The organism is Rhodoferax sp. RT4P68, assembly GCF_056521305.1.
On record NZ_JBWMBB010000003.1, the window covers coordinates 56,888 to 112,586 of the forward strand.

Annotated in this window: 54 protein-coding genes (2 of these 54 cut by a window edge); 32 read left to right on the forward strand and 22 right to left on the reverse strand. The window is 68.8% G+C overall.

What is annotated here, in order from left to right:
- The 4 genes from AC099J_RS06785 to AC099J_RS06800 all read right to left on the reverse strand — a co-directional run.
- Positions 1–241, reverse strand: partial view of a type VI secretion system Vgr family protein gene (locus AC099J_RS06785; protein WP_479614471.1) — the beginning only. The gene continues 3,005 nt to the left of window position 1, outside the view; only the first 241 of its 3,246 coding nucleotides appear in the window; the start codon lies at positions 239–241; its stop codon lies beyond the left edge, outside the window.
- A 208-nt stretch (positions 242–449) separates the two neighbouring features.
- Positions 450–2,543 (reverse strand): NAD(+) synthase, encoded by a 2,094-nt coding sequence (locus AC099J_RS06790; RefSeq protein ID WP_479614472.1) that lies wholly within the window; start codon positions 2,541–2,543, stop codon positions 450–452.
- A gap of 209 nt (positions 2,544–2,752) precedes the next feature.
- Positions 2,753–3,298 carry a fasciclin domain-containing protein gene (locus tag AC099J_RS06795; protein WP_479614473.1) on the reverse strand — a complete coding sequence of 182 codons (546 nt, stop codon included), beginning with the start codon at positions 3,296–3,298 and terminating at the stop codon, positions 2,753–2,755.
- A gap of 122 nt (positions 3,299–3,420) precedes the next feature.
- Positions 3,421–3,837, reverse strand: coding sequence for a MarR family winged helix-turn-helix transcriptional regulator (locus AC099J_RS06800; protein ID WP_479614474.1), 417 nt, complete (start codon positions 3,835–3,837; stop codon positions 3,421–3,423).
- Positions 3,838–4,068: 231 nt separating this feature from the next.
- Here AC099J_RS06800 and AC099J_RS06805 point away from each other — a divergent pair, with 231 nt between their 5' ends.
- Positions 4,069–4,557, forward strand: a complete 489-nt coding sequence (locus tag AC099J_RS06805; protein WP_479614475.1) for a tripartite tricarboxylate transporter TctB family protein — start codon at positions 4,069–4,071, stop codon at positions 4,555–4,557.
- A gap of 8 nt (positions 4,558–4,565) precedes the next feature.
- On the forward strand, positions 4,566–6,080 hold the full coding sequence (locus AC099J_RS06810; RefSeq protein WP_479614476.1) for a tripartite tricarboxylate transporter permease: 1,515 nt from the start codon (positions 4,566–4,568) through the stop codon (positions 6,078–6,080).
- A gap of 118 nt (positions 6,081–6,198) precedes the next feature.
- Here the strand turns inward: AC099J_RS06810 and AC099J_RS06815 are convergent, their stop codons facing one another.
- A complete protein-coding gene (locus tag AC099J_RS06815; RefSeq protein ID WP_479614477.1) occupies positions 6,199–7,566 on the reverse strand; it encodes a chloride channel protein in 1,368 nt (455 codons plus the stop codon).
- A gap of 188 nt (positions 7,567–7,754) precedes the next feature.
- Between AC099J_RS06815 and AC099J_RS06820 the strand changes: the two genes are divergently transcribed.
- From AC099J_RS06820 to AC099J_RS06840, 5 genes are all read left to right on the forward strand, one after another.
- The gene (locus AC099J_RS06820; protein ID WP_479614478.1) at positions 7,755–8,576 is read left to right on the forward strand and encodes an IclR family transcriptional regulator; all 822 of its coding nucleotides are present in this window, start codon (positions 7,755–7,757) and stop codon (positions 8,574–8,576) included.
- A 73-nt stretch (positions 8,577–8,649) separates the two neighbouring features.
- Positions 8,650–9,894: an alpha-hydroxy acid oxidase gene (locus AC099J_RS06825; protein ID WP_479614479.1), complete on the forward strand. Its 1,245-nt coding sequence runs from the start codon at positions 8,650–8,652 to the stop codon at positions 9,892–9,894.
- A gap of 36 nt (positions 9,895–9,930) precedes the next feature.
- Entirely contained in the window at positions 9,931–10,914 is a 984-nt protein-coding gene (locus AC099J_RS06830) for a Bug family tripartite tricarboxylate transporter substrate binding protein (protein ID WP_479614480.1), read from the forward strand.
- Positions 10,915–10,933: 19 nt separating this feature from the next.
- Positions 10,934–11,812, forward strand: a complete 879-nt coding sequence (locus AC099J_RS06835; RefSeq protein ID WP_479614481.1) for a TauD/TfdA dioxygenase family protein — start codon at positions 10,934–10,936, stop codon at positions 11,810–11,812.
- Between the two features lie 160 nt (positions 11,813–11,972).
- Positions 11,973–12,677 (forward strand): RraA family protein, encoded by a 705-nt coding sequence (locus AC099J_RS06840; RefSeq protein WP_479614482.1) that lies wholly within the window; start codon positions 11,973–11,975, stop codon positions 12,675–12,677.
- A 119-nt stretch (positions 12,678–12,796) separates the two neighbouring features.
- On the opposite strand, the gene AC099J_RS06845 is transcribed toward AC099J_RS06840, so the two are convergent.
- Genes AC099J_RS06845 through AC099J_RS06855 form a run of 3 tightly spaced genes read right to left on the reverse strand, consistent with a single transcriptional unit; the run spans position 12,797 to position 15,303 of the window.
- Positions 12,797–13,498, reverse strand: a complete 702-nt coding sequence (locus tag AC099J_RS06845) for an extensin-like domain-containing protein (RefSeq protein ID WP_479614483.1) — start codon at positions 13,496–13,498, stop codon at positions 12,797–12,799.
- Positions 13,495–14,355 carry a DUF6064 family protein gene (locus AC099J_RS06850; RefSeq protein WP_479614484.1) on the reverse strand — a complete coding sequence of 287 codons (861 nt, stop codon included), beginning with the start codon at positions 14,353–14,355 and terminating at the stop codon, positions 13,495–13,497. Before AC099J_RS06850 ends, AC099J_RS06845 begins: the two co-directional genes overlap by 4 nt.
- Positions 14,356–14,370: 15 nt before the next feature.
- A complete protein-coding gene (locus AC099J_RS06855) occupies positions 14,371–15,303 on the reverse strand; it encodes an aldo/keto reductase (RefSeq protein ID WP_479614485.1) in 933 nt (310 codons plus the stop codon).
- Positions 15,304–15,493: 190 nt separating this feature from the next.
- Between AC099J_RS06855 and AC099J_RS06860 the strand changes: the two genes are divergently transcribed.
- Both AC099J_RS06860 and AC099J_RS06865 read left to right on the forward strand, forming a co-directional pair.
- The gene (locus AC099J_RS06860) at positions 15,494–16,069 is read left to right on the forward strand and encodes a DUF3455 domain-containing protein (protein WP_479614486.1); all 576 of its coding nucleotides are present in this window, start codon (positions 15,494–15,496) and stop codon (positions 16,067–16,069) included.
- 168 nt (positions 16,070–16,237) lie between these two features.
- Positions 16,238–17,401 carry a zinc-binding metallopeptidase family protein gene (locus tag AC099J_RS06865; RefSeq protein WP_479614487.1) on the forward strand — a complete coding sequence of 388 codons (1,164 nt, stop codon included), beginning with the start codon at positions 16,238–16,240 and terminating at the stop codon, positions 17,399–17,401.
- Here AC099J_RS06865 and AC099J_RS06870 read toward each other — a convergent pair.
- A complete protein-coding gene (locus AC099J_RS06870) occupies positions 17,398–17,973 on the reverse strand; it encodes an NYN domain-containing protein (RefSeq protein WP_479614488.1) in 576 nt (191 codons plus the stop codon). The two genes, AC099J_RS06865 and AC099J_RS06870, sit on opposite strands and share 4 nt — an antisense overlap.
- 34 nt (positions 17,974–18,007) lie before the next feature.
- Positions 18,008–18,913, reverse strand: coding sequence for an EamA family transporter (locus AC099J_RS06875; RefSeq protein ID WP_479614489.1), 906 nt, complete (start codon positions 18,911–18,913; stop codon positions 18,008–18,010).
- A 92-nt stretch (positions 18,914–19,005) separates the two neighbouring features.
- On the opposite strand from AC099J_RS06875, the gene AC099J_RS06880 reads away from it, so the two are divergent.
- Positions 19,006–19,335, forward strand: coding sequence for a CopG family ribbon-helix-helix protein (locus tag AC099J_RS06880; protein WP_479614490.1), 330 nt, complete (start codon positions 19,006–19,008; stop codon positions 19,333–19,335).
- On the opposite strand, the gene AC099J_RS06885 is transcribed toward AC099J_RS06880, so the two are convergent.
- Positions 19,254–19,691 carry an Lrp/AsnC family transcriptional regulator gene (locus AC099J_RS06885; RefSeq protein WP_479614491.1) on the reverse strand — a complete coding sequence of 146 codons (438 nt, stop codon included), beginning with the start codon at positions 19,689–19,691 and terminating at the stop codon, positions 19,254–19,256. The two genes, AC099J_RS06880 and AC099J_RS06885, sit on opposite strands and share 82 nt — an antisense overlap.
- Positions 19,692–19,813: 122 nt before the next feature.
- Between AC099J_RS06885 and ilvB the strand changes: the two genes are divergently transcribed.
- The 5 genes from ilvB (at position 19,814) to lpdA (ending at position 26,818) form a co-directional block, all read left to right on the forward strand.
- Positions 19,814–21,598, forward strand: coding sequence for a biosynthetic-type acetolactate synthase large subunit (gene ilvB / locus AC099J_RS06890; protein ID WP_479614492.1), 1,785 nt, complete (start codon positions 19,814–19,816; stop codon positions 21,596–21,598).
- Positions 21,599–21,709: 111 nt separating this feature from the next.
- On the forward strand, positions 21,710–22,945 hold the full coding sequence (locus AC099J_RS06895) for a thiamine pyrophosphate-dependent enzyme (RefSeq protein WP_479614493.1): 1,236 nt from the start codon (positions 21,710–21,712) through the stop codon (positions 22,943–22,945).
- Positions 22,946–22,947: 2 nt separating this feature from the next.
- A complete protein-coding gene (locus AC099J_RS06900) occupies positions 22,948–24,009 on the forward strand; it encodes an alpha-ketoacid dehydrogenase subunit beta (RefSeq protein WP_479614494.1) in 1,062 nt (353 codons plus the stop codon).
- A gap of 86 nt (positions 24,010–24,095) precedes the next feature.
- Positions 24,096–25,415: a dihydrolipoamide acetyltransferase family protein gene (locus tag AC099J_RS06905; protein ID WP_479614495.1), complete on the forward strand. Its 1,320-nt coding sequence runs from the start codon at positions 24,096–24,098 to the stop codon at positions 25,413–25,415.
- Entirely contained in the window at positions 25,412–26,818 is a 1,407-nt protein-coding gene (gene lpdA / locus AC099J_RS06910; RefSeq protein WP_479614496.1) for a dihydrolipoyl dehydrogenase, read from the forward strand. Before AC099J_RS06905 ends, lpdA begins: the two co-directional genes overlap by 4 nt.
- 67 nt (positions 26,819–26,885) lie before the next feature.
- Here lpdA and AC099J_RS06915 read toward each other — a convergent pair whose 3' ends face one another.
- A complete protein-coding gene (locus AC099J_RS06915) occupies positions 26,886–27,065 on the reverse strand; it encodes a PIN domain-containing protein (protein ID WP_479614497.1) in 180 nt (59 codons plus the stop codon).
- A complete protein-coding gene (locus AC099J_RS06920) occupies positions 27,065–27,277 on the reverse strand; it encodes an AbrB/MazE/SpoVT family DNA-binding domain-containing protein (RefSeq protein ID WP_479614498.1) in 213 nt (70 codons plus the stop codon). Before AC099J_RS06920 ends, AC099J_RS06915 begins: the two co-directional genes overlap by 1 nt.
- Positions 27,278–27,410: 133 nt before the next feature.
- Here AC099J_RS06920 and AC099J_RS06925 point away from each other — a divergent pair, with 133 nt between their 5' ends.
- Positions 27,411–28,952 carry an MFS transporter gene (locus AC099J_RS06925; RefSeq protein ID WP_479614499.1) on the forward strand — a complete coding sequence of 514 codons (1,542 nt, stop codon included), beginning with the start codon at positions 27,411–27,413 and terminating at the stop codon, positions 28,950–28,952.
- Positions 28,953–28,972: 20 nt separating this feature from the next.
- On the opposite strand, the gene AC099J_RS06930 is transcribed toward AC099J_RS06925, so the two are convergent.
- Complete coding sequence (locus tag AC099J_RS06930; RefSeq protein WP_479614500.1) at positions 28,973–29,776, reverse strand: IclR family transcriptional regulator; 804 nt, start codon at positions 29,774–29,776, stop codon at positions 28,973–28,975.
- Between the two features lie 191 nt (positions 29,777–29,967).
- On the opposite strand from AC099J_RS06930, the gene AC099J_RS06935 reads away from it, so the two are divergent.
- The 6 genes from AC099J_RS06935 (at position 29,968) to AC099J_RS06960 (ending at position 36,436) form a co-directional block, all read left to right on the forward strand.
- A complete protein-coding gene (locus AC099J_RS06935; protein ID WP_479614501.1) occupies positions 29,968–31,359 on the forward strand; it encodes an alpha/beta hydrolase in 1,392 nt (463 codons plus the stop codon).
- 27 nt (positions 31,360–31,386) lie between these two features.
- Positions 31,387–32,367, forward strand: coding sequence for a tripartite tricarboxylate transporter substrate-binding protein (locus tag AC099J_RS06940; RefSeq protein WP_479614502.1), 981 nt, complete (start codon positions 31,387–31,389; stop codon positions 32,365–32,367).
- 21 nt (positions 32,368–32,388) lie between these two features.
- Entirely contained in the window at positions 32,389–33,333 is a 945-nt protein-coding gene (locus tag AC099J_RS06945; protein WP_479614503.1) for a LysR family transcriptional regulator, read from the forward strand.
- 167 nt (positions 33,334–33,500) lie between these two features.
- Positions 33,501–35,822 carry an esterase-like activity of phytase family protein gene (locus AC099J_RS06950; RefSeq protein WP_479614504.1) on the forward strand — a complete coding sequence of 774 codons (2,322 nt, stop codon included), beginning with the start codon at positions 33,501–33,503 and terminating at the stop codon, positions 35,820–35,822.
- A 99-nt stretch (positions 35,823–35,921) separates the two neighbouring features.
- Entirely contained in the window at positions 35,922–36,146 is a 225-nt protein-coding gene (locus tag AC099J_RS06955; protein WP_479614505.1) for an addiction module protein, read from the forward strand.
- A complete protein-coding gene (locus AC099J_RS06960) occupies positions 36,143–36,436 on the forward strand; it encodes a type II toxin-antitoxin system RelE/ParE family toxin (RefSeq protein WP_479614506.1) in 294 nt (97 codons plus the stop codon). The genes AC099J_RS06955 and AC099J_RS06960 overlap by 4 nt, the downstream gene beginning before the upstream one ends.
- Before the next feature lie 18 nt (positions 36,437–36,454).
- Here the strand turns inward: AC099J_RS06960 and AC099J_RS06965 are convergent, their stop codons facing one another.
- The 3 genes from AC099J_RS06965 to AC099J_RS06975 form a co-directional block, all read right to left on the reverse strand.
- Positions 36,455–37,885: an APC family permease gene (locus tag AC099J_RS06965; protein ID WP_479614507.1), complete on the reverse strand. Its 1,431-nt coding sequence runs from the start codon at positions 37,883–37,885 to the stop codon at positions 36,455–36,457.
- 2 nt (positions 37,886–37,887) lie between these two features.
- A complete protein-coding gene (locus AC099J_RS06970; RefSeq protein ID WP_479614508.1) occupies positions 37,888–38,820 on the reverse strand; it encodes a class I SAM-dependent methyltransferase in 933 nt (310 codons plus the stop codon).
- 147 nt (positions 38,821–38,967) lie between these two features.
- Positions 38,968–41,451: a DUF3772 domain-containing protein gene (locus AC099J_RS06975; protein ID WP_479614509.1), complete on the reverse strand. Its 2,484-nt coding sequence runs from the start codon at positions 41,449–41,451 to the stop codon at positions 38,968–38,970.
- Positions 41,452–41,535: 84 nt separating this feature from the next.
- Here AC099J_RS06975 and AC099J_RS06980 point away from each other — a divergent pair, with 84 nt between their 5' ends.
- The 10 genes from AC099J_RS06980 to AC099J_RS07025 all read left to right on the forward strand — a co-directional run bounded on the left by AC099J_RS06980 (position 41,536) and on the right by AC099J_RS07025 (position 52,529).
- Positions 41,536–42,624 (forward strand): MBL fold metallo-hydrolase, encoded by a 1,089-nt coding sequence (locus AC099J_RS06980; RefSeq protein WP_479614510.1) that lies wholly within the window; start codon positions 41,536–41,538, stop codon positions 42,622–42,624.
- A 128-nt stretch (positions 42,625–42,752) separates the two neighbouring features.
- Positions 42,753–43,283: a helix-turn-helix domain-containing protein gene (locus AC099J_RS06985; RefSeq protein ID WP_479614511.1), complete on the forward strand. Its 531-nt coding sequence runs from the start codon at positions 42,753–42,755 to the stop codon at positions 43,281–43,283.
- 216 nt (positions 43,284–43,499) lie between these two features.
- Positions 43,500–43,868: a YciI family protein gene (locus AC099J_RS06990; RefSeq protein ID WP_479614512.1), complete on the forward strand. Its 369-nt coding sequence runs from the start codon at positions 43,500–43,502 to the stop codon at positions 43,866–43,868.
- 74 nt (positions 43,869–43,942) lie between these two features.
- Positions 43,943–44,350 carry a VOC family protein gene (locus AC099J_RS06995; RefSeq protein WP_479614513.1) on the forward strand — a complete coding sequence of 136 codons (408 nt, stop codon included), beginning with the start codon at positions 43,943–43,945 and terminating at the stop codon, positions 44,348–44,350.
- Between the two features lie 34 nt (positions 44,351–44,384).
- Positions 44,385–45,659 carry an RNA polymerase sigma factor gene (locus AC099J_RS07000; RefSeq protein WP_479614514.1) on the forward strand — a complete coding sequence of 425 codons (1,275 nt, stop codon included), beginning with the start codon at positions 44,385–44,387 and terminating at the stop codon, positions 45,657–45,659.
- Between the two features lie 165 nt (positions 45,660–45,824).
- Positions 45,825–46,940 carry a glycerophosphodiester phosphodiesterase family protein gene (locus tag AC099J_RS07005; protein ID WP_479614515.1) on the forward strand — a complete coding sequence of 372 codons (1,116 nt, stop codon included), beginning with the start codon at positions 45,825–45,827 and terminating at the stop codon, positions 46,938–46,940.
- A gap of 112 nt (positions 46,941–47,052) precedes the next feature.
- Positions 47,053–48,963, forward strand: coding sequence for a TOL_0244 family TonB-dependent receptor (locus AC099J_RS07010; RefSeq protein WP_479614516.1), 1,911 nt, complete (start codon positions 47,053–47,055; stop codon positions 48,961–48,963).
- Entirely contained in the window at positions 48,951–49,532 is a 582-nt protein-coding gene (locus AC099J_RS07015) for a TOL_0243 family YfiR-like periplasmic protein (RefSeq protein ID WP_479614517.1), read from the forward strand. Before AC099J_RS07010 ends, AC099J_RS07015 begins: the two co-directional genes overlap by 13 nt.
- On the forward strand, positions 49,529–51,760 hold the full coding sequence (locus AC099J_RS07020; RefSeq protein WP_479614518.1) for a sensor histidine kinase, YfiR-like protein-associated: 2,232 nt from the start codon (positions 49,529–49,531) through the stop codon (positions 51,758–51,760). Before AC099J_RS07015 ends, AC099J_RS07020 begins: the two co-directional genes overlap by 4 nt.
- A 55-nt stretch (positions 51,761–51,815) precedes the next feature.
- Positions 51,816–52,529, forward strand: coding sequence for a hypothetical protein (locus AC099J_RS07025; RefSeq protein WP_479614519.1), 714 nt, complete (start codon positions 51,816–51,818; stop codon positions 52,527–52,529).
- Between the two features lie 83 nt (positions 52,530–52,612).
- Here AC099J_RS07025 and AC099J_RS07030 read toward each other — a convergent pair whose 3' ends face one another.
- The 5 genes from AC099J_RS07030 to AC099J_RS07050 all read right to left on the reverse strand — a co-directional run.
- Entirely contained in the window at positions 52,613–53,014 is a 402-nt protein-coding gene (locus tag AC099J_RS07030; RefSeq protein WP_479614977.1) for a type II toxin-antitoxin system MqsA family antitoxin, read from the reverse strand.
- A 2-nt stretch (positions 53,015–53,016) separates the two neighbouring features.
- Entirely contained in the window at positions 53,017–53,313 is a 297-nt protein-coding gene (locus AC099J_RS07035; protein WP_479614520.1) for a type II toxin-antitoxin system MqsR family toxin, read from the reverse strand.
- A gap of 856 nt (positions 53,314–54,169) precedes the next feature.
- Complete coding sequence (locus AC099J_RS07040) at positions 54,170–54,322, reverse strand: hypothetical protein (RefSeq protein WP_479614521.1); 153 nt, start codon at positions 54,320–54,322, stop codon at positions 54,170–54,172.
- Positions 54,323–54,570: 248 nt separating this feature from the next.
- The gene (locus AC099J_RS07045; RefSeq protein WP_479614522.1) at positions 54,571–55,383 is read right to left on the reverse strand and encodes a DUF2182 domain-containing protein; all 813 of its coding nucleotides are present in this window, start codon (positions 55,381–55,383) and stop codon (positions 54,571–54,573) included.
- A 58-nt stretch (positions 55,384–55,441) separates the two neighbouring features.
- Positions 55,442–55,699, reverse strand: partial view of a DUF1326 domain-containing protein gene (locus AC099J_RS07050; protein WP_479614523.1) — the 3' portion only. Its footprint extends 417 nt past the window's final position; 258 of the gene's 675 nt are visible here — the last part of the coding sequence; its start codon lies beyond the right edge, outside the window; the stop codon is at positions 55,442–55,444.

Sequence of the window (55,699 nt, forward strand, 5' to 3'; positions counted from 1 at the left end):
TGGCCCCATCGGCCAGGCGGGTCAGCAACTGGGCGCGCAAGCCCAGCAACGAAGTCGGGGCGATGCGGGCGTCTGGCGACAGGACCGAGACCTGCAGATGCCAGGGCCGGTTGAAGGCTTCGCGCAGGCTCCAGGTGTGGACCAGCAACTCGGGCAGCACGCCATCGCCTTGTAGTTCGAACAGGCGCTGGGCGGCGGTGAACGAGAAGGGGAAGCCGGGGGGGAGGGGAAGGGCAGCCATGATCGGGGCGCGAGAAGGAGCGGGTGGGCATTGTTGACGATCCTTCCATTTCTTCTATGTGTATACGTCACAACTCGGCCGGTTTGCTCGAGATCCGTGCGCTCGCGTCGCGATGCCCTAGACCAATGGCTCAGTTTTCAGACGACAGGGCCCGCAGGCGGTGTGGCGCATCGCGCCGCTGACGATCGGCACCGCTCAGACGCAGCCATCAGGCCCCCTCGTCGACCGGAATCGCTGCCGCCTCGTCCATCCAGATCCGTGCCTCCGCATCGCTCGGCGCGCGCCAATCTCCGCGCGGCGACAGCGACCCGCCCGAACCCACCTTGGGCGCATTCGGCACGCAACTGCGCTTGAACTGGCTGATCTGGAAGAAACGCCAGACAAACGTGCGCAGGTGCTGCTTGATCTGCGCCAGCGTGTACTGGTTGCACGGGCCGTGCAGCGTCTCGGGCCATGGGCCGGCGCCCGCGTCGTGCCAGGCCGCGTGCGCCAGGTAGGCCACTTTCGACGGCCGAAAGCCGTGCCGCACGATGTAGTAGAGGTGGAAGTCCTGCAGCTCGTAGGGGCCGACCGTGTCCTCGGTGCGCTGTCCAGGTTGGTCCTGCGTGGCAGCGGCATTTGCATTGGCACTGGCGTCGGTCGGCACCAGCTCAGGGCTGACCTCGGTCGCCAGGATGTCGTGCAGCACCTGGCTGCCGGCATCGCCCAGCACCCTTGCGCCCGCCACCCAATGCACCAGGTGCTTGATCAGCGTCTTGGGCACGCTGGCGTTCACGTTGTAGTGCGACATGTGGTCGCCCACGCCGTAGGTGCACCAGCCCAGCGCCAGCTCGCTCAAATCGCCGGTGCCGGCGACGATCGCGCCGTGGTGGTTGGCCAGGCGAAACAGATGGCTGGTGCGCTCGCCCGCCTGCACGTTCTCGAAGGTGATGTCGTACTGCGGCTTGCCCTCGGCATACGGGTGGCCCAGGTCGGCCAGCATCTGCCGGCAGCTCGGGCGGATGTCGATCTCCTGCGCGCTGCAGCCCACCGCGGCCATCAGCCGGTGCGCCTGCTCCAGCGTGCGGCCGGTGGTCGCAAAGCCCGGCATCGTGTAGCCCAGAATGTGGCTGCGCGGTCGGCCCAGCCTGTCCATGGCCTGCGCCAGCACCAGCAGCGCGTGCGTGGAATCGAGCCCGCCGGAGATGCCGATCACCACCTTCTCGATGCGCGCCGCCTCCAGCCGCTGCACCAGCGATTGCACCTGGATGTTGAACACCTCGTGGCAGCGTTCGTCGCGGCTGGCGGCATCGGCCGGCACGTAGGGGAAGCGCTCCACCACGCGGCGCAGGCCGCCGGGCACATCACGCGGCGGCGCCAGGTCGAACTCGACCGTGCGCCAGCCGGCCAGCTGTTCCCTGAGCTTCCCAGCCGAGGTGCCGAAGCTGGTTTGCCGCATGCGCTCGTGCACCAGTCGCTCCAGGTCCACGTCCGCAAAGATGGTGTGCGAAACAGTGGAGAAGCGCTCGCTCTCGGCCTGCAGCTCGCCGCCTTCGTAGATCAGCGCCTGCCCGTCCCACGCCAGGTCGGTCGTCGATTCGCCGATCCCGGCCGATGAGTACAGATACGCCGCCAGGCAGCGCGCCGACTGCAGGCCCACCAGCCGGTGCCGGTAATCGGCCTTGCCGATGGTGATGTTGGAGGCCGACAGGTTCACCAGCACCGTCGCGCCGGCCAGTGCCGCGTAGCTGGACGGCGGGATCGGCACCCACAGGTCCTCGCAGATCTCCACATGCAGCGCCAGCAGCGGCTGTTGGCGCGCGCGAAAGAGGAGGTCGGTGCCGAACGGCACGCTGTTGCCGCCGATGGCGACCGAGGTCGACACCGCCGTGTCCGCGCCCGCAAACTGCCGGGCTTCGTAGAACTCGGCGTAGTTGGGCAGGTAGGTCTTGGGCTGGATGCCAAGCACCTCGCCGTTGGCCACGATGGCAGCGCAGTTGTAGAGCCGGTGGTCCACCCGCAGCGGCAGGCCGACCACAGCGACCGTGCTCTGCCCGCGCGTCGCCTCGGCTACGCGGTCCAACGCGGCCAGGCAGGCTTCGAGCAGCGCGGTCTGGTGGAACAGGTCGTCGCAGGTGTACGCCGATAGGCCCAACTCGGGGAAGGCCACCAGCGCTGCGCCCTGCTCGCAGGCCTCCAGGTACAGGCGCACGGTTTCTTCAGCGTTGAACTTCGGATCGGCCACGCGGTTGCGCGGCACGGCCACGGCCAGACGCACGAAGCCGTGGCGGTAGGGGTTCAGGAAGGGCAGATCGTGGTGCACCGGGCAGGTCCTTTCGAGCGGCCGCTGGCGGCTGGCGGCTCCGATGCCGCCGGCGCGCGTTGGCCTGGTGAAAGCGATTCTCCCGCCGATTGCCGCAGGTGTCGTTGCCGGCCAGCGCGCGACACGCAGCGCGCTGCCCGCACGGCGGCGCGCCACGAGCCGCTGCGGCCCCGCGCCCGGTCGCTGGCGCGGGGCCTCGCACACACTGCTTACTTGGGCAGCAGCACCTTGTCGACGACGTGGATCACGCCGTTGGACTGGTAGACATCGGCAATCGTCACCGTCGCCGTGCCGCCCATCTCATCGGTCACCATGACCTTGCCGCCGCTGGCCTTGGCCACCAGCATGCCGCCGCTGACGGTCTTGATGTCGGCCTTGCCCATGCCGTCCATCACCATCTTCGCCAGCGTCGCGGCATCGACCTTACCGGCCACCACGTGGTAGGTCAGCACCTTGGTCAGGGCGGCCTTGCTTTCGGGCTTGAGCAGGTTGTCCACCGTGCCGGCCGGCAGCGCCGAGAAGGCCGCGTTCGTCGGTGCAAAGACCGTGAACGGACCCGGGCCTTTCAAGGTGTCCACCAGGCCTGCGGCCTTGACGGCGGCCACCAGCGTCGTGTGGTCCTTGGAGTTGACCGCGTTGTCGATGATGTCTTTGCTGGCGAGCATCGGTGCACCACCGACGGTGACCTGTGCAGCCGCGCCCAGGGATGCGGTCGCGACTGCGATGGCCAGTACGTAGGTCTTGATCGTCTTCATGGAAAAAACTCCTGTGAGGCAACGCCGAAAGATGTCGGCTGCCTCGAATACGCGGAGCGCCCGGCACTGGATTCAGCTTCGGCGTGCGCGGCAGTTGAAGGCGTCGCAATCCTGGTGCGCGGTCAGCGCCGCGTCTTGCCCGCCTGCCACACCACCTCGGCCAGGCCGGCGAGCTGGTCCGCATGTGAGGCGGCCAGCCGCTCGAGCTTTTGACGGCCCAGTGGCAGCAGATGGACCTCGACCTGGCGGCGGTCCACCTGGCTGGGCCGGCGTTGCACCAGCCCGGCCTCCTCGCAGCGTGAGACGAGCGCCACGGCGCCGTGTGGCTGGGTCTGCAGGCGTTCGGCAATCTCGCTGACGGTGGCCCACTCGCGGCCCTCGAAGCCCTGCGTGTGCAACATCAGCTGGTACTGCAGCACGGTGATGCCCTCACCACGGGCCGCGTCTTCGCTGAAGCGCAGAAAGCTGCGCAGCGCGAACCTGAAGTCGGACAGTGCCTCATAGCGCCTCTTGTCGATTGCCGTGGTGCGCTCAGCCATGTCGAATTCTCCTTCTTGTAGAGCGGAAATATAGCAGCGTAAGCGGCGGCGTCGCGCTGTCGTGCAAGGGTAATTACTCACGGCATGATGTAATAAACCTCATATAGTGATGTAAATGAAAAACCGGCAGGGCTGCGTGCGCGGACCCATAGCCGGCCGCGTCGCGCCCCAGCGCCCGACCGCCGCGTGCTTCGCGCTCGCGGCATTTCTCCAACCCTCCACGGAATCGACATGCAGATCAAGAGTCGCAAGGACTTCGCGTCCGGATTGATGTTCATCGCGGCCGGCGCGGCCTTCGCGATCGGCGCCACCAACTACACCGTGGGCAACGCTGCCCGCATGGGCCCTGGCTACTTCCCGTTGTTGTTGGGCAGCATGCTGGCCCTCATGGGCGGCCTGGTGCTGCTGGGCTCGCTCAGGAACGAGCGCGCCGACGGCGGCTTCATCGGCAAGATCGCCTGGAAGCCGCTGCTGCTGATCGTGGGCGCCAACCTGGTGTTCGGCGTGCTGCTCGGCGGCGTACAGACCCTGGGCATCCCGGCGATGGGCCTGATCGCGGCGATCTTCGCGGTCGTCATCATCTCCAGCATGGCCGGTGACCGGTACGTGTTCAAGAGCGCACTGACCCTGGCGGTGATCCTCGCGATCGGCAGCTACCTCACGTTCGTGGTGGGGCTGAGCCTGCAGTTCCAGGTCTGGCCTTCTTTCATCACCGGCTAAGGCATCCCATGGAACTGTTGGACAACCTCTCCCTGGGCTTCGGCGCGGCGTTCACGCTGCAAAACCTGATGTATGCCTTCATCGGCTGCCTGCTGGGCACGCTGATCGGCGTGCTGCCGGGCGTGGGCCCTGTGGCCACCATCGCCATGCTGCTGCCGGCCACCTACGCGCTGCCGCCGGTGGCCGCGTTGATCATGCTGGCCGGCATCTACTACGGCTCACAGTACGGCGGCTCGACCACCGCCATCCTGGTCAACCTGCCCGGTGAATCGTCATCGGTCGTGACGGTGATCGACGGCCACCAGATGGCCAAGAACGGGCGTGGGGGCGCGGCACTGGCCGCCGCCGGCCTGGGCTCGTTCTTCGCGGGCAGCGTGGCCACGTTGGTGCTCGCCGCATTCGCGCCGCCGCTGACCGAAGTGGCCTTCAAGTTCGGCCCGGCGGAATACTTTTCGCTGATGGTGCTGGGGCTGATTGGCGCCGTGGTGCTGGCCTCGGGCTCGCTGCTGAAAGCCATCTGCATGATCGTGCTGGGTCTGCTGTTCGGCCTGGTCGGCACCGACGTGAACTCGGGTGTCGCGCGTTACTCGTTCGACATCCCGGAGTTGACCGACGGCATCAGCTTCATCGCCATCGCGATGGGTGTCTTCGGCTATGGCGAGATCATCGCCAACCTGGCCAAGCCCGAGGAAGAGCGCCAGGTCTTCACCACCAAGCTCAGCGGCATCTGGCCGACGGCCGAAGACTTTCGCAACATGACGCCTGCCATCCTGCGCGGCACGGTGCTGGGTTCGTGCCTGGGCATCCTGCCGGGCGGCGGATCGCTGCTGTCCGCGTTCGCTTCCTACACGCTGGAGAAGAAGCTCAAGCTGCGCCCGGGCGAGATCCCGTTCGGTCAGGGCAACATCCGCGGCGTGGCCGGGCCGGAGTCGGCCAACAACGCGGGTGCACAGACCTCGTTCATCCCGCTGCTGACGCTGGGCATTCCAGGCAATGCCGTGATGGCGCTGATGGTCGGCGCCATGACCATCCACAACATCCAGCCCGGCCCGCAGGTCATGACCAGCAACCCCGAGCTGTTCTGGGGCTTGATCGCTTCGATGTGGATCGGCAACGCCATGCTGATCATCCTGAACCTGCCGCTGATCGGCATGTGGATCAAGCTGCTGTCCGTGCCTTACCGCTGGATGTTCCCGGCCATCGTGCTGTTCTGCGCCATCGGCGTCTACTCGACCAACAACAACACCTTCGACGTGTGGATGCTGGGCTGGTTCGGCATCGTCGGCTATGCCTTCCACAAGCTCGAATGCGAGCCGGCGCCCCTGCTGCTGGGCCTGATCCTCGGCCCGATGATGGAAGAGAACCTGCGCCGCGCCTTGCTGCTGTCGCGCGGCGACTGGTCGGTGTTCGTGACGCGTCCTATCTCGGCAGCGCTGCTGATCGGCGCTGCGGTGCTGGTGGCCATCGTGCTGCTGCCGGCGGTCAGAGCCAAGCGTGAGGAGGCCTTCGTCGAGGAAGGGTAGCCAGGGCGCTGGCGCGCCGCGCCTCGTGCGTGGAGCGCCGGCCCGTGCGTGCATCGGCCTGTGCCGGCAGCGCATGCCGGCAGCGCCTGCCGGCAGCCGTCGATGGGTCGCGGTGGGGTCAGCGCGTGTTGTGGGCGGGCACCGGCGGCGGCTGCGGCGGGTGGCGACCATGCAGCTCGCGCACCATCAGCTCGCACATCGTGGCGTACAGCGGGCGGCTGACCATGCGCGACACGACGCTGGCCACCAGCGCGCAGCCGATCAGGCTCAGCACCATGGCGTGGCCATCGGTCATCTCCATCACGATGATCATGGCCGTGATCGGCGTTTGCGTGACGGCGGCCAGAAAGCCCGCCATGCCCAGCGCGATCAGCGCCGGCAGGTGCGGCGAGCCGGTGATCGCCGCCACGTCCGCACCCCAGCTGGCGCCGATGGACAGCGCCGGCCCGAAGATGCCGCCCGGCACGCCGGACCAGGCCGACAGCCACGACGCGATGAACTTGAGCCCGGTGTAGGTCAGGAAGGCGTGGTCCTGCGCCGAAGCAGCGGCCAGCAGTTCGCGTGTGTGGTGGTGCCCACCGCCGACGGCCGCCCCCTGGCTGACCAGGCCGATCACCGCCACGACGAATCCGCAGCCGGCCGCGAAGCGCACCGGATAGCGCCGGCGCCAGCCGCAGAAGCGGTCTGGCAGGCCGGTGGCCGAGGCGATCAGCAACCGCGCCAGCAGGCCGCCGAACAGGCCGCTGCCCAACGCCACCAGCGCCCCCGGCAGCAGCAGGCTCCACCAGGCCAGCGCGTCCACGTGCACGCGGCCGAAGTACGAGAAGTTGCCGAAGGCCGACACCGCCACCAACCCCCCGACGACGATGGCGGCCAGCATCAGGCCGCTGCTGCGCTGCTCGATGCGGCGCGACAGTTCTTCGATGGCGAAGACCACGCCACCCAGCGGTGTGTTGAATGCCGCCGCCAAGCCGACGGCGCCGCCGGCCACCAGCAGTTCGCGGTCGTTCACGCCCGAGCGCGGCGACAGCCAGCGTCGCGCGGCGAACATCACGCCGGCAGCGACCTGCACCGAGGGCCCTTGCCGTCCCGTCGACAGGCCGGCCAGCAGGCCAGCGGAGACGGCGAAGATCTTGGCGCACGACAGGCGCAGCGAGACGAAGCGCGAGCGCTCGTCGGGGCTGACATGCGGGTCCAGCGCCGCGCAAACCTGCGGCACGCCCGAGCCGGCCGCGCCGGCGAACCAGCGGCGCGTGGCCCACACGATGGCGGCCGTGAGGGCCGGCGTCCACAGCAGGGCCGCCCAGGGCCGCTGCGCGCGTTGTGCGAGGAACCAGTCCATCGCGCCATCGGCCAGCAGCGTCAACACCACGACGGCCAGGCCGGCCAATGCGGCAAAGCCCATCACCAGCGCCCGATCGGCCCAGACACGGGCGTCAGACAGTTCATCGTGCAGCTTGCGCAGGAAGTCGGGTTCGCGATCCATCGGCGTCGATTCTGGCAGCAGCTGTGCAACGGGGGCGTTGTCAGCCGGCCAGCAGGAAAGTCAACACTGGGGCGCCGCACCCTGCCCGTGCTCCAGTGACGCCTGCAGCGCGCCCGCTCCGGACATACCCGCAATTGACGCGCAAAGCGCAGCACGCGCCTGCCCACCGCGCTCAGAATGCCAGCCCCATGAAGCCCGCCGACATCGCCCTGCACGCCGCCGCTGTCACCACCACCACGCCCGAGCGCAGCGGCACGCAGAGCCTGCACCGCGGCATCAAGCTGATGCGCATGATCGCGGCGCGTCCGCAGTTCGGCTGGCGCCTGTCCGACCTGGCCGCCGCCTGCGGGCAGGACAAGGCCACCGTGCACCGCATGCTGGCCTGCATGGTGGACGAGCGCCTGGTCGAGCAGCGCGCCAGCGACCGCCACTACCTGCCCGGCCCCTTGATGTTCGAGCTGGGCTTTGCGCTGCCGGACCGTGCGCAGTTCCACCGCCGGGCCGAGACCATCGTGCAGGCCTTCGCGCGGCGCATGGCCGGCATCGGCCTGCTGCTGCTGCGCAGCGGCAACGAGTACGTGTGCAGCGTGCGCGCCGGCGCGCTGGCCTTGTCGGGCCTGATGGTCTACCCCGGCACACGCCGGCCGCTGTTCACCTCGGTCGGCGGTGTTGCGCTGCTGCAGACCATGCCGGCCGGCGAGGTGCGCGCCGTGCTGCTGGACAACGTGGCACAGGAGATCGCGCGCCGTGGCACCGACCGGCTGGAGGCGCTGCAGAAGATGCGCGAGCGCTCGCACCGCCATGGTTTCGGCGTCAACCTGGGCGACGTGGTGCCGGGCCTGCACGCCTTCGCCGTGCCGGTGCGCAATACCCAGGGCGACGCCTTCGCCGCGCTGTGCCTGATGGGCACGGCCGAGCTGTACGGCGAAGAGCTGCTGGCGCCGCTGCGCGCCGAAATGGACACGACCGCCGCGTTGCTGTCCACCGAAGCGCACAAGTTCAACATGTGAAACAGGCGGCGTGCGCGCGCATCGCTGCGGCGGGGCGCGCGCTTAAGGTCAGCGGACGTTCTCCACGTCCTCCATGAACCTCCAGTCCGCCCTCAATCTCGAAGACCTGCGCCAACTGGCGCGCCGCAAGCTGCCGCGCATCGCGTTCGACTTCATCGACGGCGGCGCCGACGACGAGCTGTGCCTGCAGCGCAACCGTGCGGCCTTTGCCCAGCACCGGCTGCTGCCGCGCTACCTGCGCGACGTGCGCCAGCGCGACCAGGGCGTTGTGCTGTTCGGCCGCCGCTACGCCAGCCCCATCGGCATTTCGCCGACCGGGTTGGCTGGCCTGTTCCGGCCCGGTGCCGACCTCATGCTGGCAGCCGCCGCGCGTGAGGCGGATGTGCCCTTCCTGCTGTCCAGCGCTGCCAATGCCGCGCTGGAAGACGCGCTGCCCATCGCGCCCGAGCACGTGTGGTTCCAGATGTACTGCACCAGCGACGAGCGCATCAACGCCGACCTGGTGGGCCGTGCGCGCAAGGCCGGCGTGCGCGTGCTCGTCATCTCGGTCGACGTGCCTGTCAACGCCAACCGCGAGCGCAACCGGCGCAACGGCTTCTCGCGCCCATTCCGCATGACGCCGGGCGTGGTGCTGGAGGCGCTGGGCCACCCGCTGTGGGTGCTGCGCTACCTGCGCACCGGTGGCGTTCCGATGATGCGCAACTGGCTGCCCTATGCGCCGCAGGGCGCCGACGCGACCCAGGTGGCTGACCTGTACGGCACGCTGACCCCGGCGCCTATGGTGAGCTGGGAACACCTGGAACGCATCCGCGCCGCGTGGACCGGCCCGCTGGTCGTCAAGGGCCTGCTGCACCCGGACGACGCGCGCCAGGCCGTGGCGCTGGGGGCGGACGGGCTGGTCGTCTCCAACCACGGCGGCCGCCAGCTCGACACAGCGCCCTCGCCGCTGGAGATGCTGCCGGCCATTCGCGTGGCCGTCGGCGCGCGCATTCCCATCATCGTGGACAGCGGCGTTCGCCGCGGCTCGGACGCCGTGATCGCGCGCTGCCTGGGAGCCGATTCGGTGATCTTCGGGCGGCCCACGTTGTACGGCGTGGCCGCAGGCGGGCAGGCCGGCGCGGCGCGCGCGCTGCAGATCATGCGCAGCGAGATCGACATGGTGATGGCGCAGATCGGCTGCACGTCGTTCGCCGCGCTGAACACCAGCTACCTGTGGCCGGCGGCCGTGCCTGCGGTCGCGCTGCCTGCCGACACCGGAAGTTCAACATGTGAAACAGCGCTGTGCCCACACGTGCACGCGGCCCAGGCTGCCCATTAACGTGGGCGCGACCGGGACCACCCAAGGAGACACCACATGACACACGCTACCCGCCGCGCGCTGCTGGGCCTGCTGAGCGCTGCTGCGCTGCTCAGCGCCACGCCCGCTCAAGCCCAAGCCCAGGCGCACGCCGACTGGCCCAACCGCCCGGTGCGCATCATCGTGGCCTACCCGGCCGGGCAGAGCACCGACATCGCCACGCGCTACTTCGCCGACAAGCTCACCCGGGCGATGGGCCAGAGCTTCATCGTCGAGAATAAGCCCGGCGCCTCGGGCAACATCGGCACCGCCTACGCGGCGCGTGCCACGCCCGACGGCTACACGCTGGTGATGGGCGCGTCGGGCACGCACGCGATGAACCCGGCGCTCTACACCAACATCGGCTATGACGCCGACAAGGACTTCGACGCCATCGCGCTGACGGCGCTGATTCCGTTCGCGATCTCGGCCTCGCCCTCGGCGCCGTTCAGCTCGCTGTCCGAGTTGATCGCGCTGGTGCGCAGCAAGCCCGACAAGGTCGACACCGCCATCCCCAGCGTCACCGGCCAGCTGGTGATGGAGATGCTGCGCCAGCGCGATGTGCCCCTGTTCGGCGTGAAGTTCAAGGGCTCGGCCGATGCCATGACGGCGACGCTGGGCGGCCACGTGCCACTGCTCATCGACACCGTGGCGGCCACGCGCACGCAGCTGGGCCGCATCAAGCCGCTGGCCGTGACGACGACGGCGCCGCTGGCCTCGATGCCCGGCGTGAAGACGGCCAGCGAACAGGGCCTGCCCGGCTTCACCATCGCCGCGTGGAATGCGCTGATGGTGCCGCGCGGTGTGCCCGCCGAGATCCAGGCGCGCCTGGGCGCCGAGATGCGCAAGATCCTGTACCTGCCCGAGACCCAGAAGGCGTTGACCGACCTGGGCTTCGAGAGCGCGCCGGTGCGCACCACGGCCGAATTGACGGCCTGGCTGCGCGAGGAGCGGCGCAACTACGCGCAGGTGATCCAGGCCGCCCAGATCAAACCCGAATGAACGACAAGGAGACCGACCCATGCCCAAGATCCAGACCAGCCCCCTGCATTCCGATTACGTGGCGCAGATCCACGCCTTCATCCCCGACCTGATCGACGACGCCGAGGCCATCGAGGAGCTCAAGGCGCAGTGGCGCAAGACGCCGGTGATGATCTTTCGCCGCCAGTCGCTGGAAGAGCCCGAGCTGGTTCGCTTCACCGAGCAGTTCGGCCGCTGCGAGACCAGTGGGCGCAAGGACATCCAATCGCCGTACCACGAGCAGATCATCTACTTCAGCACACTGAAATACTTCGACGGCCGCTTCGTCGGTGGCTTTGCCGGCGGCGAGGATGTGGACTGGCATTCGGACCAGACCTTCCAGGTGCGCCCGGCCACCGGCGCCATCCTCTACGGCACCGAGGTGCCGCGCGATGGCGGCGACATCTACTGGGCCAACCAGTACGGCGCGTGGGATCTGCTCTCCAAGGACGTGCAGGAACTGATCGACGGGCGCACCGGCGTGTACCGCTACGCCAAGCGCTACGCCATGCTGAACGCCACCGAGCTCAGGGACAAGGAAAAGGCCAACGCGCTGCTGAGCCTGCCCGACGCGCGCCACCCCGTGGTGCTGACGCACCCGCGCACCGGCCGCAAGGCGCTGTACGCCGACCAGACCACGCTGGTCGAGATCGAGGGTTTGTCGAAGGAAGAGAACGAGCGCGTGCTGCCGCTGCTGTTCAAGGCCGGCGGCGACCCGTCGCTGGCCTACCGCCACAAGGTGCACAACGGCGACGTGCTGATGTGGGACAACGGCTGCACCCAGCACCGACGCGACCAGATGTACCTGGACCAGCCACGGCTGATGAAGCGCACCACGTTCCGCCTGCCGGCCGCCGAACACTGCATGCCGCAAGCATGACAACTCCCCCGTTTCGCGCGTACTGCGTGTGCGCGCATCCCGCCTCAAGGGGGCGCACCCAGCGGCTTGGCAGAGCCAGTTCCGCGGGTGTCCTGGCATGGCCTGCTCGGCAGCCTCTGGATGCGCTGCGGATGGCGCGCCGTGCAAACGGGCGACTGGTATGACTGAACCCTCCGTCTACCTGCGCGTCAATCGCGTGGCCGCCGCCATCTGCGAGCAGGCACGCGAAGTGACCGTGGCCGATCTGCACGAGAGCACCGGCTACCTGGGCTTCACCGGGCTGATGTCGGCGCGCATGCGGCGTGTGAGCCCGGGCGCCAGGATCGCCGGGCCGGCCGTCACTGCGCTGTGCCAGCCGGGTGACAACCTCATGATGCACCGCGCGCTGCGCCTGGCGCAGGCGGGCGATGTGCTGGTCGTCACCTGCCTGGGCGAAACCTCAGCCGCGCAGTGGGGCGATGTGGCCACCACCTACGCGGTGCAGATGGGCCTGGCCGGCGTCGTGGTGCACGGCTGCGTGCGCGATGTCGACGGCGTGCTGGCCATGGGCTTTTCGGTCTGGGCGACCCACGTCTGGCCGGTGCACGCCGACAAGGGCAAGGGCGGTGGCGTCAACATTCCCATCGCATGTGCCGACGTGCTGGTGCGGCCGGGCGATCTGATCGTGGCCGATGGTGACGGTGTCATCGCCATCCCGCGCGCCGAGGCGCAGACAGTGGTCACGGCCGCGCAGGCCAAGATGCGCAAGGAGGCCGAGTTCGCCAGCGCCATCCGCGCGGGTGCGTCGGCCTGGGACTTGAGCGGAGCCGGCGCGTCCTACGCCAAGCTGGGCCTGGTGGAGCGCGACGCGGCCTTCGACGATTGAACCCAGATCCGGCAGTTGACCGCTGGTTCTGACGTAGAGCCCCGCATGCCGATGGACGATTTCGCTCTGGCGCGCGTCGACCAGCCGGGTGAAAGCGCATGCATCCGATGGCACCGTGCTCAGCGGCAAATGCGCATGCGCCCCCGGTCGAAGTGGAAATGGTCGGCGTGGGCGCTGTTGTAGTTGGGTCCCAGCACACCATCGAACAGGCCGCAGGCGCCGCTGTGCACAGCCCGTAGAAAGGCGGCGGCCGGGGTGGCCGGCGCGTCGTCGGCGCCCCAGTCTCGCGCCACGGTGATGCGCCGCCCGTCCTGCAGCACGAAGCCGGCGATGTCCAGCGCCTGCGCCGTGGCGTGCTGGCTGCGCGAGCCCGCTGCACCGCCGCCGATGTTGCGGCAGGCGTAGCTGCCGTAGTGCTCCAGCCGGCGCACCGGCGAGCCGAGCAGCACCTGGGCCTGCGGCTGCATGACGTGGCGTTCCCACAGCGCGAGCGAAGCGGCGGCGGGGCAGCTGAGCGTGAACGGCACACCCACCTGCACCGCCGTACGCCGCACCTGCACGGCATCGCGAAATCCGCAGCCCGGGCCGGTGTCGCGGTCGGGCACCGGCTCGGCCTGCCAGGGCGTGGTGGCCAGCAGGGCCTGGCAGGCGGCCGGGTCAGCGCTGAGGCGCGACAGCTTGTGGCCGGTCAGCCAGCCCGGCGCTTCCTCGTAGCTCAAGGGCGCCCAGGGGTTGTGGCGGTCCGGCAGCGACCACAGCCGCTCGTGTGTCGCGACGGCTCCGACGGCGGCCATCACCAGCAAGGCGAACAGCGCCTTCACGCGCGCCCGACCCGCGTGGTGCGCGCGGCGGCATCTGTCTGCGAGACAGGTGAGGTGGGAAAGGGCGGTGCGGCAGCGTCAGCAGTGCTGGTCTTTGTCGCGCGGGTGGCGGTGTTCGCCTCGATGGCACGCGCGGCGAGCGCAGATGCCACAGCCAGGCTGGCCAGCGCCAGCAGCACGAAGGTCTCCGGTGTGCGCAGCGTCCACAGCGTGGCCGCACTGATCAGGCACCACAGCAAGGGCAGCAGCCAGGGCAGGGCACCGGCTGCGGCCGAGCGGGCGCGCGATTCGCGATGGCTTCGGCTCAGCCGTGCGCTGGTCGGTGGCGACCCGGCGCTGCGCCCATGCGCCAGCCACAGCAGCAGCCCCAGTGTGCCCACGGCCGTCGCGTCGGGCGTCAGCCCGAACAGCGCCGCCTGTTGCCAGGGCCGGCCCAGCGCCAGCCCGGTCCACGGCTGCAGCACGATCGCGAACGCCATCAGCGCCAGCCCCATGCCGCGCACCCAGCCCGGCCCGGCGCGCGGCCCCCAGGGGCTGCCGGCCCGCGCGATCCAGGCCAGCAGCAGCGCCTGCAGCGCGAACATCGCCGCGAACCACGGCGCCGCCGTGTGGATGCCAGCGTAGCGCTGCCAGTGGAACGCCCAGGCCGTGGCTGCCCAACCGATGGCCACGGTGGCGCAGGCCAGCCGCCAGGCCGCTGGGCGCCGTGCCAGCCCCCACAGCACCGCCAGGCCCAGAGGCAGTGCCAGCAGTGGGGCCGGCCACACCTGGGCGTTGTACAGCGCGAACATGCGCTGGTAGGTGCCCGGCGCAAACATCAGGAAGTCGTCCAGTCGGTAGGTCCACCATTCGGTCATCGTGCGCGCCTGGCCCTACAACGCTGCCACATGCTCGGCCATGCGTCGGCGCAGGGCCGCGTCCGGCATCGGCCCGCGCGCGGCTTCCATGTTCTGCTGCAGATGCGCGACCTGGCTGGTGGCAGGGATCGCGCAGGTCACGGCCGGGTGCGACACCACGAATTTCAGCGCGACCTGCGCCCAGTGGCGGCAACCGATCTCGGCCGCCCAGCCGGGCAGGGGCTGGCGCTGCAGCGCATCGAGCAGCGCGCCCTGGCGAAACGGCCGGTTCACCAGCACGGCGATGCCACGCTCCTGCGCCAGCGGCAGCAGGCGCTGCTCCACCTCGCGGTCCAGCAGGTTGTAGCTGAGCTGCACGAAATCGAGCGGATGGCGCTGCATCAGCGTTTCGAACTCGCGGTGGCGCCGGCCCTCCGACGTGGTGATGCCCACATGGCGCAGCTGGCCGGCGGCCTTCATCGCGAACAGGCGCGGGAGTTGGGTTTCCCAATCCAGCAGGTTGTGCACCTGCAGCAGGTCGAACGGGCGCTGCAGCTGCCAGCGCTGGCGCGACGTGGCGATCTGCGCGCTGCCGCGCTCGGCACCACTGACCCACACCTTGTCGGCCGCGTACAGCGCTGCGGGCTTGCCGAGCGCGGCCAGCGCCTGGCCGATGACGGACTGCGCCGAGCCATACATGGGGGACGAGTCGATCACCCGCCCGCCGGCCGCGAAGAACGCGCGCACCACGGCCGTGGCTGCGGCCTGGCCCTGCGGGTCGTCGCCCACGTTGAAGGTGATCCAGCTGCCCAGACCCACGACCGGCAGCGCCTCGCCGCTGCTGGGCACGGGCTTGGTCAGCAGGCCAGGCGCGGGCTGCGTCCAGGCGCGCGGCTGCAGCGCCAGGGCCAGGCCGGCAGTGGCGGCCTGCAGCAAGTGGCGGCGTTGGGGTGAACGAGGGGCGGGCATCGAGGGCTCCAGGCGCGGGACATTCCGCTGTGTCTGGTGCCTGGTGTGCGCCGAAGTTCCATCGGGCCAGGTCCAGGGCGGCCGTCCCTGCCCGGCCAATTATTTTTTGCATCCCCTGCATCCAAACCCCGCCCTCGCCGGTAGTACACGCAGCAGCCTGGCTGCCAACCCCTTTTTCAGGAGAATTCCGATGCGCACTACCACCCCCTCCCGTCTCGCTGCCGTCGCCGGCACGCTGTCTGCCGTCGCCCTGCTGGCCGCCTGCGGCTCCATGCACGGCTCTGGCATGGGCGCCCCGTTCTCGCAGGCCAGCCTGCCCGCCAGCATCCAGGTGCCCGCAGGCAACCGCGTCGCCATGGAAACCGTGGGCATGGGCACCATCGTCTACGAATGCCGTGACAAGGCCAACATGCCCGGCCAGGTCGAATGGACCTTTGCCGGCCCCGATGCGCGGCTGATGGACCGCTCGGGCAAGGTGGTGGGCCGCTACTACGGCCCGCCGGCCACGTGGGAATCGATGGATGGCTCCAAGCTGACGGCCACCCAACTGGCTGTGGCCCCCTCGGGCGCCACCAGCCTGCCGTACCAGCTGGTCAAGGCCAACCCGGCCATGGGCAGCGGCGCGATGACGGGCGTGACTTACATCCAGCGCGTGGCGCTGACGGGTGGCGTGGCGCCGACGACGATGGCCTGCACCACGATGAACAAGGGCCAGAAGACGACCGTGCCTTACCAAGCCGACTACATCTTCTGGAAGGCAGCCTGACGCGCCTGACGGTGCGCTCGGCGTCCCGTCCCACAGTGCGACGGCACACCGGCGGCGAGACGCCACGGGGCTAGGGGGGAATGATGGGTGAACGAGCGGCCAACCACGACCGCTCGAGGTGTGTGTCCACGAGACGCGTGGCCTCCATCAACCCCCTTGAGAGATACCGTGCCCCAGAAAATCAGGCCGACGGTCAGCCGGACCTACAAGTGCCAATGTGGCCGGCCAGTTTTCTTCCGCAACACGCAATGCGTGCTGTGCGGAAGCCAGCTCGGCTTCATCACCGACCAGTTGACGATGGCCGCCCTGGTGCCCGATGTGGCGCATGATCTGTGGAAGATCGCCGGCGAAGTCGGCGGCGCGTCGTACCGCTGCTGCTCGCGTCGCCTGGGGCCTTCGGCGTGCAACTGGATGATCCGCACCGATGTTCGCGCCGGTGGTGACCACAGCGGCAACAGCGTGCAGTGCCTGGCATGCAGGCTGAACCGCCGCACGTTCGACACTACCGCCCCTTCGAGCCAATACCGGTGGTTGCAACTGGAGACCGCCAAGCGTCGGCTCGTGGCGCAACTGCTCTCGTTGGGCTTGCCGGTGGAAGTACGCGGCAACGCAGGTGCGGGCATTGCGTTCGACATGCTGGAGGCTGCCCACGGAGGCCCCCCGGTGATGACCGGCCACCATCAGGGCGTCATCACGCTCAACGTGGAAGAGGCCGACGACGCCAAGCGCGAGGCCATCCGGGCCGAGATGCGTGAACCGTACCGGACCTTGCTGGGGCACTTTCGGCACGAGATTGGTCACTACTACTGGGACCGTCTGATTCGCGACGACGCCGGTCGTCTGACCGAGTTCCGCGCGCTGTTCGGCGATGAACGGCAAGACTACGCGAAATGCCTGCAGAAGCACTACCAGAACGGCCCGCCGTTGGGCTGGGCGTTCACGTACCTGTCGAGCTACGCCTCGACCCATCCGTGGGAAGACTGGGCGGAGACCTGGGCGCACTATCTGCACATGACCGACACGCTGGAGGCGGCGATGGGCTTCGACATCGACACCATGAACGCCGAGGCGGAGTCCGACCCGTTCGAGGCCACGCATCTGTGGAACCCGGCCTTGCCCAGCGCGCCGGAATTTCTGGATCTGCTGAATTCCTGGGTGCGCCTCACCCAGGTCATGAACGAGCTCACGCGCAGCATGGGCCAGCCCGATTGCTACCCGTTCATCCTGCCCTTCAAGGCGGTTGGCAAGCTGCAGTTCATCCATGAAGTGATTCGGCAGCAACGCGCTGTGCCGGGCAGCCGCGCGCCTGTGCCAGTCACGGCCGGGCTCTAGACCTCGGCCTCGCCTGGTGCGGCAGCCGCACCCGATCGGCCCACCTCGCCCACGCCCAGATCTTCATAGCTCACGAACGCGTGGCAGCTGCTGGCCCAGCGCCGGCTGGTGTTCTTGCGCAGACCGATGCCCACCAGTTGGCGGCCCTGCGCGCGCAGCTTTTGCGCCAGTGGCATGAAGTCGCTGTCGCCCCCGACGATGACCACCGTGCGCACATGCGGGAAGCGCGCAACGTCTTCCACCGCGTCCAGGCACAGCCGGATGTCGGCACCGTTCTTGGCCGAGGCGCCGGGCGGGAACAGCTGCACCAGTTCGATCGACGCATGGAGCAGCGCGTCGCGGTAGCGGCCATAGAACTGCCAGTTGCAGTACGCGCGGTGAATGGCGATGTCGCCGAACCGGGCCGCGGCCTCGACCACGGCGGGCACGTCGATCAACGGCTCCTGCAACTTGAACCGTGCATCGGGCTTGGCGTAGTGGCCTTCGCCGAAGCGGGCCTCCGCCAGGCCGGCGTGCAGGTTTTCGAAGTCCCAGTACAGGGCGACAGAAGCGGTGTCGTGGTCGGCGGTCATATGCAGTTCCAAAAAAAATAGGGGGCGAGCGTCGTCAGGCAGGCGCGCGCGACAGCAGCACGATGCCGGCCACCACGACCAGCGCGCCCAGGATCTGCACCGGTGCCAGCCACTGGCCCAGCACGGCCCAGCCGATGAACATGGTGGCAATCGGCTCCATGTTCATGACCGGCGCATTGCGCGCCATGTCCAGTCGCGGCACGGTGATGAACAGCACGGTGAAGGCTGCACAGTACAGCGCCATCAGCACGGCCAGGCCGGCCCAGCCAGGCAGGTCGTGCGGCCAGGCCATGCCGCCGGGCACCAGGCCTGCGGCGCCGGCGATGGCCATGCTGGCGCACACGGTCAGCATGGTGTAGAGGCTGCGCACGGGGCCGGGCAGGGCGCTGAGCTTGTGGTTGGTGATCCAGATGCCGATGGCGAAGACCGCAGCGGCGCCCAGGGCGAAGCCGACGCCGGCACCCCAGGCCACGTCGCTACCGGTTTCCGCCAGGCGCGTGGGCGCATCCAGCGCCAGTACCAGGCCGACCAGGATCACGCCCATGACCAGGCTGGCGCGGCGCGTGGGCCGTGGCCCGCCCAGGCCCCAGGTCAGCAGCGCCAGCAGCAGCGGAAACACGTTGGACACCAGCAGCGCCAGCGCCACCGGAATGCGCGCCACAGCCGAGTACAGCGACAGGCTCTGCACCGCGATCAGCAAGCCCAGCGCCAGCTGCCAGCCCCACGTGCCCGCCGGCAGCTTCAGCGCGTTACGGCGCCACGCCACCAGCGCCGCCAGCACCAGCACCGTGATGCCCGAGCGGCACAGCACAGCCACCAGCAGCCCGGTGCCATGGTCGAACGCCAGCCGCGCCGCGACATGGTTGCCGGCGAACGCGCAGGCAACGCCGGCCAGCAGCAGCATGGCCGTGGGGCGGGGGAAGGGGGCTGGCTGCGGCATGGGGGATCGGATTGTCACCGGGTGGTGACCGGGGTATTGGGTGGCGTCTCGCTGGCTTTGGCGGTGTAGCACCTTGGTGCCACAGTGCCTGCATGTCGACCACCACCATCCGCATTGACGAGTCCCTCAAGGCCCGGGTTGCCGTGGCGGCCGAGCGCACGGGCAAGAGTGCGCATGCCTTCATCGTCGAGGCCATTGCCGAGACCGTGGAGCGGTGGTCGGCCAGGGCAGTCGCGGCGATGTGGCGCTGTACCGGTTCGTTCCGGCGCTGGACACGATCTACGTCCTGGCCGTGCGCAGCCAGCGCGAGGCGGGGTTCAAACCATCGCTGTCCTGATCCTCACCCCAGCGGCACCGTCGACTCCTTCAGCACCCGCAGCACGAAGTGCGACTTGCTGTGCCGGATGCCGGGGATCTTGTAGAGCTTCTCGCGCAGCAGCCGCTCGTAGTCGCGCGTGTCGCGCACGGCGATGCGGATGTAGTAGTCGTAGTCCCCCGAGACCAGATACGCCTCCAGGATCTCGGGGATGGCGGCCAGCACCTGGCCGAAAGCGTAGAGCGTGTCATCGGTGTGGCTCTCCAGCGTCAGCTGCACGATCACCGTGTCGTGGTAGCCGATGCTGGCCGGGTCCACATCGATGGTGTAGCGCTTGATGACGCCCTCGGCCTCCAGGCGCTTGATGCGGCTCCAGCAGGTGGTGGCCGACAGGCCGACCTCGGCGCCGATCTCTTGCAGCGTGCGGCGCGAGTCCGCCAGCAGGATGCGCAGGATGGCCATGTCGACCTTGTCGAATGAATCTTCGGTTGATTCCTTGGTTTTCCGATGATTCTTCAAGATGCGCCCCGTATAGTTCGAAATTCAGAAGCACATTCTGAGCGAATTACCAAAAAATCATAGCGATGCACTCCACCGTCACCTTTCTTGCTCCCGTTCCTGCTGCCGCCGTGGCCCACGCACCGCGCAACGGCGCCGAGGCTTTGCTCGACACCTTGGTCGCCTGCGGCGTCGACACCTTGTTCGGCTACCCCGGCGGCGCCGCGCTGCCGCTGTACGACGCGCTGCATGGCGAGCCGCGGCTGCGCCACATCCTGGTGCGCCACGAGCAGGCCGCCGTGCACGCGGCCGAGGGCTATGCGCGCACCACGGGCAAGGTCGGCGTGGTGCTGGTCACGTCCGGACCCGGAGTGGGCAACACCATCACCGGCCTGCTGGACGCGATGAGCGATTCGGTGCCGGTGCTGTGCATCAGCGGCCAGGTGGCCAGCACGGTGATCGGCACCAACGCGTTTCAGGAGAGCGACGCGTTGGGCATGTCGCGCCCGGTGACGAAGTGGAACTTTCAGCCGCGCTCGCCCGATGACATTCCCGGCGCTGTACGCCGCGCGCTGCAGATCGCCAGCGGCGGGCGGCCCGGCCCGGTGTTGCTGGATGTGCCCAAGGACGTGCAGCTGGCCCGCCTGGGCGTGGGCGCCATGCCGTCTCGTGCGCCGCGTGCCGAGCGGTCCACGCCCGCCGCCCCCAGCCTGCCGCGCGGCAGCCTGCAGCGTGCCGCCGACCTCATTTCCACCGCGCGCCGCCCGGTGTTCTACGGCGGTGGCGGCCTGGTGAACGCCGGCCCCGCCGCTTGCGAAGCCTTCACGCAGCTCGTGCGCCTGGCGGGCGGCCCCTGCACGTTGACGCTGATGGGGCTGGGGGCCTTCCCTGCCTCCGACCCGCAGTTCGTCGGCATGCTGGGCATGCACGGCACGCTTGAGGCCAACCTGGCGATGCACGAGGCCGACCTGGTCGTCAACGTGGGTGCGCGCTTCGACGACCGCGTGACCGGCAAGCTCGACGAGTTCTGCCCGCACGCGCGCAAGATCCACATCGACATCGACCCCAGCAGCATCAACAAGACGGTCCAGGTGGACGTGCCCATCGTCGGCGACTGCGGCGTCGTGCTGCAGGCTCTGCTGGCACTGCCCGAGCTGCAAGGCCTGGCACCCGAGCGGCTGGCACCCTGGTGGCAGCGCATCGACCGCTGGCGCGCCGCGCGCTGCCTGGATTTCGCGCCGCGTGCCGACGCCATCTTGCCGCAGCAGCTGATGGCCACCCTGCAGCAGCAGATCACCGGCCGCGACGCCATCGTGTCGACCGACGTCGGCCAGCACCAGATGTGGGCCGCGCAATACCTGCGTTTCGAGCGTCCGCGCCGCTGGCTGACTTCGGGTGGCGCCGGCACCATGGGCTATGGCCTGCCGGCCGCCATCGGCGCGCAGGTGGCGCACCCGGATGCGCTCGTCGTCTGCGTCAGCGGCGACGCCTCGGTGCTGATGAACATCCAGGAGCTGTCCACCGCCATGCAGCACCGCACGCCCGTCAAGCTGGTGCTGTCGAACAACGGCTACATGGGCATGGTGCGGCAGTGGCAGGAGCTGAACCACGGCAACCGCCTCAGCCACAGCTGGAACGAGGCGCTGCCCGATTTCGTGGCGCTGGCCAAGGCCTTCGGCTGGGGTGCGCGCCGCGTCAGCGACCCGGCCGAGCTCGATGCTGCGCTGGCCGAGTGTCTGGCCTACGACGGCCCGTTTTTCCTCGATGTGCAGGTCGCCGCGCAGGAGAACTGCTTCCCGATGATGCCGTCCGGCCAGGGCCACCACCGCGTGATGCTGGCCAAGGACCGCTGGTACAAGAACGAACTCTGAAGTGGCATGGTCTGGCGCATACTTCGCGCCGCCCCTGCTCGCGGTGGTTGACCGACCGCCGAGGCCCGCTTGCCAACAGACAGCACGCCACGCGCGTGTGGAGACGATCGCATGAGCGCACACCCACCCTTGCGGCTGCATGTGCCAGAGCCCTCCGGGCGACCTGGCTGTGCCACCGATTTCTCATACCTGCAACTCTCCGGCGCAGGCACCGTGCGCAAGCCGCCGGTCGACACCCCGCACTTCGACACCGCCGATCTCGCCTATGCGCTGATCGGCGTGCTCGACCGTGAGGGCAACGCGGTGGGCCCCTGGGCGCCCGCGCTCGACAGCCCGCGCCTGCGCAAGGGCCTGCGCGCGATGATGAAGACGCGCATCTTCGATGCCCGCATGACGATCGCGCAGCGCCAGCGCAAGACCTCGTTCTACATGCAGTGCCTGGGCGAGGAGGCCATCGCCGTGGCCCATGGCGCCGCGCTGCACAAGGGCGACATGTGCTTTCCCACGTACCGCCAGCAGGGCCTGCTGCTGTCGCGCGACGATGTGTCCATGACCGAGCTGATCTGCCAGCTCATGAGCAACGAGGCCGACGCCATGAAGGGCCGGCAGCTGCCTGTCATGTATTCGTTCAAGCGTGCGGATTTCTTCAGCATCTCGGGCAACCTGGCGACCCAGTATCCGCAGGCCGTGGGCTGGGCCATGGCGTCTGCCATCAAGGGTGACTCGCGCATCGCATCGGCGTGGATCGGCGACGGCGCGACGGCCGAATCGGACTTCCACACCGCGCTGACGTTTGCGCACGTGTACCGCGCGCCGGTGATCTTGAACGTCGTCAACAACCAGTGGGCGATCTCGACCTTCCAGGCGATTGCCGGCGGTGAGTCGACCACGTTTGCGGCGCGCGGAGTCGGGTGCGGCATCGCATCGCTGCGTGTGGACGGCAACGACTTTCTCGCCGTCTACGCGGCCACGCAGTGGGCCGCTGAGCGCGCGCGGGGCAACCACGGGCCGACGCTGATCGAGTGGGTCACCTACCGGGCGGGGGGCCACTCGACCTCAGACGACCCCTCCAAGTACCGGCCGGCCGACGACTGGGAACGCTTCCCGCTCGGCGACCCGATCGAGCGGCTCAAGACCCATCTGATCCGCCTGGGCGTGTGGTCCGACCAGGAACACGAGGAGGTGCAGAAGGAGCTCGAAGCCGAGGTCGCCGCGGCCCAAAAGGAGGCCGAGAGCCACGGCAGCTTGCTGGACGGCCGGGTGCCCAGCGCTGCCACCATCTTCGACGACGTGTACGAGACCATGCCGCCGCACCTGCGCCGCCAGCGCCAGGAATTGGGAGTGTGACCATGCTGACCCAGACGCAAGAGCAAGCCGCCGTGACGGCGGCCGATGCCGGCAAGCCGATGACCATGATCCAGGCCCTGCGCTCGGCCATGGACGTGATGATGGAGCGCGACCCCAACGTGATCGTCTTTGGCCAGGACGTGGGCTATTTCGGGGGCGTGTTCCGCGTCACCGAAGGTCTGCAGGCCAAGTACGGCAAGAACCGCTGCTTCGACACGCCGATCAGCGAAGGCGGCATCGTCGGCGTGGCCGTGGGCATGGGGGCCTACGGCCTGCGGCCGGTGGCCGAAATCCAGTTCGCCGATTATTTCTACCCGGCGTCCGACCAGATCGTGTCCGAGGCCGCGCGCCTGCGCCACCGTTCGGCCGGCGACTTCACCTGCCCGATCACCGTGCGCATGCCCTGCGGTGGTGGCATCTATGGCGGGCAGACGCACAGCCAGAGCCCCGAGGCCTTGTTCACGCATGTCTGCGGCCTGCGCACCATCGTGCCGAGCAACCCGTATGACGCCAAGGGGCTGCTGATATCGGCCATCGAGTGCAACGACCCGGTGATCTTTCTGGAGCCCAAGCGGCTCTACAACGGCCCGTTCGACGGCCACCATGACCGGCCCGTGGTGGCCTGGTCCAAGCACCCGATGGGGCTGGTGCCCGAGGGCTACTACACCGTGCCGCTGGAGTCGGCCGCCGTGTTCCGCGCTGGCAGCCAGCTGACCGTGCTGACCTACGGCACCATGACCTGGGTGGCCGAGTGCGCGGCGCGCGAGACCGGCATCGACGCGGAGATCATCGACCTGCGCTCGATCTGGCCGCTGGACCTTGACACCATCGTGCAGTCGGTCAAGAAGACCGGCCGCTGCGTGATCGTGCACGAGGCCACCAAGACCAGCGGCTTCGGTGCCGAGCTGTCGGCGCTGGTGCAGGAGCACTGCTTCTACCAGCTGGAGGCGCCGATCGAGCGCGTCGCCGGCTGGGACACGCCGTACCCGCATGCCCAGGAGTGGGCCTACTTCCCAGGCCCTGACCGGGTCGGCACCGCGTTCAGGCGCGCACTGGAGGCATGACATGACACCCCCACGCTCATCACTTCGTGTATCGCTGCCCCCCGAGGGGGAGCATCAGTGCCTTCGGGCGGCCGGGCGGCACTGATATGGGCCACTACGCCATCAAGATGCCCGACATCGGCGAAGGCATCGCAGAAGTGGAACTGGTGGAGTGGCGCGTGAAGCCGGGCGACACGGTGGCTGAAGACCAGATCCTGGCCGATGTGATGACCGACAAGGCCACCGTCGAGATCCCGTCTCCCGTCGCCGGCACGGTGCTGGAACTGGGCGGCAAGCCCGGCGCTGTGCTGGCCGTTGGCGCCGAGCTGATCCGGCTCGAGGTCGCTGGCGCCGGCAATGTGCAGGCCAAAGCGCCGCAGGTGGCCGGCGCCGTGGTCGCGCAGGCTTCGGCCGCCCCGCAAGTGGCCAAGGCGGAATCGCAGGCCCCTGCAGTGGCACCGGCGCCCGAGGCACCACGGCAGCCCGATAAGCCGCCACCGCAGCAGCCACCACCGGCCGCAGCGCCGGTCGCGATGCGCGCGCCAGGCGACAAGCCCATCGCCTCGCCGGCCGTGCGCCAGCGCGCCTGGGACCTGGGCATCGAGCTGCAGTTCGTGCACGGCAGCGGCCCGGTCGGGCGCATCACCCATGAAGACCTGGACGTCTACCTCGTCGCAGGGGGTCAGCCGCGCACGGCCGCCGCCACCGGCGGCTACGCGCAACGCGTGGGCGAAGAGGCCATCCCGCTGATCGGCCTGCGCCGCAAGATCGCGCAGAAGATGCAGGAGGCCAAGCGCCGCATCCCGCACTTCAGCTATGTGGAGGAGATCGACGTCACCGAGATCGAGGCCCTGCGTGCACAGTTGAACGAACGCTTCGGCGCGGCGCGCGGCAAGCTCACGCTGCTGCCCCTGCTGGCGCGCGCCCTGGTGCTGGCGCTGCGCGACTTTCCGCAGATGAACGCGCGCTTCGACGACGACGCCGGTGTCGTCACGCGCTACCAGCCGGTGCACCTGGGCATCGCCACGCAGACCGACGCCGGCCTGCTGGTGCCCGTGCTGCGCCACGCCGAGACGATGGACCCATGGGCCTGCAGCCGCGAGATCGCACGGCTGGCCGAGGCCGGGCGGGCCGGCAAGGCCGGGCGCGACGAGCTGTCGGGCTCGACCATCACCATCAGCAGCCTGGGGCCGCTGGGCGGCATCGTAACCACGCCGGTCATCAACCACCCCGAGGTGGCGATCATCGGCGTCAACAAGATCGTCGAACGCCCGGTGTTCCGTGGCGGCGCGGTGGTGGGGCGCAAGCTGATGAATTTGTCGTCCTCGTTCGACCACCGCGTGGTGGACGGCATGGACGCGGCGCAGTTCATCCAGGCCGTGCGCGCCCTGCTCGAAAGCCCCGCCTTGCTGTTCGTGGAGCCATGACGATGACACCCCACACCACCACCTTGCTCATCATCGGCGGCGGCCCCGGCGGCTACGTGGCCGCCATCCGCGCCGCGCAGCTGGGCGTTGCGACCACGCTGGTCGAAGGCGACACGCCGGGCGGCACCTGCCTGAACATCGGCTGCATTCCGTCCAAGGCCCTGATCCACGCGGCCGATGCGTTCGACGGCGTGCGCCGCGCCACCATGGGCTCGCCCGCCGCGACGATGGGCATCCGCGCCGAGGCCGCGTCGATCGATCTGCAGGCCACACAGGCGTGGAAAGACGGCGTGGTCGCCAAGCTCACCGGCGGCGTCGGCGCACTGCTGCGCAAGGCCGGCGTGCAGGTCATGGCCGGCTGGGCCACGGTCGTGGACGGCAAGACCGTCGATGTCGCCGTGGCCGGCCAGGGGCCCGTGCGCCTGCACTGCGAGCACCTGTTGCTGGCCACCGGCTCCGAACCGACGGAGTTGCCGCAGCTGCCGTTCGGGGGGCGCGTCATCTCGTCCACCGGCGCACTCGCACTCACCGCCGTGCCGCGCCAGCTGGTGGTGGTCGGCGCCGGCTACATCGGCCTGGAGCTGGGCATGGCCTGGCGCAAGCTGGGCGCCGAGGTGACGATCGTCGACGTGGCTGACCGCATCCTGCCCGGCTATGACGAAGACCTCGGCAAGCCGGTGATGGCCGCGCTCAAGCGCCTGGGCGTGGTCGTGCACCTGGGCTGCACGGCCGAGGGGCTGACCGACACGGGCGACGGCCTGCGCGTGCGCAGCCCGCATGCCGATGCGTTCGTGCTGCCCGCAGACCAGGTGCTCGTGGCGGCAGGCCGCAGGCCGCGCACGGCGGGCCTGGAAACACTGCAGCTGGACATGCAGGGCCGCGCCGTGAAAGTGGACGCGACCTGCCGCACGTCCATGCGCAACGTGTGGGCCATCGGCGACCTGACGGGCGAGCCCATGCTGGCACATCGCGCCATGGCGCAGGGCGAAGTGGTGGCCGCATGCGTGGCCGGGCACAAGCGCCGGTTCGAACCGCTGGCGATCCCGGCCGTCTGCTTCACCGACCCGCAGGTCGTGGCCGTGGGCCAGACGCAACAGCAGGCTGCGCAGTCGGGCATCGAGACCGTCACATCGCAGTTCCCGTTCGCCGCCAATGGCCGCGCGTTGACCATGGAAGGCGGCGAAGGCTTCGTGCGCGTCGTGGCCCGCAAGGACAACCATCTGGTGCTGGGCTGGCAAGCGGTGGGCGCGGACGTGTCGGAGCTGGCCGCAGCCTTCAGCTATGCCATAGAAATGGGCGCGCGGCTGGAAGACGTGGGCGCCATCATCCACGCGCACCCGACGCTGGGCGAGGCGGTGCAGGAAACGGCCTTGCGGGCGCTGGGGCGGGCGATTCATATGTAGCAGGTGCGGGCCGGTGCGGGCCGATGCGGGCCGGCGCGGGCTGTGCTTGAGTGGTTTCGCAGCGGGCTCAGGGCCGGGCTTTGGAGAAAAAGGCGACCCCTGGCAGCCCGTCAAAGTGCGCGTCGCAGGTGAGCAGGTCAGCACCTTGCTGCAACGCTGTGGCGTACACAATCGCGTCGGCAGTTGCCAAGCGGTGCGCACGGTGCAGATCCGCCGCCAGCAACGCGATGCGCAAGGCCGCAGCCATCAATGGCGATCTTCGCGGTCGCGGTAGCCATCTGGGCGCGCGCCTTTCGCAATACCGTACAGCTCCTCCAGTTTCGGCACGGGCATGACCAATACGCCCTTGCCCTTCGGGATGAACACGAGTTCCTGGCCGGCTTCCCAGTGCTGTTCCTCACGAACTGTTTTGGGAATGGAAATCTGGAACTTGCTGGACAGAGTCGCTGTGGCCGTCATGGCATGCCTCCCAAGGTGATCGATGCATCAGTTGTAGGAGTACACGCTGATCCTGGACCGGGAGTGAATGGCGTCGACTTGGCGCACACCCGTTCGTCGTGTCGACACCGCCAACCGGTAGATTCCACATCCCATGCCTGCAGTTCCCACCCACGTGCCCACCCCCGTGCCCACCCCCGCCACCCGCCGCGAATGGATCGGCCTGGCCGTGCTCGCCTTGCCCTGCCTGGTCTACGCCATGGACCTCACGGTGCTGAACCTGGCGCTGCCAGTGCTCAGCCGCGAGCTGCAGCCCTCCAGCGCGCAGCTGCTGTGGATCCTGGACATCTACGGCTTCTTCGTGGCCGGCTTCCTGATCACCATGGGCACGCTGGGCGACCGCATCGGCAGGCGCCGGCTGCTGCTGATCGGCGCGGCGTTCTTCGCCATCGCCTCGGCGCTGGCCGCGCTGGCGGACACGGCCGAGCTGCTGATCGCGGCGCGTGCGCTGCTGGGCCTGGCGGGGGCGACCATCGCGCCGTCCACCATGGCGCTGATCCGCAACATGTTCCACGACCCGCGCCAGCGCCAACTCGCCATCGGCGTGTGGATCGCGGCGTTCTCGCTCGGCAGCGCCATCGGCCCGCTGGTGGGTGGCGTGCTGCTGGAGTTCTTCCACTGGGGCGCCGTGTTCTGGGTCAACGTGCCCGTCATGGCGCTGACGCTGGCGCTCGGCCCGCGCTTTCTGCCCGAGTACCGCGACCCCGATGCCGGCCACCTGGACCTGCCCAGCGTCGCGCTGTCGCTGGCGGCGGTTCTGCTCACCATCTACGGCCTGAAGCAGTTTGCCGAGCACGGGCCCCGCTTCGTGGCTGCGGCCACCACGTTGGCCGGCCTGGCCGTGGGCGCGCTGTTCGTGCGCCGGCAAGGCCACATCGACTACCCGCTGCTGGACTTGCGGCTGTTCGCGCACGCGCCGTTCCGCGCGGCGCTGGCGGCCTATGCGCTGGCCTGCTTGGCGATGTTCGGCGTCTACATCTTCATGACGCAGTACCTGCAACTCGTGTTGGGGCTATCGCCGCTGCGGGCCGGGCTGGCGACCTTGCCCTGGTCGCTGTGCTTCGTCATCGGCTCGCTGCTGTCGCCGCAACTGGCGGCGCGCTGGCCGCGCGACCGCATCCTGGTGGTCGGCCTGTCGGCCGCGGCTGTGGGCTTCGTGCTGCTCGGGCTGGGCCAGGGCCTGTGGTGGCTGGTGCCGGCCACGGTCATCATGGGCCTGGGCTTGGCGCCGGTGTTCACGATCGGCAACGAGATCATCATCACCACGGCGCCACCAGAGCGCGCGGGCGCGGCCTCGGCGCTGTCGGAGACGGCGTCCGAATTCAGCGGTGCGCTGGGTATCGCGCTCTTCGGCAGCGCCGGCATGGTGGTCTATCGGCAGGCGCTGGCCGGAGCTGCGCTGCCGGGGCTGCCGGCCGATGCCTTGCACGCCGCTGGCGCCTCGCTGGGGGGTGCCGTGCACCTGGCCGAGAGCCTGCCGGCCGCACAGGCCGCCGCGCTGCTGACGGTTGCGCGCGGCGGTTTCACCGATGCGCTGCAGGCCACGGCCTGGGCCGGCGCGCTGCTGGTCGCGGTGGCTGCGGTGATGGTGGGGCGGCTGCTGCGTGCGCCGGCGAGCGCGGCCGCGGCGCACTAATCGGGCCCCAGGGCAACTGCCTACGCCTCCTCGTCCCGCACGAACGGTTCCATCCCCTTGACCATGCGCGCCAGCTGCGGCCCGATCTCCTGCTCCAGCAGCGTGTGGGGGAACTTGCTGGCCTGACCGCCCGCGTTGAAGGCGATCACCCGGCCATCGGGCTGGCGGATCGCCGCGCCCACGCCGGCAATGTCCGTCTGCCAGTCGCGCACCACGAGCGTGAAGCCGCGCGCCTGCCACTGCGCGCGGCCCTCGCCGATGGCCTGCTGCGCCTGCGGCCAGCGCGTGCCCTCGGCCTGTCGGATCTCGGCCAGCAGGCGCTCGCGTTCCTTCGGCTCCATCACGGCCAGCATCGCGTGGCCCATGGCCGTGGCCGCGATCGGGATGCGCGAGCCGATGTCCAACCCCAGCGACAGCGGCGCGCCGGAGCGGCAGTTCTCCACGTACAGCACGTCCAGCCCGTTGCGGATGCCCAGCGAGACCGAGATGTCGTAGCGGTCCGCCAGGTCCTGCATGTAGGGCCGGGCGATGCGCCGCAGCTTCAGGTTGGAGACCATGGTGATGCCCAGCGCCGCCAGGCTGTCGCCTAGTGCGTAGTGGCCGCTCTCGCGTGAATGGCGCAGGTAGCCCAGCACGCACAGCGTGTAGGCCAGCCGCGCGATGGTCGGCTTGGGCAGGCCGGTGCGCCGCGCCAGCTCGGTGCTGGCGAGCCACTTCTCGTCGACGTCGAAGGCGGCCAACAACTCCAACCCCCGCGCGAGCGCGGTGACGAAGCGCCGGCTGTCGGCGCCTTCCTCGAAATCGATCTGCTTGGTGCGGCCCATTTGTTCCTCATGTAATTTCTCTTGGCGGAATTATTTGACCGCAACATTTGTGCGCAATCGTCATGGAATTCCCTATTGGAGGTGCCCATTACCTGCACCGATACTGGACAACCCCGGTCAGTTGTCAAAAAAAATAATTTCGCTATGCGGACCAAAGACGGCGGCCACCACACCAGCAGGAGCAACTCGCTTTGATCTCATCCGTCTCGACCGGCCGCCTGGCCATCCTTCTTTCCCTCACCGGCGCCATCGCGCTGTCTGCCTGCGGTGGCGGCGACGACAACACCGAGCCCGAAGAGACGCGCGCGCAGGACAGCCGCCAGTTCCAGGCCGACCCGGCCCGGCTGCCCTTCAGCGCGCTGGCCGATGCGCCCGAGACCGACCGCTGGTGGGGCGTGCTGGAAGGCGCCGCCTACCGTGTCGAGGTGCCCAAGAACTGGAACGGCATGCTGGTCATGCACGCCCACGGCTATGGCGGCACCGGCGCCACGCTGAACGTCAGCGACCCGGGCATCCGCGCGCACCTGGTGCGCCAGGGCTATGCCTGGGCCGCGTCCAGCTATTCCACGAACTACTACGACGTGCGCGCCGGCATCGAAGACACCAACGCGCTGGCGCTGGCGTTCCAGAGCATCGCTGCGCAAAACGGCCGCACGCTGGCCGCGCCGCGCAAAACCTACATCATCGGCACCTCGATGGGCGGGCACATCGCCGCTGCGGCGGTGGATGGCGAGGCGCTGGAGACGGCCAACAACAAGCTGGCCTACCACGGTGCCGTGCCCATGTGCGGCGTGCTCGGCGACACCGAGCTGTACAACTATTTCGGTGCCTCGCAGATCGCTGCGCAGCAGCTGGCCGGCATGCCCGTCACCGCCTGGCCAGTGGCCAATTGGACGCAGATCCAACCTCAGGTGCGCGGCGCGCTGTTCACCAGCTTTCCCACCGCCACCACGCCACTGGGCGACCAGTACAAAGAGATCGTCAAGCAACTCACCGGCGGCGAGCGGCCCATGTTCAACGAGGGCTTTGCCGGCGGCATGAACAGCACCGTGTGGGGCACCTTCGGGCGCGACGGCACGATCAACGGCATCCTGAACCGTGAGGGCTACGACACCACCGGCGTCGTCTACCAGTTTGACAACGACGACGCGCTGACGGCACCGGAAGCCGCCTTCAACCAGGCCGCCTACCGTCTGCGTGCCGACCCCGAGGCCAACCGCCTGCGCCGCGACGGTATGCGCTGGTTCCCCAAGACCAATGCGCGCATCAGCGTGCCGGTGGTCACCATCCACACGCTGGGCGATGTGTACGTGCCGTTCAGCATGGAGCAGATCTACAAGCGCCGCGCCGTCGCCCAGGGCACCGACCAGTGGCTGGTGCAGCGCGCCATCCGCGGCGTGAGCCATTGCGACTTCACCGTGGAAGAGCAGGCCCAGGCCTTCGATGCCATGGCGAACTGGGAGCAGAACGGCGTCAAGCCCGCTGGCGACGAGGTGCTGGACGCGGCCACCGTGGCGCGTGCCGACTACGGCTGCAAGTTCTCTTCCCGCTCGCGCACGCCCAACAGCTGCCCCGCGCCCTGATCTCCATTTCCTGAGGAACACCGATCCATGACCATGCGACCCCTGACCCGACGCGCTCTTCCTTCCCTGCTGCTGGCCGCCGGCCTGGCCCTGGCGCCAGCCGTGGCCACGGCCCAGTCCGACGCTTTCCCCAACCGCGCGATCAAGGTGCTCATCGGCTTCACCGCCGGCGGCTCCACCGATGTGCCGTTCCGCGTGCTGGCTGAGAACGCGTCCAAGATCCTGGGCCAGCCGGTCATCATCGAGAACAAGCCCGGCGCCGGTGGCGTGCTGCCGGCGCAGATGATGCAGGGGGCGCAGCCCGATGGCTACACCATCGCGCAGATCCCGCTGCCGGTGTTCCGCCTGCCGTTCACGCAGAAGATCAACTGGGATCCGGCGACCGACCTGCAGTACGTCATCAACCTGGCCGGCTACTCGTTCGGCCTGGTGGTGCCGGCCGATTCGCCGATCAAGTCGATGCAGGACTACATCGCCTATGCCCGCGCCAACCCCGGCAAGCTGACCTATGGCTCGCCCGGCGCGCTGACCACGCTGCACCTGACGATGGAGAACATCGCGCTGCAGTCCGGCGTCACGCTGAACCACATCCCGTACAAGGGCAACTCCGAATCGCTGCAGGCGGTGATCGGCGGCCATGTGATGTCGGTGGCCGACACGCCGGGCTGGGGCCCCTATGTGGAGCAGGGCCGCCTGCGCCTGCTGTCCACCTGGGGCGACAAGCGCTCGACCAAATACCCCAACGCGCCCACGCTGAAAGAGATCGGCATCAACCTGGTGCAGACCTCGCCGTTCGGCCTGGCCGTGCCCAAGGGCACCGACCCGAAGATCGCGCAGCAGTTGCACGACGCCTTCAAGAAGGCCATGGAGATGCCCAACTACAAGGAATCGCTGGCCAAGTTCGACATGGAGCCGCTGTACATGAGCGGGGCCACCTACCAGCAGTACGCCATCGACACGATGAAGACCGAAAAGGCCATCGTCGAAAAGCTCGGCCTGGCGAAGTAGCCGGGCGCCGACAATGGGCGCATGGATGAACTCAAAACCATGCGCACCTTCGTCAAGGTGGTGGACGAAGGCAGTTTCGCTGGCGCAGCGCGCGCGCTGAATGTCGCCAACTCGGTCGTCACACGCGCCATTGCCGAGCTGGAAGAGTCGCTCAAGGCCCGGCTGCTGAACCGCACCACGCGCGCGCTGTCGCTGACCGATGTCGGCACGCAGTATCTGGAGCGCGTGCGCGTCATCCTCGAAGACATCGACGATGCGAACAACCAGGCCACCGAGGCCACTGGCACCCTGCGCGGCCAGCTGCGCGTGGCGGCGCCGCAGGAGTTTTTGACCGCCAGCCTGGCGCGGCTGGTGCCGCTCTTTGCGCAGCGCTACCCCGATCTGGGCATCCATCTGCAACTGTCCGGTGCCGAGGCCGTGGTGCCCGACGACAGCGCCGACGTGACCATCCTGGTCCACAGCCCCGAGCCACTGGAAGGCTACTTCGTCGCGCGGCTGCTGGCGCATGCCGAGGTGGTGTTGTGCGCCACGCCGGAGTACCTGGCCCGCCACGCGGAGATCGTGACGCCCGATCAGGTGGTCGAGCACACCGTACTGGTGCCCGATTCGGCCCACGATCGCAAGGTCTGGCTGTTCCACTCCAGCGGCGACAACGGTGAGCGCGAGACCGCCACGCTGCAGCCCCGGCGGGCCGCCATCGGCTCTCCCAACGCGGCGGTGCTGATCGCCGCCGCGCGCGGGCATTGCGGCATTGTCGGCGCGCTGTCGCTCAACGTGGCGGCCGACCTGCGCGCCCGCACGCTGCAGCGCGTGCTGCCCGATTGGCTGGCCGCCAGCTTCCACGTCTACGCCGCCGTGCCCAGCCGCACCCACCTGCCGCGGCGCACACGCGCGTTCATCGATTTTCTGGTCGAACAGTACGGCGGTCTGCCCGAAGACCCCTGGCTGGCCGGCAAGCCGGTCTGACCCTTGGGCTGTCGCCGCGGTTTGCGCCTCGCGTCTCAGCCCGAGCCAGGGCGCGCGCACTCGTAGGACTTGTTGGAGCGTCGCCCTTGCGCGCCGGGTGTCATGAAACGGACACCCAATCTACTTACAAACGCGCTCGCCCAACCCCCCAACCCGAGGAGCGTGTTTTGAAGAAGAACTGGATGTCGCTGGCCATTGCCGGCCTGGCCACCGTGATGATCGCTGGCTGCAATGGCGACGACGAACCCGCAGCGTCGGTGCCCAACGCCGAGAAGTTCTTCAACCGCACGGCCACCTTTGCCGTGTGCAGCCAGGTCGGCGCTTCCTGCGAATCCGACGACACGACAGCGGCCGAGATCGTGGCCGCAAGCGAAGACGGCATGACGCTGGTCTACAGCAACAGCCCCAAGGGCGAGGTCGGCTTTGTCGACATCACCGATGTGAAGATGCCGCGCGCTCTGGGCGCGCTGGCCATGGGCGGCGAGCCGACCTCGGTGACGGTGCTGGGCGCGCAGGCGCTGGTGGCCGTGAACACCTCGGCCAGCTTCACCAGCCCCAGCGGCAAGCTGGTGGTGGTGGACATTGCCACCCGCGCCGTGCTGGCAGAAATCGCCCTGCCGGGCCAGCCCGATTCGGTGGCCCGCAGCAAGGACGGCAAGTACATCGCCGTCGTGATCGAGAACCAGCGTGACGAAGACTTCGGCGACGGCGCACCGCCGCAACTGCCTGTCGGCAGCCTGGTCATCGTCGACGTGGCCGGCGCCCCCGGCACCTGGAAGACGCGCACGGTGGACATGACCGGCATCGCCACGCTGTATCCCACCGACCCCGAGCCCGAGTACGTGGACATCAACGACGACAACATCGCTGTCGTCACGCTGCAGGAGAACAACCACATCGCGCTGGTCGATCTGGCCAGCGGCAGGGTCAGCGCGCATTTCAGTGCCGGGGCGGTGGATCTGGCCCAGATCGACCTGACGGATGCACCACGGCCCAACCAGGTCAGCTTCACGCAGTCGCAAGCCGGCCGCCTGCGCGAGCCCGATGGGGTGAGCTGGCTCTCGAGCACCCTGTTCGCCACGGCCAACGAAGGCGACCTGAACGGCGGCAGCCGCGGCTTCTCGCTGTTTCGCAAGGACGGGACCGTGGCCTGGGATTCCGGCAACACGCTGGAGCACCTGGTGGCGCGCATCGGCCACTACAACGACAAGCGCTCCGACGCCAAGGGCAACGAGCCCGAGAACGTCGACTTCGCGCGCTTCGACGGCACGGACTATCTGTTCGTGGCCTCCGAGCGTTCCAGCGTGGTCGCGGTCTACGACATGAGCCAGCCGCAAGCACCGGCCTACAAGCAGGCCCTGCCAGCAGCGCTGGCACCCGAGGGCGTGCTGGCCATCCCCTCGCGCAATTTGCTGATCGTGGCCAGCGAAGCTGACGACCGCGCCGGCCTGGTGCGCTCCAGCCTGAACATCTACCAGTACCAGACGGCGCCCGCCGCCTACCCGACCATCGTCTCGGCCGACCGCACCGACGGCACCCCCATCCCCTGGGCCGCGCTGTCGGGCCTGGCGGCTGCGCCCACGGGCTCTGTCGTCTATGCGATTGACGACAGCTTCTTCCGCGGCAACCGCATCTTCGAGATCGACACGGCCAGCAAGCCGGCGCAGCTCAAGCGCGAGATCCGCATCGTGGACCCGGATGGGCGCATCGCCGCGCTGGCCGCCACCTTGCCGGCGACGCGGAACGCGAATGCGTTCGATGCGACCGACCTGGCGGCGCTGGTGAACGCCGACGGCTCGGTCAACATCGACCCCGAAGGCATCAGCCTGGCCAGTGACGGCGGCTTCTGGATCGCCTCCGAAGGCGCGGGCACCGTGGGCGAGGCGGCGCGGCCAGTGCTGTCGGCCAACCTGGTGTTCAAGCTCAGCGCTGCAGGCAGGGTGCAGCAGATCATCCAGCTGCCGGCGGACGTGAACGCGAAGCAGCAGCGCTTCGGCTTCGAGGGCATCGCCGAATCGAACGGCAAGCTGGTGGTGGCCTTCCAGCGCGCCTGGGCCGGTGAGACGCAAGCGCGCATCGGCGTCTACGACCTGGCGGCGCAGACCTGGCAGTTCATGTTCTACCCGCTGGACGCGGTGGCCTCGCCCAACGGCGGCTGGGTCGGCCTGTCCGACATCACGGCGCTGGGCAACAACCGCTTCATGCTGGTCGAGCGCGACAACCAGTTCGGCCCGGACGCGCGCATCAAGCGTCTGTTCAGCATCGACCTCACCGGCCAGGCCGATGGTGCAGTGTTGACCAAGACCCTGGTGCGCGACCTGCTGCCCGACCTGAAGGCGCCGGGCGGCAACGTCTACGAAAAGATCGAAGGCCTGGCGCGTCTGGCCAACGGCGACTGGATCATCGTGAACGACAACGACGGCGTGGACGATGGCGCCAACAGTGGCGAGACGCAGCTGATCCGTTTGGGCGCGCTCAGCGGCAACTGATGCGCCCGCGCGTCCCATGCGCGCGCGGTGCTCGGGGGGAGCCGCGCCGCCGCGTCGGGAACGATCGCACGGGGGGCGCGCCGGTGCTAGGATTTCGCCATGAACACCGAAACGATCCGTCGAGAAGCGTTGTCACTGCCGGTGCAGGACCGGGCCGATCTCGCGGAGCAACTGCTGTCCAGCCTGGATGCATTGTCCGAGTCCGAGATCGCCCAGTTGTGGGCCGTCGAGGCGGCGCGGCGTGCGGACGAAATCGACCATGGGCTGGTCCCCCGCGTGTCTGCTGACGAGGTGCGCCGCCAGGCTCAGGCACTGTTGAAGTGAGCTACTTTTTCGCCGACGCTGCGCGCGTCGAGCATCTTGAGCACGTTGCGTACTACGAAGAGCAACGCGCCGGCCTGGGTGCTCGTTACCTGGCCGCGTTTGAGATTGCGATGGTCGCGATCTGCGACCAACCTCAAAGATTTCGCCTGGAGCGTGCGCCCGACATCAGGCGGTATCGCGTGCCCGGCTTTCCATACAACATCCTTTACCGTCAGGTCGGAGCGGACGTCGAAGTCCTTGTGGTGGCGCCACATCGGCGGCGACCCGGGTACTGGCTGGGCAGGGTCTGACGGTGGCGTACCAAACAGTCACTGCCCTGTCGCCCCCACCCCCCGCACCACCAGCAACACAACGCCCCCGCTCGCCAGCACGGCCGCGCCCACCCAGGCCGCGTTGAACCCGCCCCACTGCTGCGATTGCACATAGCCCAGGCTGGACCACAGCATGTAGGCGCTGCTGGCGCAGAACACCGCCGGCAGCACCGGGTACAGCGGCACGCGGAACGGGCGCTCGCGGGCGCCATCGGTCGCACGCAGGCGAAACAGCGCCAGCCCCACCAGCAGGAAGAACAGCCAGAACACCGGCGCCGTGTACTCGACCATGCTCTGAAAGCCGCCCTGGAACGCCGCCCCGAGGGCGATCAGCAACAGCGCCAGCACGCACTGCACGCGTAGCGCGCGCGGCGGCACGCGGCGCGCCTCGTCCCACTGCGCCAGCGCCTGGAACACCGGCCAATCCTGCCCCAGCGCGCTGGCCGTGCGGGCGCCCACGATCATGGTGGCGTTCATCGAGGTCAGCGCCGCCACCGCCACCATGGCGGCGATCAGCTTGCCCGCCGCCGGGCCGAACGCGGCCGTCAGCACGTCGGTGGCCACGGCCTGCGACTTGGCCATGCCAGCCAGGCCCAGCACCGACCAGTAGGCCCAGTTCACCAGCAGGTACAGCACCGTGATGAACAGCACCGACAGCACCAGCGCCCGCGCGATGGCGCGACGGTCGCGCAGGTCGGCGCTGATGCAGGCCGCGTCGTTCCAGCCGCCGAAGGTCAGCAGCACGAACACCATGGCAAAGCCGATGCCGCCCCACGTGGCCGGCGAGGGTGGCGCGGCAGGCACCACTGCAACCGGTGCGGCCGCGCCGGCGCCGGCCCACATCCACAGCGCCGCCGCGACGACCAGCACCAGGCCGGCGACCTCGACGCCTGTCAGCCAGGTCTGCGTCTCCGCCCCGCTGCGGATGCCGCGCAGGTTGATGGCCGTCAGCAGCAGCGTGGCGATGGCCGCCCACAGCGCGCTGCTGTGGGTGCCGAGCGGCAGCAACTGCGTCATGTAGTCGCCGAAGACGAAGCCCAGCAGTGCGATCGACCCGGTGGTGATCACCGAGAAGCGCGCCCAGGCGTACAGCAGCGCCGTGTTGCGCCCGAACGCACGCGAGAGAAAGTGGTATTCGCCGCTGCTGCTGGGGTAGGTGCTGGCCAGCTCCGCGTAGCACAGCGCCCCCACCAATGCCAGCAGCCCGCCGGCCGCCCACAGCGCGAACATCCAGGTCGCAGTGGGCACGCTGCCAGCCACCAGCGAGGGCGCCTTGAAGATGCCGGCGCCGATCACCACGCCCACCGTGATGGCGATGGCGTGGCGCAGGTTCAGCGGCGCATTGGCAGGGGTGGCGCCCGCCAGGGGGCCGGGCGTTGCGCCGACCCCGGCGCCTGCGGTGCGAACCTCTGCGGGCGGCCGGCCCACGCTCAGCGCGCCTGGCTGGTCGCGAGGCGGGCGGCGATCTGTTCGCGCGGGCCGGCCGTGCCTTCGGCGATGGGCTGGGCATCGCCATCGCGCATGGCCTCGAATGGCGTGCCGGCCTGGCCCGGGCGGGTGACGGTGCCGCTGATGCGCTTGCCGTGGACCTTGCCTTCGAACTGCAGCATCACGCCGGACGGGTCGCGCAGCGCGAAGCGCAGCAGATCGCCCGAGAGCTGCGGCTGCACCAAACTCGCGCGCAGCCCGTTGAAATCAGCATTGCCCTCGACCACCTGGTAGCGCTGGCTGATGTACAGCGTGGCCGCCGGCAACACACCTGGCGCGCGCAGCGCCCAGGCGCCCGATGCGTTGGCCGGGATGCGCCACAGGAACAGCTCTCCGGTGCCGGCGCGCGCCGTCTCGTCGGGTTCCCAATCGCCCATGGAGAACGAGTGCGACACCACGCGCGTGCCCGGCGGCATGGTGAACAGCTTGGGGCGCAGCCGCAGGTTCAGCTCGGGCAGCAGGTACATGGTGACCACGGTGGCGCTGGAGAAATCGGTCACGAAGATGTCGGCCTGCTGGAAGGTCGCCTTCTCGGCCACGCCGGCCTCGCGCGCCAGGCGCTTGGACAGCGTGACCATGTCGGGGTTGTATTCCAACCCGGTGGCCCGCGCGCCGTAGTTGCGCGCTGCGGCGATGGCGATCTTGCCGTCGCCCGAGCCCAGGTCGAACAGCCGGTCCTTGGCGGTGACCTCCGCCATCTGCAGCATGCGGTTCACCACATCGTCGGGCGAGGGGATCCAGATCACATCCTTGCCGGCCTGCCCGCGCATCGGCTCGTAGGGGGCGGGCGTTTGTGCCCAGGCGGTGGCGGACAGGCTGGCCAGCCCGAGCAGGGCGGCCCGGCGGGACAGATTTCCTGAGGCATGGGTCGTCACAGCGGCTCCTTTGCGTTGCGGGTGTCCAAGTGCCCGGCGATTGTGGTGGCTGGCCTGGGCCCCGTGTGGACGCCCCCAGCATTCATGCGGACATGAGGTTGGTGCGCTGCACGCGCCCTGCATTTGCGGCCTGCGGTGCGGTTGCCCTCAGCCCGCTGAGGAGGGCGGCACGGCCAGGATGGGCGAAGCCGGTATGGACGGCGCGACCGACGCGGCCGGCGCGCTGGCCATCATCATGGTCGGCACCGCCAGCGGCAGCTGCGCGTTGCGGAAGTCCTCCAGCATCGTGAACAGCAGGTCGCTGCGCACGCCGCCGGCCAGGCGCGGGCTGGCCACATAGGCGATGGACTGAAAGATCAGGCTGCCGTTCTCGATCCCCTCCAGCGACAGCGACGGCTCCGGCGTGGCCAGCACGCCAGGGTGCGCTTTGCAGGCGGCCAGCATCAGGTCGCGCACGCGGTGGGCGTCGGTGGAGAGCGGCATCGGCATGCGGATCAGCACGCGGCCCTCGGCGTTGGTCAGCGTCATGTTGCGCACGGTCTTGGTGATGAACTCCGAGTTCGGCACGATGACCGTGGAGCGGTCGCCCAGCTGGATCTCGGTGGCGCGCACATTGATGCGGCGCACGTCGCCTTCGGTCGTGCCCAGCACCACCCAGTCGCCCACCTTCACCGGCCGCTCGGCCAGCAGGATCAGGCCGGAGATGAAGTTCTGCACAATGGCCTGCAGGCCGAAACCGATGCCCACCGACAGCGCGCTGGCGATCCAGGCGATGCGGTTGATGCCGATGCCCATGGCCGACATGGCCGCCGCCACGACGAGGATGGCGCCCACATAGCCCAGCAGCGTGGACAGCGAGCTTTGCATGCCCTGCTCCATCGTCGTGGTGGGCAGGTAGCGATCGCTCAGCCAGTTCTTGAACACGCGCAGCGCGACGAAGCCACCCACCAGCACCGCCAGCGCGCTGAACAGCGCGGCCGGCACCAGCTGGAATTCACCGATCTGAAAGCCCGTGCCCAGCTTGCCGCTGCGCTGGACCACCTCTTGCGGCCCGGTGCCCAGCGGTGCCACCAGCGCGATCAGCATGTAGAAGAACAGCGCCACGCGCGCCACCGCCGAGAGCACCACGGCTGCCTGGTCCAGCGCCGCGGCCGCGAAGCCGAAGCTCTTGGCCATGCGCTGCCCGAAGCCGCTGCGCGAAGACACCACCGCCATGAAGAGGTCGTCGGCAAACTTGAACAGCACGTAGAACGCCGCCACCACCAGCCCGGTCCAGGTCAGCTGCCCGGCCACCAGACTGGCCAGCGCCACATAGCCGGACACCATCAGCAGCACGGTGACCATCAGCACCAGCGCGATGGCGCCCAGCAGCAGGCCGACCCACATCGGCCGCTCGGGCACGGGTGTCGCCGCGCTGTCGGCCGCAGCGTTGGAAGCGGCGTCGGGCGTGGCCTCGCCGTTGGCAGCCGCTGCAGGCACCGGCGGCCCGCGCAGGCTCAGCAGCAACGCCAGGATCAACGTGGCCAGGGCCAGCGCCGAAAACGTGTGCATCGCCAGCACGGCGGCAAAGCTGGCCTCCACCAGCGTGTTGATCCGCGTCGGGATCCAGACCAGCACGCCGATCAGCGCCGTCAGCCACGGGAACAGCGCCAGGCGGCGCGCCATGTCGTCGGGAATGCGCGGCAGCCGCCACGACGGCCGGGCGTTGGCCAGCAGCGCGCGGCCCAGGCTGACCACAAAGGCGATGAACAGCATCGACTCGTCCGCCATGCGGACCAGCTGGGTGCTGAGCGGGCCGAACAGCCCACGTGCCTCCAGGTTGTTCAGCAGGCCGCGCATCGCCAGGCCTACCACCAGCATGTTGGTGGCAACGATGGCGATCACCAGCAGCGAGCGGCGCAGCCGCCCGGCCGGCAGCACGCGCTGCGCCAGACGCACCAGGCCGCGCTCGACCAGCACATCGACCACGGTGATGGCCAGCACCGTCAGCGCCAGCGCCAGCAGCACGCCGTTGCGGTTCACTGGTTCCATGGCGCGCGCCAGCGCCGTGCGCAGCTCGTTCACCAACGGCTGCAGGCGCGCCAGGTCGGCGGGCCAGGCCGTGGCCAGATTGGCCCAGAAGGTGCGGCTCAGTGGCGAGGCGGCACGCTCGGTCAGCCGCGCCTCGAACAGATCGCGCTGCTTGCCCAGCATCTCGTTGCCGCGTTGCTGCGCATCCACCACGACCAGGCGGGCCAGGCGGATGTCGGCGTCCAAGCTGTTGCGCTCGGCGGTCAGCGCCTGGCGCTGGCGCGTGATGTCGGCGTCTTCCGAACCGCCGGCCGCAGGCGCCGGGCCCAGCTCGCCCAGCCGCGCGTTGAGATCGCTCAGCTGGCCGGTGCGCGCCGCGACGACCTGGTTGGCGCGGTCGGACAAACGGGTCAGCTGGACCAGCAGCGCGCGCAGCGTCTCGCTGTCGGCAGCCTCGGTGGGCAGTTTGTCCAGCTGTGCGCGCAGGCTGGCGATGTCGGGTTCGGGCGCGGCGGGCGGCGCGGTCTCGGCGCGGGCGCTGGCCAGGCCCAGGCTGCAGGCGACGAGCAGCGTGACGAGCAGGGTGACGAGGAAGAGGGGGAAGCGGCGGAACCAATGCATCGCGCGGATCATAGGCACACGGCCGCGCCGGTCACGCACGGGCGGATAAGCTCGCGCCTGTCATCGCCCCACCTTTTGCCGACCATGCATTCGACCCTGCTTCGCATCACAACGCTCATGGCCTGCGCGCTGCTGGCCGCCTGCGCGTCGCCCACCGCCTGCGGCCCCGGCCTGCCTGGCTCGCCGCAGTTCGACAGCGCCGACTGCAGCTACCGCAACCTGCCGAACCCCGATGCCAAGCCCACGCAGAGCAGCTGGCGCATCTGGTCGCGCTTTTTTGTGGGCAACAAGGTTGGCACCGTGCCGGTGGACCCGGTGCCGGTGCGGGCGTTGACGCGCGCCCGGCTCGACGCGCTGGCCAATGACGCCAACCACGTCGTGCGGCTGGGCCACTCGTCGCATCTACTCAAGCTGCAGGGGCGGTACTGGTTGATCGACCCGGTGTTCGGCGAGCGCGTGTCACCGGTCAGCTTCATCGGACCCAAGCGCTTCCATGCGCCGCCACTGACGCTGGCCGAGCTGCCGCCGATCGAAGGGCTGGTGCTGTCGCACGACCACTACGACCACCTGGACGTGCCCACCATCGAGTACCTGCGCGACACGGTGCGCCACTACTTCGTGCCGCTGGGCGTGGGCGCGCGGCTGCAGGACATGGGCGTGGCTGCCAACAACATCCGCGAGTTCGACTGGTGGCAGTCGGCCGAGCATGCAGGCGTCAAGCTGACGGCCACACCGGCCCAGCACTTCTCGGGCCGCGGGCTGAACGACCGCAACAAGACGCTGTGGGCCTCATGGGCGCTGCAGGCCGGCGGGCAGCGCATCTATTTCAGCGGTGATTCGGGTTACTTCGACGGCTTCAAGGAGATCGGCGAGCGGCTGGGCGGCTTCGACATCGCGCTGATCGAAAACGGCGCCTACGACCCGTGGTGGCCCGCGGTGCACCTGACGCCCGAGCAGAGCATCCGCGCGTTCGAAGACCTGCGCGCCAAGACCTTGTACAGCGTGCACAACAGCACCTTCGACCTGGCCTTCCACCGCTGGCAGGCGCCGATGGCCGAGCTGGCCGCGCTGGCCAAGGCCAAGGGCATCGACCTGGCGACGCCGGAGATCGGCGAGGTGCTGACGGTGGGGGCGGCGCGCACCAACAGGCTGTGGTGGGAGGGGTTGCGCTAGCGCGCTACGGGTTCGCTGCAGGCGGCGGGACGGGGCATCTGGCAGCGCTAACCAGGTTCAAGCACTGTCGGATTGCGTTTCGCGCATTTCGAGTATTTCGATGTGCACGGTGGTACATTGGGCTCACCATGCCCATGCACAAGACAGCCACTTCGGCCAAGCCGGCGCCGGCCAGATCCTCAGCTACGCGGGCGGCCAACGCCAAGGCCAGGGCTGCGGCTGCGCCCGTGAAAGTCCTGGCGGGCAGCGCGCTGAACGTCTCCGTGAAGGTCGAACCTCTGCTGGACATCGTGCGTCAGCACGTGCACAACATCTCACCGGCTGCGGTACGGGCCATCAAGAGCGAGTTCGTCAAGGCCTTGCAGATGACGATGCCCACGGGTCCGCAGTGGACTTATGTTCCCGAGCGCGCGGCAGCGGGTGAGTCGGTAGACCCGGTGCTGAGCAGTCAGGAAGCGGCAGATCTCGTAGGAGTCTCGCGGCCTTACATGGTCGCGCGCATCGACGCGGGGGATATCGAGCTGCATCAGCAGGTGGGAAACCAACGCCGCGTGCGCAGGTCTTCTGTTCTCGCGTGGCAGAAGAGGGAGCAGTCGAGCCGGCGACGCGCCCTCAAGCAGCTGGGTTCGTCGCTTGACCACGAGATCTTCTCGGGCTGAGCCAATACTGTGGCTTGCGCCAATCGCTGCGTTCAAACCCACCAGTCCAGGGGCTGCTTGAGAAGCTTGCCAGCGACGGCCATGTCGAGGTCGCCGCCGCAATGCTCGCGGCTTGGCAAGAGGGAAACGTCATCCTCTGATCCGGACACCGGGCGCAGTGATGACGATGCAGCCACAGCTTTTATGATCAGCGCCCTGTTCCGTCAGGCCCCACCCATGTCCTACCTGCTGCTGATCCACGAACCTGTCGGCCAGCGCGCCACGCGCAGCGAGGCCGAAGGCCGCGCGGTCTACGACGAGATGCTGGCCTTCGCCGCCGAGCTGCAGTCGCGCGGCCTGCTGGTGGCGGCCGAATCGCTCGCGTCCGAGCATGCGGCCACGCGCGTGCAGCGCCGCGCCGGCAAGACGCACCTGCTGGACGGCCCGTTTGCCGAGGCCAAGGAAATGGTGGGCGGCTTCTTTCTGCTCAACTGCGCCACGCGCGAAGAAGCGCTGGAGATCGCCGCACAATGCCCCGCCGCCGGCTGGTGCACGGTCGAGGTGCGCGGCCTGGCGCCGTGCTGGGACGACGGCCGGCCCCGCTGATTGCTTTGCGCGGGGCTTGTCGATTCCGCCCCCCGCCGCGCGTCGTGCAGGCATCAACACCCAGGAGCCACGCCGTGCAACACCAGCAGATCTTCGTCAACCTGCCCATCCGGAACATGGAGCGCAGCCAGGCCTTCTTCCGCAGCCTGGGCTACGACTTCAACCCGCAGTTCACCAACGAGCAGGGGGCCGCCCTGGTGCTGGGCGAGAACCTGTTCGCCATGCTGCTGGTCGAGCCCTTCTTCCAGACCTTCACGAAGAAGACCATCGTCAACGCGCACGAGAGCGTGGAGGTGCTGGTGTGCCTTTCGTGCACCAGCCGCGAAGAGGTCGACGAACTGGTCCGCAAGGCCCAGGCCGCCGGCGGCACCGTGCCCAGCGCGCCGCAGGACCACGGCTTCATGTATGCCCACAGCTTCACGGATCTCGACGGCCACATCTGGGAGTTCGTCCACATGGTCGGCACGCCACCGAGCGCCTGATGCCGGCCTGACGCCGGCCCCGCGATCCGCCCGCATGCACGCGCCCACGCACCAGGCCATCGCCACCGTATGGCGCCGCGAATCCGCCGTCATCGTGGCCGTGGTGGCGCGCATGGTGCGCGACATCGGCGTGGCCGAAGAGCTGGCGCAGGACGCGCTGATCGCTGCGCTCGAGCACTGGCCGCAAGAGGGCGTGCCCGACAACCCTGCTGCCTGGCTGACGACAACCGCCAAGCGCCGCGCGCTCGACCACCTGCGGCGCCAGCAGCTACAGGCCACCAAGCTGGCGCAGGTCGGCCATGAGCTGGATGTGCAGCAGGCGCTGATCGTGCCCGACTTCGTCGATTCGCTGGACGCCGCGCGCGCCGACACCATCGGCGACGACTTGCTGCGCCTGATGTTCACCGCCTGCCACCCCGTGCTCTCGCCCGAGGCGCGCGTGGCCCTCACGCTCAAGCTGCTGGGCGGCCTGACGACGCACGAGATCGCCCGGGCCTATCTGGTGCCCGAGCCCACCATCGCGCAGCGCATCGTGCGCGCCAAGCGCACGCTGGGCGAGGCCGGTGTCGCATTCGACCTGCCGCCGGGCGACGCGCTGGCCGGGCGGTTGGCCTCGGTGCTGGAGGTGGTCTACCTCATCTTCAACGAAGGCTACACGGCGACAGCCGGTGACGACTGGATGCGGCCCGCGTTGACGCAGGAAGCGCTGCGCCTGGGCCGTCTGCTGAGCCAGATTGCGCCCGACGAGCCCGAGGTGTGGGGCCTGCTCGCGCTGATGGAGTTGCAGGCCTCGCGCTCACCGGCGCGGGTGGATGCGCAGGGCCGCCCGGTGCTGCTGGCCGAGCAGGACCGCGCGCTGTGGGACCGTTTGCTGGTGCGCGGCGGCCTGGTGGCACTGGAGCGTGTCACGGCGCTGGGCGGCGAGGGCGGCGTCTACGCGCTGCAGGCCGCCATCGCCGCCTGCCACGCGCGGGTGTCTACGGCCGCGCAGACCGACTGGCCGGGCATCGCCGCGTTGTACGCGCGGTTGATGCAGGCCGCGCCCTCGCCGGTGGTGGCGCTGAACCGTGCCGTCGCCGTTGGCATGGCCGAAGGGCCGGCGGCTGGCCTGGTGCTGGTTGAGGCGCTGCTGCATGACAAAGCGCTGCGCCACTATCCCTGGCTGCAGAGCGTGCACGCCGATCTGCTGGGCAAGCTGGGCCGGCATGCCGAGGCGCAGGCGGCGTGGCTGAGCGCCGCCCAGCTGGCGCAGAACGGGGCGGAGCGGGCGTTTCTGCTGGGGCGGGCGCAGGCTGGGGGCAGGGGGTAGATGCGGCGGGCGGGCGCCATCGACAACCAATCCGATTTGTCGTCACGCAACGCAGTGCGCCAAGCTGCACCACGGAATCGACGTGTGACCTGCTGCTCTCGCGCGACCCGCGTGAGCGCTACCTGCGGTCACGGCCCTTTCACACGCCCTGCCTAAGCTGCAGGTATGCAAAACGCCTCCCGCCTTTCCTGGCTTCCGACTCCGTATACGGCCACGCGTGGCCTGACCTTCACCCGCCGCGCTGCGGCGGCCACAGCGCTCGCACTGCTCGCCGCATGCGGTGGCGGCAGCGACGATGACGAGCACCTGTTCCACCAGCCGCGCGCCTTCGATCTGCAGGCCCACCGCGGCGGCCTGGGCCTGGTGACCGAGAGCAGCATCGCCTCGTTCAGCAACGCGCTGGAGATGGGCGTCACCACGCTGGAACTTGACACGCAGGTCACTGCCGACGGCGTGGCCGTGGTCACGCACGACCGCCGCATCTCCGGCCAGAAGTGCCAGGACACGGCGCCCGCCACGGCAGGCGACCCGCTCTACCCCTATGTGGGCCGCTACATCAAGGAGCTGACACTGGCCCAGGTCAAGACGCTGGACTGCGGTTCGCTGCGGCTGGCGGCCTACCCCAACCAGCGGCTGGTGCCCGGCTCGCGCATGCCGACGCTGCGCGAGGTGCTCGATCTGGTGAAGTCCTACCGCGCCGACGACGTGCTGCTCAACATCGAGACCAAGGTCGAGGCCGGTGCTCCGCAGGAGACGGCGCCGCGCGAGCAGTTCGTGCAGGTGGTCATCGACGAAGTGCGCCGTGCCGGCATGGTGCGCCAGGTCACCATCCAGAGCTTCGACTGGGGCGCGCTGATGCTGGTGCGCAAGACCGAGCCGCGTCTGCCCATCGTGGCGCTGACCAACGGCCAGCAGTTCCTGCAAGTGGGTCAGCCGGGCCCCTCGCCCTGGCTGGGCGGCATCGACATCGACGACTTCGGCGGCGACCTGGTCAAGGCCGCCAAGTCATTCGGCGCCGACGCCATCTCGCCGGTGCACGGTGACCCGCAAAACGGCAAGGTCGGCGACGCCAACTACAGGCCCTACACGACGCCCGAACTGGTGGCGCGTGCGCATGCAGAGAAGATCAAGGTCGTGCCGTGGACCGTGTCGGACGCCAACACCATGCACGCGCTGATGGATGCCAAGGTCGACGGCATCATCACCGACCTGCCCAACGTGCTGCGCGCGGTGATGGCCGCGCGCGGCCTGTCGTTGCCGCCGCCGGTCGCCAAACGTTGAGCCGGCTTCACCGCGCTGAAACGCATAGTTTGTAGGACGAAGCCGACTCTTTCAAGACCCCTGCAACTGCTTGTGGCACGCCATTAAGATGCCGCCTGGCTGAGGGGGCGACATGGGAAGAATTTCAACAGCGCAGACCGCACGCACGGTGCTCGCAGCGTGTGCACTGGCCGCGCTGGCGCAGGGGACAGCCGCTGCGCAGGAGACCGCATCACTGCTCAACCTGGCCGACATGAGCCTGGAGCAGCTCGGCAACATCGAGGTGACCTCCGTTTCGGGGCGTGCCGAGCCGCTGCAGTCGGCCGCCGCGTCGATCTACGTGATCACCAGCGAAGACATCCGCCGTTCCGCTGCCACCAGCCTGCCCGACGTGCTGCGCCTGGCGCCCAACCTGCAGGTTGCCCAGAGCAGCGCAGGCGGCTACGCGATCAGCGCGCGTGGGTTCAACAACGAGATCGCCAACAAGCTGCTGGTGCTGATCGACGGCCGAAGCGTCTATTCCAATCTGCTTTCGGGTGTCTTCTGGGACGCCAACACGGTGATGCTGGAAGACATCGACCGCGTCGAGGTCATCAGCGGGCCGGGCGGCACGATCTGGGGCGCCAACGCCGTCAATGGGGTGATCAACGTCATCAGCCGCGAAGCAGCGGCGACGCAGGGTACGCTGGTGTCGGTGGTCCGTTCTGCGCACGGTGGCCGAGAGGCCGTGCGCTGGGGTGGGGCGCTGGGCGAGTCGGGCCACATCCGCCTGTACGGCTTGACCAGTGAACGTGACAACACCCATCTGGCCAGCGGTCTCGAGCGCCTGGACGACACGCGGCGCTATCAGGTCGGCTTTCGTGCCGACCTCAGGGGCGACACCTCGCAGCTCACGCTGCAGGGCGATGTCTACCGCGCGGGTGAGGCACCGTACAGCAATCTTGCGCCCAGGCAGCGCGGCGGCAACCTGTTGGCGCGCTGGAACAGCCGGTTTGCAGACGGCTCGCCCTACAAGCTCCTGGCTTATTACGACAAGGCGGAGCGCGATGAGATCACCCAGATCCGCAACAGCTCGACCAACGTGAATCTGGAGTTCGCGCATGAGCCGCGCATGCCAGCCGGCCAGCAATTGATCTGGGGCGCGGGCTACCGCCGGGGCGAGGACGTCGATACACCGAGCGTCGTGGTGCGCATGAACCCGGCGGAACGACAACTCACCTGGGCCCACCTGTTCGCCCAGCACCAGATGAAGCTGGGAGAGCGCTGGCAGCTCACCCTGGGCGCCAAGGCCGAGCGCAACAGCTACACCGGTGTGGAGGTTTTGCCCAATGCCCGGCTCGCCTTCCAGCATTCGGCCCGCGACATGAGTTGGATGGCCGCCTCGCGCGCGGTGCGCGCGCCCTCTCGTATCGACCGCGACTTTTATTTCCCGGGCAACGCGCCCTTCATCATCACGGGCGGGCCGAATTTCCAGTCGGAGACAGCCGACGTGTTCGAACTGGGCCACCGCGGGCAACTGGGGCAGTCGGTGACGTACTCGGTCACCGCCTTCCGCCAGCATTACAAGGGCTTGCGCGCGGGCACCGGCACACTGCCCACCACCATCGAGAACCAGATCGAAGGGTCGGGCCAGGGGCTGGAAGCCTGGGGCCAATGGCAGGCCACCCCGACGTGGCGGCTTGCGGGGGGCTACACCAGCTTGCGCAAGAGCCTGCGCTTCACCTCGGGCGCCGCGGCCGACGCCACCTCCATCGCCAACCTGGGCAATGATCCGCGCCGGCAGTGGAGCCTGCGCTCCAGCCTGAACCTGGGCGCGCGCAGCGAATTCGATGTGATGGTGCGCCATGTCGGGGCTCTGCCTGACCCGGTGGTTCCACGTTACACCGCTGTCGACGCGCGCCTGGCGGTGCGCGTCAGCCCGGCGCTGGAGTTGTCGCTGCTGCTGCAAAACCTGTTCGACAAGCGCCACGTCGAATTCAGCGCAGCGGGCGTCGCCAGCCAGATCGAACGCAAGCTCTATCTGAAGGCGGTGTGGCAGCTTTGATCCCGCACCGTCGACGCCTGTCGTTGGTGGGCCTGTTGGCGGCACTTTGGCTGGCGCTGCTGTGCCTGTCGGGTGTGGCCTGGGCACAGGCAACGCAGGTGCAGCGCGACAGTGCGGTCAAGGCGGCCTTTCTGTACAAGTTCGGTGCGTTTGTGGACTGGCCGGCCGGCACGTTCGAGCGCCCCGATACGCCGCTGGTGATCGGCGTCGTCGGCGATGACGCGGTTGCGGCCGATCTCGAGCAGCTGGTGACCGGGCGCAGTCTGGACGGGCGGCCCGTGGTGCTGCGCCGCGTGGGCGCCGACGCCAGCACGTTCACCGGCGCGCACGTGCTGTTCGTCGGCCGTCGCAGCACGCGGCTGCACGAGTTGCTCGCAGCCGTTGCCGGGCCGGTGCTGGTCGTGACCGATCAGGAGCCCGGGCTGCCGCTGGGCAGCGTCATCAATTTTTCCGCTGAAGGCGGGCGCATGCGCTTCTCGGTCTCGCTGAGCGCCGCCGAGGCGCGCTCGCTTCGACTCAGCGCACGCCTGCTGGCGGTGGCGCGGGACGTGGAGGGGCGGACACGATGAAGCTCCCGGGTGCCCGGTCCATCCGGCAGAAACTCAACTTCATTCTGATCGCCACCACCTCGCTGGCCCTGCTGCTGGCGGGCCTGGCGCTGGTCGCGTTCGATCTGCGCAGCCAGCTGCGTTCCGTCGAGAACGATCTGTTGACCCAGGCCGACATCGTGGGGCTGGCCAGCAGCGCGGCTCTGGTGTTTGACGATCGCAAAGTTGCCGCTGAGAACCTCAGTGTCCTGCGCGCCAAACCCGATGTCGTGGCGGCCGTGCTGTTTGACGAGCAGGGCCAGCTGTTTGCCGCATTTCAGCCGGGCGAGCGCCAAGATCGGCCGCTGCCTGCGCAGGCCCGCGCTCCTGGCGTGCACCTCGACCACGAGTGGGTGGAGGTCTGGCGGCCGGTGATGTCCGGCGGTGAGCAGATCGGCACGGTCTACCTGCAGGCCCGCCACCAGCTGCTGTACCGCATCCTGGAGTACGTGGGTGTGCTGGCCATCGTCCTGTCGAGCAGCCTGGCCGCAGCACTGCTGCTGTCGAACCGGCTGCAGCGCACACTGACCGGCCCGGTGCTGGCCATCAGCGGGGTCGCACGCCAGATCCTGCGGGAGCGCGACTTCAGCTTGCGCGCGGTGAAGAGCGACGACGATGAAGTCGGCGCCCTGGCAGACGTGTTCAACGCCATGCTCGATGAACTGGGCCGGCGCGCTGAAACGCTGGAGGACGCGAACCGGGCGCTGCGCCAGAGCGATGACCGCTACCAGCTCGCCGTGCGAGGTTCCAGTGCCGGGTTGTGGGACTGGGACATGATCGCCGGAACCACCTTTTATTCGCCGCGCTTCAAGGCCCTGCTGGGCTACAGCGACGAGGAGTTTCCCGACCTGCCGTCGGCCTTGGATTCTGTGATGCACGACGGCGATCGGCCCCAGGTGCGGGCCGCCCTGCGGCAACATCTGCGCGCCGACACGACCTACCAGGTCGAATGCCGCCTGCGGCTCAAGTGCGGCGAATGGCGTTGGTTCCTGCTAGCCGGCCTGGCGCAGAAGGACGCGCATGGCCGGGCGTTTCGCATGGCCGGATCGGTGATCGATGTGACAGAGCGCAAGCAGGCCGAACAGGTGCTGCACGATGCCAACCGCGCCAAGGACGAGTTTCTGGCCACGCTGGCCCATGAGCTGCGCAACCCGCTGGCACCCATACGCACCGGGCTGGAGATCCTGAAGCGCGACGGCGGCAATGGCCCGACCTCGCAGCGCGCCCGCGAAACCATGGAGCGCCAGCTGATGCACATGGTGCGGCTGATCGATGACCTGCTGGACATCTCGCGCATCAACAGCGGAAAGATCCGCATCGAGCCTGCCCGCATCGGTCTGAAATCGGCGATCGAGACCGCCGTGGAAATCAGCCGGCCGGCCATCGAGGCGCGCGGCCACGGGCTCGTGGTGGACATGCCGGAGCAGGACATCGAACTCATGGCCGACAGCACGCGGCTGGCCCAGGCGCTTGGCAACCTGCTCAACAACGCTGCCAAGTACACCCCCAGCGATGGCCACATCCAGCTGTGGGCGCGCCAGGAGGATGCCACCGCCGTGCTGGAAATCAGCGACAACGGTGTTGGCATTCCTGCCGACATGCTGCAAAAGGTGTTCTCACTGTTCACCCAGGTGGGCCGCACTCTGGACCGTTCACAGGGCGGGCTGGGCATCGGCCTGTACCTGGTCCGCAGCCTGATCGAACTGCACGGCGGCAGCGTCAGCGCAAGCAGCGCCGGGCCGGGCCACGGCAGCACCTTCACCGTGCGTATTCCCTGCCTGCCCCAGTCGGTCACGGCAGCTGCGGCGGCAAGCGATGCCGACGGCGCAGCGCAGGGCGCGCCGGCGCTGAAGATCCTGGTGGTGGACGACAACGTCGACGCCGCGGAAACGCTGGCCTCCGTGCTCGACCTCATGGGCCACCGGATCCAGACCGCTTACGTGGGCGAGGCGGTACTGGACGCCGCGGCCAGTTTCGACCCCGATATCGTGCTGCTCGACATCGGCCTGCCCGGCATCAGCGGGTATGAGGTGGCCAAGCAACTGCGAGCCGACGCCCGGTTCCACCGGACGGTGCTGGTGGCCGTGACAGGCTGGGGCAGCGAAGCCGATCGAGAACGCTCGCGCGAAGCAGGGTTTGACGCGCATCTGACCAAACCAGTGGATCTGGTGGATCTGGAGGAGCTGCTGACGCGTTGTCCTGCGGGCTGAGGCATTGGGGGTCCGCCATGGCGGGGGCGGACGCGCTCGTGCACTCTTGTCGGTAATGCTTGTTTCGACCTCGTTTGGGAAGAGTCCCCATCAGCAGCCCAATGACCATCGCCCGGTCGGTTTCGAGCAACCGCGCGCCTGGGTGCTGACACCACCGAGCCACGATCTCACCCCGCTGCTACAGCGTCAGCGCAACGGCCTGGGGCCGATCCGTATGCGCGACGAGCCTATGGCTGGCGTGTATGTGGACTTGCGCGTACTTGAAGCCACACGGCGCCTCATTGCGGCGCAGCCCACCGCCAGCATTCCTGCTGACAACCGTCAGTTGGTGGAGCAGGCTACACATCCGGAGGCGCTAAATGCCCTCGCGGAAGAACTGGGCGAGCCTTGGGTGCGCTTCGGTATCGAGTACGAAGGCGCACTGGCCGCGACCAAGACGGTGGCCAACCTGCACGCGCTGCCCTACGACAGGGCTTTCGACGACATGCAGTTTCCCGAGGACGAAGGCCGCATCGGCAGCCGCCTCGGTGCGGCCGACCGCCTTGTCGTGTTCGATCCGGCGCAGGCCGGGCCATTTGGCCAGCTTGTCACGACGCTCGAAATCCGGCACCACCTGCTGCCGCATGGCCTGGCGCGCGATGCGCAGGTTGCGGACTTGTCGCCTCTGGCTGACGAGCCTGGTTTCACGTTCAGCCTGGGCATGGCGCAATACCGGTACAGCCGGCTGGGCGTTGAGCGTTTGACGGCGACCGTGCAGGCCAGCCTATGAAGGCCCTGCTGTCCAGGCAGGGCCTTCACTGCAGCATGCTGGCCGATGCTGCGGCGCGCCGGAGTCCGCAACAGGCCCGCCGCTCAGGCGGCCCGGACCTCGTCGAGCAGTTCCGGATGCCGATCCAGGATCTTGAGCAGCTTCACCAATGCAAGTGGAGGCTTGGTGCGGCCGTTCTCGTAGCGCGAGAAGGCATTGACCCCGCCCCCGAACAACTCTGCAGCCTCCCGCTGACCCAGGTCGAGCTTTGTGCGCACCCCCACGATGAACGCGGGGTCGACGATCGCAGCGTTGACCTGCTGGTTGAACGCCTGCATGTCGCGCATCACGCGATCAGTCTCGGCCGCGTCGGTGATGGATTCATCGCACGCCGGGCAGAAGTCGGCGGTCACCGCCGCAATCGTGGTCGTCTCGCCCTTGTAGACATAGGACAGATCACGGGTGTCGCGGACCAGGTCGGCCGCGCCGCAGACAGGACATTTCATGGTCATAGCTCCTTGAAGGACACGATCAGCACGTCGTCGATCACCGTCAGCTTCAGATACACCTTGCCCACCTGCGTGGCGGGCCGGTACACGTCTTGCCACACCGTGTGGTCGGCATGGGTGGTCATGCTCTTGAGGAAGTCCGCCGGAGTGAGCGCCACCACCACGCCCAGCATGTCCGGGAAGGTCAGCCCCAGCGCGCTTGCGCCTGAACGCGCGGAGTGCGTGGCGCGCACGCTTCCCGCCTCCACAAGCCGCTTGACGATGGCCAGCTTGCAGTGCGGCGCTCCCTTCTCCATGCGCCAAATATAACCTAGTTGGTATGTTCTGACTGCCGACGCCCACGCCACTTCTGCGGCGTCCACCGGCCAATGCCCTGACTGTTTCGGCCACGGGCTTTGAGTACAAGCTGATGACCGAACTGTTGACGGGAGGGCGTTTCGCACAGGGCTCAGCTTGGCGGCTCGATGGCTGGCCCGAAGATGCGGCACTCCAGGTCGTGGCCCAAGCCACCGTGCGAGGCCAGGGCAAGACAGAGGGCTACCACGAGCGGCGCGTACCGATCTCGCCGAAGTTGGCCCGTCGTCTCGCCGGGCCGCAGCGCGTCGCCGTGGCGGATGTGGCCAAGCAACGTGTTGCCGCCATTGCCGCCCTGCGAACGCTCGTGTGGAGTTCTTTGGTGATTGCGCCCGACATGAAGCCACTGCAGCTCACGGGCAGCGCCAAGCGCGCACGGTCCCAGGCGTCAAACCAGATCAAGACCCCGACGCTGAAGCCGGCTGCGCTGGCGCAGCGGTCCCAGGCGCAGATGCAGGCGGGATGGCCGGCATGCCCGACGCCGAAGTCTCGGCTCCAGACCCCGCGCCCTGTGCCATTGCGCCGCTTCCGCTCACACCTTCGGGCGCTCCACCCCCGTCGGCACGTGGGGTGCCGGGGCTCTTGCCGGCGCCGACTTGGGCATCGCCCGTCGTCGGTGCTGCCACAGGTGTGCTGCCCGCTGCCGAAGGTGCATTGGCCGTGCCGCCCGCCACGCCCGGCGTTGCCTCTTCGCGCTGGCATGCGCTCAGCAGCACGAGCGAAGCAAAGGCCGCAGCCATCGGCAGCCGCCACGAAGTGTGAAGGTTGAACATGTGATTCCTCGGGTGCGCTATGGGCTCAGGCCGCAACGGCGGTGGCCACCGCGTAGGCCACAAACAGCAGGATGACAGCAGCGACTGCGGCGACTACCCAGACCATCCGCTTGTTCGCAAAGCGGTTGCGGCCGGAAGAAGTCGGAACGCCGCCAGCTGGGGGTTGGTCTGTGGGCATGAGGGTCCTCGATCGTGGATGGCGTTGGCAGGTGCCAACACATGATGCAAGTCTTGGGTCCACGCGCAAGAGCGCAGGTAGGACGACTCGACCACATGACGCGGGAGCGCGCCTTGTTCATCTCCTCGGCTCCGGCCCGTAAAGCCACCGTCTGACGGGCACATGGAGCCGCGTCGCACACAGCGCGCGCAACGGCCTTCTGCGGCCTCACCCCAACCTCGTTAAATCATCACGTGGCCAAAGCTCTTTCAACCTCCACACAACGCGCGCAGACCGCGCAGTTCCGGCGTCCACCCACCAAGGGCCAGCGCCACTGCCATCAGCGCCAACACCAGCGCTGCAGGCCAGGCCATGTGCCGCCCCCATGCACTGTGCTTTTGCGCCAGCATCAGCGCCGCCAGGCCCAGCAGCCACACCGCGTCGTGCATGCCCACGACGAACATCAGCAGGATCATCGGCACGCAGCAGCCCACGCAGCTGGCGCCGTAGTGCAGCCCGGCCATCCACGCGTCGCGTCCGGGGTGTGGGCCGCCGTGCCAGTGCCGCGCCAGCAGCGCGAACGGCCGTTCACAGGCGCGTTGGCAGGCCTGGGCCAGCGGGCTGATCTGGTAGAGCGCTGCGGTCAGCAAGCTGCCTGCGGCCACGTGTTCGGCTTGGCCGGGCAAAAGGCCGGACAACAGGCCGCCTGCAAGCCACAGCGCCATCCACTGCAACACCCCGACAGCCAGCCATACGGCAGCGAAGCCGGCGCCGGCAGCCGTGCTCGCGCGCCCGCCACCGATGCGTTGCGCCGCCGCCAGAAAGGGCAGCGACGAGGGCAGCATCATGGCCCCCGTCATCAACATCCACCCCAGCAGAAACAGCGCCGCCCACGTGCCGACGGCCCAACGCGCCGGTCGCGCCGCATGCGGCAGCCAGCCGGCCGCGCTGCCGGCCAGCAGCAACGCCAGGCAGCCCAGCGCCGCCGCCAGCACCAGCGGCACCAGCGGGACGAGTGGCCGCGTTTGCAGGCGCTGCCACCACGGTGGCTGCAGGCCATGGCCGCGCGCCGCGGTGCTCATTGGTGGTCCTGCGTGCATCGCGCTGCGGTGCGCGATTGCTCGATGCGCGCCGTCGCGCTCATGGCCCCGCAGGCGCGTGCCGGTAGTCGAACGCGCCACGCATCGCACTGCGCCCACGCAGATCCAGATCGATCCCGCGCCCCGGCAGCCCCACCTTGAAGCGTTGGCTGACGCCCACCTCGGCCGGCGACCCCAGCACGCTCGACAGCCTGGCGTTCGCCAGCGTCGTTGCCTGACCATCCGGCCCCACCAGGCTGGTCGCCTCGGCCGCAATGCGCCGCCCCACGCTCAGCGTCGCGCGGCGCCTGCCGAGCGT

What these genes read in the sequence shown, in the direction of transcription:
- AC099J_RS06795 (WP_479614473.1), bottom strand. Translation starts at nt 3,298, where the DNA reads ATGAAGACGATCAAGACCTACGTACTGGCCATCGCAGTCGCGACCGCA.
- AC099J_RS06800 (WP_479614474.1), bottom strand. Translation starts at nt 3,837, where the DNA reads ATGGCTGAGCGCACCACGGCAATCGACAAGAGGCGCTATGAGGCACTG.
- AC099J_RS06805 (WP_479614475.1), top strand. Translation starts at nt 4,069, where the DNA reads ATGCAGATCAAGAGTCGCAAGGACTTCGCGTCCGGATTGATGTTCATC.
- AC099J_RS06810 (WP_479614476.1), top strand. Translation starts at nt 4,566, where the DNA reads ATGGAACTGTTGGACAACCTCTCCCTGGGCTTCGGCGCGGCGTTCACG.
- AC099J_RS06815 (WP_479614477.1), bottom strand. Translation starts at nt 7,566, where the DNA reads ATGGATCGCGAACCCGACTTCCTGCGCAAGCTGCACGATGAACTGTCT.
- AC099J_RS06820 (WP_479614478.1), top strand. Translation starts at nt 7,755, where the DNA reads ATGAAGCCCGCCGACATCGCCCTGCACGCCGCCGCTGTCACCACCACC.
- AC099J_RS06825 (WP_479614479.1), top strand. Translation starts at nt 8,650, where the DNA reads ATGAACCTCCAGTCCGCCCTCAATCTCGAAGACCTGCGCCAACTGGCG.
- AC099J_RS06830 (WP_479614480.1), top strand. Translation starts at nt 9,931, where the DNA reads ATGACACACGCTACCCGCCGCGCGCTGCTGGGCCTGCTGAGCGCTGCT.
- AC099J_RS06835 (WP_479614481.1), top strand. Translation starts at nt 10,934, where the DNA reads ATGCCCAAGATCCAGACCAGCCCCCTGCATTCCGATTACGTGGCGCAG.
- AC099J_RS06840 (WP_479614482.1), top strand. Translation starts at nt 11,973, where the DNA reads ATGACTGAACCCTCCGTCTACCTGCGCGTCAATCGCGTGGCCGCCGCC.
- AC099J_RS06850 (WP_479614484.1), bottom strand. Translation starts at nt 14,355, where the DNA reads ATGACCGAATGGTGGACCTACCGACTGGACGACTTCCTGATGTTTGCG.
- AC099J_RS06855 (WP_479614485.1), bottom strand. Translation starts at nt 15,303, where the DNA reads ATGCCCGCCCCTCGTTCACCCCAACGCCGCCACTTGCTGCAGGCCGCC.
- AC099J_RS06860 (WP_479614486.1), top strand. Translation starts at nt 15,494, where the DNA reads ATGCGCACTACCACCCCCTCCCGTCTCGCTGCCGTCGCCGGCACGCTG.
- AC099J_RS06870 (WP_479614488.1), bottom strand. Translation starts at nt 17,973, where the DNA reads ATGACCGCCGACCACGACACCGCTTCTGTCGCCCTGTACTGGGACTTC.
- AC099J_RS06875 (WP_479614489.1), bottom strand. Translation starts at nt 18,913, where the DNA reads ATGCCGCAGCCAGCCCCCTTCCCCCGCCCCACGGCCATGCTGCTGCTG.
- AC099J_RS06880 (WP_479614490.1), top strand. Translation starts at nt 19,006, where the DNA reads ATGTCGACCACCACCATCCGCATTGACGAGTCCCTCAAGGCCCGGGTT.
- AC099J_RS06885 (WP_479614491.1), bottom strand. Translation starts at nt 19,691, where the DNA reads ATGGCCATCCTGCGCATCCTGCTGGCGGACTCGCGCCGCACGCTGCAA.
- ilvB (WP_479614492.1), top strand. Translation starts at nt 19,814, where the DNA reads ATGCACTCCACCGTCACCTTTCTTGCTCCCGTTCCTGCTGCCGCCGTG.
- AC099J_RS06895 (WP_479614493.1), top strand. Translation starts at nt 21,710, where the DNA reads ATGAGCGCACACCCACCCTTGCGGCTGCATGTGCCAGAGCCCTCCGGG.
- AC099J_RS06900 (WP_479614494.1), top strand. Translation starts at nt 22,948, where the DNA reads ATGCTGACCCAGACGCAAGAGCAAGCCGCCGTGACGGCGGCCGATGCC.
- AC099J_RS06905 (WP_479614495.1), top strand. Translation starts at nt 24,096, where the DNA reads ATGGGCCACTACGCCATCAAGATGCCCGACATCGGCGAAGGCATCGCA.
- lpdA (WP_479614496.1), top strand. Translation starts at nt 25,412, where the DNA reads ATGACGATGACACCCCACACCACCACCTTGCTCATCATCGGCGGCGGC.
- AC099J_RS06915 (WP_479614497.1), bottom strand. Translation starts at nt 27,065, where the DNA reads ATGGCTGCGGCCTTGCGCATCGCGTTGCTGGCGGCGGATCTGCACCGT.
- AC099J_RS06920 (WP_479614498.1), bottom strand. Translation starts at nt 27,277, where the DNA reads ATGACGGCCACAGCGACTCTGTCCAGCAAGTTCCAGATTTCCATTCCC.
- AC099J_RS06925 (WP_479614499.1), top strand. Translation starts at nt 27,411, where the DNA reads ATGCCTGCAGTTCCCACCCACGTGCCCACCCCCGTGCCCACCCCCGCC.
- AC099J_RS06930 (WP_479614500.1), bottom strand. Translation starts at nt 29,776, where the DNA reads ATGGGCCGCACCAAGCAGATCGATTTCGAGGAAGGCGCCGACAGCCGG.
- AC099J_RS06940 (WP_479614502.1), top strand. Translation starts at nt 31,387, where the DNA reads ATGACCATGCGACCCCTGACCCGACGCGCTCTTCCTTCCCTGCTGCTG.
- AC099J_RS06945 (WP_479614503.1), top strand. Translation starts at nt 32,389, where the DNA reads ATGGATGAACTCAAAACCATGCGCACCTTCGTCAAGGTGGTGGACGAA.
- AC099J_RS06955 (WP_479614505.1), top strand. Translation starts at nt 35,922, where the DNA reads ATGAACACCGAAACGATCCGTCGAGAAGCGTTGTCACTGCCGGTGCAG.
- AC099J_RS06975 (WP_479614509.1), bottom strand. Translation starts at nt 41,451, where the DNA reads ATGCATTGGTTCCGCCGCTTCCCCCTCTTCCTCGTCACCCTGCTCGTC.
- AC099J_RS06980 (WP_479614510.1), top strand. Translation starts at nt 41,536, where the DNA reads ATGCATTCGACCCTGCTTCGCATCACAACGCTCATGGCCTGCGCGCTG.
- AC099J_RS06985 (WP_479614511.1), top strand. Translation starts at nt 42,753, where the DNA reads ATGCCCATGCACAAGACAGCCACTTCGGCCAAGCCGGCGCCGGCCAGA.
- AC099J_RS06990 (WP_479614512.1), top strand. Translation starts at nt 43,500, where the DNA reads ATGTCCTACCTGCTGCTGATCCACGAACCTGTCGGCCAGCGCGCCACG.
- AC099J_RS07000 (WP_479614514.1), top strand. Translation starts at nt 44,385, where the DNA reads ATGCACGCGCCCACGCACCAGGCCATCGCCACCGTATGGCGCCGCGAA.
- AC099J_RS07005 (WP_479614515.1), top strand. Translation starts at nt 45,825, where the DNA reads ATGCAAAACGCCTCCCGCCTTTCCTGGCTTCCGACTCCGTATACGGCC.
- AC099J_RS07010 (WP_479614516.1), top strand. Translation starts at nt 47,053, where the DNA reads ATGGGAAGAATTTCAACAGCGCAGACCGCACGCACGGTGCTCGCAGCG.
- AC099J_RS07020 (WP_479614518.1), top strand. Translation starts at nt 49,529, where the DNA reads ATGAAGCTCCCGGGTGCCCGGTCCATCCGGCAGAAACTCAACTTCATT.
- AC099J_RS07025 (WP_479614519.1), top strand. Translation starts at nt 51,816, where the DNA reads ATGCTTGTTTCGACCTCGTTTGGGAAGAGTCCCCATCAGCAGCCCAAT.
- AC099J_RS07030 (WP_479614977.1), bottom strand. Translation starts at nt 53,014, where the DNA reads ATGAAATGTCCTGTCTGCGGCGCGGCCGACCTGGTCCGCGACACCCGT.
- AC099J_RS07035 (WP_479614520.1), bottom strand. Translation starts at nt 53,313, where the DNA reads ATGGAGAAGGGAGCGCCGCACTGCAAGCTGGCCATCGTCAAGCGGCTT.
- AC099J_RS07040 (WP_479614521.1), bottom strand. Translation starts at nt 54,322, where the DNA reads ATGCCCACAGACCAACCCCCAGCTGGCGGCGTTCCGACTTCTTCCGGC.
- AC099J_RS07045 (WP_479614522.1), bottom strand. Translation starts at nt 55,383, where the DNA reads ATGAGCACCGCGGCGCGCGGCCATGGCCTGCAGCCACCGTGGTGGCAG.